This is a genomic window from Paenibacillus sp. J22R160, assembly GCF_059692135.1.
The window spans coordinates 115,343-173,013 of record NZ_JCAUAU010000011.1; the positions used below are offsets into that span (position 1 = coordinate 115,343).

The following is a 57,671-nucleotide window of genomic DNA, read 5'->3' on the forward strand; positions in this document are numbered from 1 at the left end:
CAATCAATCGCCTTTTGGATACCCATCCGCATCAACGGTTCATCATCTACGATCAATGCTGTCAACATGCTATTGTTCCCTCCTGCAATGGATATTTGTTTTCGGACGATCTCTTTGTTACCTATAGAATTCAACGAAACTGCCCCTTTCCCTCTTAATTTTTGTATAGTTTGACTGAACTCCCGAATCTGGAAAAGGCTGGGATCACCTTCTAGTTAGAAGGCTAACCGCTGCAAAATCCAGTTCACCGCTTTCCCTTGCCGCCATCTCATACAGCTGAAAAGCGTGCGAGGTGACAGGCATCGGTTGGCCTGAAGCTTCCTGAAGCGCGATATCGATGTCCTTTTTCATGAGATTAAGCTTAAAGCCCGGCTGGAAATGACGTCCTGCGATCGCCTGCCCTTTGTTCGTAAACATCCAGGAACCGCCAGAGCTGCTGCCAATCACTTTCTGCAAAGCATCCAAGTCCACGTCAAGCCTTTCCGCCAAGGCAATCGCCTCAGATGCAGCCAACATATGCACGGCGGCAAGCATCTGGTTAATTGCCTTAACCGCCTTGCCTGCGCCAATTGTACCGACCGGATGTACCGTTTGCGCCATCGCATCAAGGATTGGCTGAGCCAACTCCAACGCCTCCTCGCTGCCTCCAGCCATGACCGTTAGAGTCCCTTTCTCCGCACCGATCGTGCCACCACTAACTGGAGCGTCCAAAACCACTACGCCTTTGGCAGCAAAAGCCTCCGCAATCTCCTTCATTGCGCCTGGGGAACCCGACGTCATCTCCAACAGAAGTTGGCCTTCCCTCACCTCAGCCAGCACCTCGCTGCTAAGAAGCACCTCCCTCATTTGGCGGTCCTCCGGCAAAATACTAATGATTGCACCGCAAGCTGCAATCGCCCCTGCCGGTGAAACGTGCACTTCGGCCCCAAGCTTGCGAAGCTCATCAGCCGGCGCCGAGTTCCGGTGAACGGTTACGTGCAGCTGAAAGCCTGCCTTTGCCAAGTTTCTGGCCATTGGCAATCCCATCGCGCCTAGTCCAAGGAAGGCGATTTGACGCCTATCTACCCCATTCATCGTGATTTCCCCCTTTTGCGTAAATGAAATGATAGAATATGGAAAAACCCCGGCATGACCGGGATTTCCTTTCTTAGTAGCCTGCAACGGATGCATCGACGGATAGACCCATTTTATCGTAAAGCTTGCGGCGGCTTTTCTTATCTGCTTCCATTTCTTGAAGCGCATACTTCGCTACATCCCATGCTTTTTCAAGAGGTACAACTACGATGCCATCGCCATCTGCGACGATAATATCGTTCGGACGTACAAGTTGGCCGTTAATGTTAACAGGGACATCCTTGGCCTGGAATTCTACGCGTCCTTGTACCATCGTTTGCGACACGTAACGGGAGAAAATCGGCACTTGATTCAAGATTAGCTCATCTGTATCCCGCGCTCCTCCGTTCGTGATGATGCCACGGCATCCCTGGATTTTATATTCCAAACCGTTATTAGATCCGATGATACCCACGTTCGTGTCACTGGCATCAAGCACCAGCACATCGTCTTCGCCGATCTCTTTCCCCCAGTGATACGTCGCGATATTACCGTACCAATGATTGGAGAATTTCGTGTATGATTCCGGATCCATCGTAGGGATCGTGCGGTTCGTCGGTACGAATTGAACGGTTTTGGCAAAACCGCAGAAGCTAGTACGGAATAATGGCTTGATGGTGTCTGTATGTATGCTGCCCATGAAATGCATCATATTCCAGTCCATGCCGTCGCGCACATCAGCAACGCGCAGTTTGCGATAAACTTCCATTAGTTTTTGTTTTTCTTCTTTGGTCAATTCGATCATTTTCAGTCACCTCTTCATTGGATTTGGTTGATTCATTTGCTGGCTGTATACGAAGAGCGATTCGATTAAAGCTTTAAACCGCTCGATGCCACACTTTCAATCACATATCGTTGCAGGAGAAGGAATAAGATGACCATCGGAATGATGGTTAGTGTTGCAAGGGCAAGGCTGCTTCCAATGTACGTTCCATTCGGTCCCAGCGTGAAATTCGCTACGCCGATGGACACAGTGAACATGCTGCTCTTCGATAAGATGAGTAGCGGCCAAAGCAGCTCATTCCATTTATGCATCACAGTAATGATAGACAAAGTAGCAATAATTGGTGAAGTAAGCGGCAAATAAATTTTCATAAATATCGTAAAATGATGGGCTCCGTCCATTTTGGCCGCTTCCCCTAGCTCATTCGGCAGTGAATCCATGAACTGCTTCACCAGGAATACGCCGAAGGGATAGGCGAGTGTCGGTAGGATGACCCCAACAAATGAATTAATCAGGTTCAGTTGATTAAACACCAGAAAACGTGTAAACACGATAACTTGGTCGGGTACCATCATGGCGGTGAGAATGATGAGGAGCCAGATTTTTTTGCCTCTAAACTCCCCTTTGGAAAGGGCATATCCTGCCAAGGTGGCACCTACTATATGGCAAATCACGGAGCCTGCGACAATAATAATCGAATTTATATAGTACGTGCCTATCGGCAAAGACTTGAAAATTAAGGAAAAGTTTTTCCACCCGAACTCTTCAGGAACGATGCGTGGCGGAAAGCTGAGCCCGAAATTCGCATTAACGTCCAGAGAGATTCCAATCATAAGCACAAAGGGATAGAGAAAGACCACGGCCAGCGCCGACAGTATGAGCAACCTGATTATTTCCAGCGCTTGATTGCGTCTTGTCATTCGAACCTGCCTCCTTTCATCGTTCCGATCTTCGGGAAATCTTCAGATTTATGACGGTAATGATCAGAATCATCAGGAACAGCGCAATTGAAGCCGCTGAACCGTACCCGTATTGGGACTTCTCCATCGTTTCTTCATAGAAAAAGAGTACGATCGTTTGCAGTGAGCGGAGCGGACTTCCAGCGGCCCCGCCGAAGGTATACACATCATCGAATCGCTGGAAGGCGCCGATGACGCCTGTTATGATTAGGAACCACAGAATGGGTTTGATCCCCGGTATCGTGATATAACGCATTTCCTCCCAGCGCGATGCGCCGTCTACACGAGCTGCTTCGTAATAATCTTTGGAAATCGACTGCAGTCCTGCCATCCAGATGAGGATGTTAAAGCCGACTGATTGCCACAGTGCCAAAGCAATGACGACCCATTTGATCAGCGTCGGATCATTCATCCACGCCTTCGGCTCGATGCCGAACCAGGAAAGGACGTAATTGACCGATCCTGACTGGTCAGGGAAGAACAGGACCTTGAACACAAGCACGACTGCGACCGCCGACGTGACATTCGGCAGAAAGTAAATCACCTTGAGCAGTCCTTTTCCATACATAGCCCTATTAATCAGTGCAGCCAGCAGAAATGAGAGCGGGAGCCCTAGCAATAAGCCGAACAAACCAATGTACAAGGTGTTATAAATGGAGAGGAAGAAATTCGGATCTGTCAACAGGTGTCTATAGTTAAACCATCCTGCGAAATTCTCCAAACTGCCGTCACTCGATACGTAGAAGCTAAGTAGCAATGTTTTGACCATCGGGTAGTAGCTGATCAATGCTAGAACACCTACAGTCGGAAGCAGATATAGATACCAGGTGAACTCCTTGAGGAGTCTGCCCTTGACCGGAGAGTTCTGCTTCATAACCGGAAGAGCCTGCTTTGCATCTGTAACCGCACTCGCGTATGTCGTCGGTTTCATCATTGAACCCTCCTTTTGGGCGGCTATACGGTTTGTGTGCGAGTTACTTTTGGTCGGCAGCATTGTTCTTGGCGAACTCATCCAGTACCTCTTTTTGGGCGGTATCCAGTGCTTCTTTAGCGGGCGTATTTTTCAGCAGCACCTTTTCCATACCACGTGTTAAGGCAAATTTGGCTGTTGTGAACCAGATCGGAGACATATATTGTGCTTGGCTTACCATTTTGAACATCTTCTCGTCGTTGGCATCCGGCTTATAGTCCGGTCCAAGCGATTTTGTCGAAACCGGCATCGTGTTCTTCGTTTCCCAAAGGAATCGCTGTCCATTGCCGACAGACATCCACTTGACGATTTCCCAAGCAAGATCTTTGTCCTGGGTATTCTTGACCATTTGTACGCGAATGCCGCCTAAGAAGCCGCCGGTTCCTTGTGGACCTTTCGGAATCATTGCTACATCGTACCTGTCGAGCATTTTGAGTGATTTAAATTTTTGAAGCTGAATGGCCGGCAAATTAATGTACATCGCAATATTGTTTTTTGGCGTGGACCACTTCTCGGCCCCTTGCCCTTGAATCATACCCGCAGGTGTAAAAGGCATCAGTGATTTGTAATAATCTGCGGCCTTTACCATGCCCTCGCTGTTTAATGTTACCTGGTTTAAATATTCTTTGTAGCCCATTTTACCCATATCGGCGCCGAATGTATTAGCGATAAGGGAGACTGCGTAACCTGCTTGATCAGCAGGAATTCGCGTGTAGACTCCGTAGGTTTGCTCACCTGTTTTTGGATTTTTTCCGGTCAGTTTTTTCGCCTTATCGAGCACTTCATCCCAAGTTGGATTTTCAGATAGAGGCTGGACACCAAAATCAGTGAAGATCGTTTTGTCAAAATAAATACCCGAGCCGTCTACAGCAATCGGCAGCGCGTTATTAACCGTTTTCCCGTCTTTATCGACTTCCAATGGACCGGTCAGCAGTGTCGGAGATAAATACAAATCTTTGCTCCACTCTTTGTCTTTTTCGAGGAAAGGAGTTAGATCCTCGCTCAAGCCTTGATTCCACATAAATTTGCTGTCCGATTCGATCGATACATCGATTTGGCGCGATTCCACGAGCGCTTTCGCTTTTGCTTGATGATCCTTGTACGGATAGGTGACAACCTCGATATCAATATTCGGGTAATCCAACTTGAGACGCTTCTTCAGCTCATCAGCCCCGTAGACCATTTCTCCTGTAAGTGGGTCAGGCGCTGTTTGATCGTTTAAGCCAACATAACCAATGCGGATTTTCCCTTTCAGTTCAGGCTTTGCCTTAATCGGAGAAGTCGACTTCCCCGCTGCCTCTCCTGCAGTGCTTCCATCTTGCGCTGTATTCTTGCTTTCCCCGCTGCTGCAGCCTGCTGAAGTTGCTATAAGCACTGCTGCCATTGATAACGTTAGCCATTTGCGTTTCATGATTCGGCCTCCCTGGTTCTCTAGTGTCGGTACCGCTTACATCCTTATTGTAGCGGAGCCTGGACAACATTGTTAGGCGGCCTTGTTTGGATTATGTGGATTATATTTGGGAGCCTTCAATGATTGAAACATGATGGACAGCGGCTTCACTAAGCTGCAAGCCATATTTCAAGCCAATATCATCTAGCTCAGCAGCCACTTTAGGCGGAAGCTCAATACCCTCTTGCTTACGCGACTCCGTTTGTCTTCGTTCAATTTCCCCGGGTACCAAAATTTCCTTCACACCCGGCGCTTTAGGCTCATTTTTTATTTGGCGGATGTACTGATCGACCCTTTGTTTAAATAATTCCAGCGGAATAAATCGGTTAATATCTATCGCTATGAAAAAGTGTCCCACATTTTGCGGTTCATTCCAATTTTCATACATGTTATTTACATACTGACCATAACCCGCTCCGGTTAACACACCTGACAAAATGTCAATAAACATGGATATGGCATAGCCCTTTGGACCTCCGACCGGCAGAACAGAACCTTCGAGTGCAGCCTCAGCGTTGGTCGTAGGGTTCCCATCTTTATCAATCCCCCACCCCAGAGGAATCGCTTCCCCCTTCTGAGCAGCAACGATGATCTTGCCTCTTGCGACAACACTGGTTGCCATGTCTAAGATAAAAGGGCTTTCCTCACCTGCCGGAACCCCCACACATAGAGGATTGGTACCGATAAAAGGACGTACGCCTCCCGTCGGCGGCATGGTCTGGGATGCGTTCGACATGACAAGCAGAATCAAGTTCTGTTCAATCGCTCTCTGTGCATAGTAAGCTCCCGTGCCGAAATGATTGGAACCTTTTACCCCGACAACAGCCGCACCATATTGCTTAGCCCGTTCCATCGCCATATCCAGCGCATAGCTTCCTACCACAGCTCCAAAGTTATTGCTCCCATCGAGCAGCAGCGTGCTTCCATGCTCCGACACAATCACTGGTTCAGCTTGCGGGTCCATCATTCCTTTTTCAACGCGCTTCAAATAGATGCCTGTACGTACGACGCCATGAGATTCAACTCCGCGAAGATCGGCTTGAATCAACGACTCCGCTACGATGGATGCACGGTCCGCAGGTACGCCTGCACGAATAAATACTTCCCTGCAAAAGGATTGCAGTTTCTCCCATTGGTAAGTAACCGGCAAGCTCATACCCCTTCACAGCCCTTCTGTTTTAACGTTTGATCCACCCAATCGCGGTTCACCGTGCCATCCTCAATGGATTGTAAAATATTCAGCTCACGCACCTGTTGTTCGCGAATGAGCTTCAGCAAGCCTTCCGCCTCTCTCAGCGGCACGATGGCCAAGCCATCCTCGTCACCGACGATGATATCGCCAGGCTCGACAATCATCCCTCCTACTGAAACGGGAACGTTGATTTCTCCAGGTCCGTCCTTATAAGGTCCGCGATGTGTAATTCCTCTGGCATAAACCGGAAAGGTGTCATTCGCGAAAGCCACAGTATCACGGATCGCTCCGTCAATAATGAAACCGGCAATTTGCTTTTTCTGAGCCAACCGCAACATAATTTCGCCGACGATTGAATTGGTCGTATCTCCTCCGGCATCAACTACAATGATATCTCCAGGCTCTGCCAAGTCGATCGCTTTGTGTACCATCAGATTGTCCCCTGGTCTTGTCTTGACGGTTAAAGCCGCTCCTACTAGTTTGCTGCCTGCTTGGTGGTACGGACGCAGCCCTGAGCAAATCGCATGCATGCGATTTAAATTATCACTGATGTGCGGCGTAACCACATCCCGAAACTGATCGAGCAAAGTTAGGCTTGGGCGTTGTGACCGCTCAAGAATTCGAAAACCTAAATTAGGCATGTTGGCACACTCCTTAGAAAGTTTGGGTTAAGAATAAGTTCGGCTGGCTGATTATAAATTTGATTACTGTTCTTAGTCGGTTTATCGATTTAGGAAATCGATTTACAAGTAAAATTTAACATGTTTATTTCAATTCAGCAAGCGGTTTCAGTAAAAAAAATGTATTTTTCTTCGTGCAGCACCGGAGACGAGCCTGCTGCGTGTAATGATCAGCAACGCACAAAAAGACCTGACGGATGATAATCCGTCAGGTCTTTTCTAGTTCCCTGAAATGCGCCAGTCATCATGACTGCGCATCTGTATTATTGCCTGCTTCACCTTCACCGCTTGAGCTCCTGACGATCAAGTTCGGCTTCAAAACAACGTGTTTCGGTTTTCGGGCTGTCTTCGATCCAATTCGTTGGATCAAGTTTTTGGCGGCTATCCTGCCCATCTCATAAGCTGGCTGCTCGATCGTTGTTAATGGCGGATTGAGATGTTTGGCCCAAACCGTCTCATCGTACCCAATTAACGCAACTTGAGCCGGGACCTGGATACCAAGTTCCTTAAAGCCCTCAAGGATTTCCAGTGTCATCATATTGTTCGTGGAAAAAACAGCATCTGCATCAGGCTTTTGCCTAAAATAGTCAATAACGGCTGCCTTGGCCTTTCCGCTTGCATTTTGAACCTGGATGATTGAGTGATCCGTGACTTCAAGGCCGTTCTCCCTCATCGCCTCTTTGAAGCCAAGAATACGTTCTTGCCACGTGCTGATACCTTCAGGCTGATAGACGAAGCAAACCAACTTCTGTCTGCCCATCTGGATAAAATGCTCGACGGCCAACCGGGCACCTTGGATATTATCTACGACAACATCGTCTACGTCCAAATCTGAAATGCGGCGGTTAATGACGAGGAGAGGATACTTTTTCTGCACGATATCCGTATATAATTCTTTATTATTGACAGTTGGATTGACAATAATGCCATCCACCTGGCGCATTTGCAAACCGTCAATCAATCCTGCTTCACGTTCGGAATCTTCATTGGAGTTGCATACCATGAGACTATATCCTGACTGACGGCAAGTATCCTCAACACCTTCCAATACCCGGGACCAGAATGGATTGCTTAAATTGGAAAGAACAATACCGATAATGTTCGTCCTCATTTGCTTTAATCCTCGTGCCATAGGGTTCGGACGATAGTTCACATCGCGTATGATCTTTAAGACCTTATCTTTGGTTTCTTCTGTCGCTTGCGAATAATTCCCGTTGAGGATTCGTGAGACCGTTGTTTTGGATACACCAGCCATTTTAGCCACATCATCGATGGTTACTTTCAATGAAATTCCTCATTTCATACCGTGTATACGTTGCTCGTAACAACGTTTTCATCTAACAAATATACCAGATTGCGGAATACAATGAAAGACGGATATTTACATGCCCTTCGATCTAGGCAGGTAAATATCCGTTTGTGCAAATCTCCTGTTAACTCCGTTCTTCCCTATTAAACAACCGTTTGATCCAGGGCTCTGCCCATAGCTTCATAGATTCTTTTACGGCCGGCTTTATCGTTTTTCAGCTCCTGATGGGCATATTTAGCCACCTCATAGGCAAGCTTTCTAGGTACAACAATAACACCGTCTCCATCAGCTACAACAACGTCGCCCGTACGAACGACAACGCCCCCGATATTGACCGGCACGTCTAGAGCGTCGAAACGGATACGTCCTTGATCCATTTTTTGAGAGATGAATTTGGACCAAACCGGTACCTCCTGCAGAATGACCTCGTCCGTATCCCGAACACCGCCATTCGTTAAATACCCAACAATTCCGTCTTTGATACCGCCAAGAGTATTGTTTGAGCCCAAAATGCCCACGTCTACACCGCTTTGATCAATGACCATGAAGTCGCCTTTTGTAATGCTTTTGTGCCATGGATCGTAGCATACTTCCTTATAGTACCATTTGGCCCACTCCGTATATTCGTCAGGCGTCATGCTCGGCACGGCTTCTTCGTAGGGCACATATTTAGCAGTACGGGCAATACCAACCACCCGAGTTCTGAACAGCGGACGAATCTCATAATGCACTGAGCCGTAATGATGCATCATATTCCAATCCATACCATCGCGCACGTCTGCAACCCTTAAATCTTTATAAAGCTCCAAAATCTTCTCTCTATCGTCCATGTTCATTCATCCCTTCTATATTTGGTATTTGATTAAATAACGGTATGATCCAACTCACGATTCATTGCTTCATAAATCCTGCGTCTGCCTGCTTTATCTCCTTTTAATTCCTGATGTGCGTACTTCCCTACTTCTACAGCGATTTTTCTCGGGACAACAATGACACCGTCTCCATCAGCTACGATGACATCTCCTGAGTTCACAACGACGCCTCCGATATTGACCGGTACATCATTCGCATCAAATTGGATGCGCCCCTGATTCATCTTCTGCGAGATAAATTTGGACCATACCGGAACTTCTTGCATAATTAGCTCGTCTGTATCGCGCACACCGCCGTTCGTAATAAACCCAACAGCTCCCTGAGAGAAATATTGAAGCGAGTTGTTCGACCCAAGAATCCCTACATCGACACCGCTTTGATCAATTACGACGAAATCGCCTGGTTCGGATGCTTTCATCCCTTTGTTATTCGTGATATTAGCGTAATACCATTTGGCCCACTCCGTATATTCATCGGGAGTCATTTTGGGAATCTCCCCTTGATAAGGAATGTATCTGGAGGTTTGCGCTATGCCAACCGCTCTCGTACGGTAAAGTGGACGGATTTCGTGATGTACCGTACCATAATGATGCATCATGTTCCAATCCATGCCGTCCCGCACGTCGGCCACACGCAAATCTTTGTACAACGCCAACAATTCCTGTCTTTCCTCTTTGGACAATTTGTCCTTGCTCATTGCTCTCACTCTCCATTTGCCTAGATTTATATTTTCATCCCTAAAAATAGAAATGGCATCTTTAAGGAATAAATATCTGCCGTTATGCTTTTATAATCACAAGCTTCTAACCTTTTAATCCGCCTGTAGAAATACCTTCAATCAGATATCTCTGGAAAAAGATGAACATAGCAAATACGGGTACAAGGGACAGAATCGACATTGCAAACAGAGCACCCCAGGAGTTATCTCCCATAGAATCCGTAAACATGCGAAGCGCCAAAGCAATCGGAAATCTTTGAATATTGCTGATATAGAGCAGCTGACTGAAGAAATCGTTCCATGTCCAAATAAACGTAAAGATCGCGGTCGTCATAAGAGCAGGAACCGTGAGCGGGATCATGATATACCAGTACATTTTAATAGGGCCGCATCCGTCAATTTCAGCTGCTTGATCTAATTCACGCGGAAGTGAGCGGATGAACTGAACGATCAAAAAAATGAAGAAGGCTTCAACGCCTAGAAACTTCGGTAGAATTAACGGTAGATAGGTATTGATCCAGCCAAACTTATTAAACATGATATATTGCGGAATGATAGTCACGTGAAAAGGCAGCATTAACGTCATGAGCATAATGGCGAAAAATACTTTTTTAAGAAAAAAGTTCAGCCTTCCAAAGGCATATGCCGCCATCGAGCAGGAAATCAAATTCCCTATCATACACATAGCCACTAGAAAGAAAGTATTCAGAAAAAATTGGCCAAACGTTACACCAGATAAGCCGGTCCATCCTTGCTTATAATTATCAAATGTGATTTTACTCGGGATCAAAGAAGTATTCGTAAAAATCTCCGTATTCTCTTTGAACGAGCTCACAAACATCCACAACAACGGATAAATCATGATGAGACAACCAGCTATAATACATGTATGTAGAACATAACGGGATGCTCTGCTCATAACCAAAGGGATCACCCCTATTCTTGATAATAAACCCATTTTTTCGATGTAACGAAAAGCAGCGATGTAACAAGTGCAATCGTGATGAGTAACATCCACGCCATTGCTGCTGCATAGCCCATGTCGAACTGGGCAAAGCCCTTCTGATACAGATACAGGGTATAAAATAAGGTGGAATTCAGCGGACCGCCGGTCCCCCCGCTCACGATGAACGCAGGTGTGAAAGCCTGAAAGGCATGAATGATCTGCATAACAAGATTGAAAAACAGGATAGGAGTAAGCATGGGAAACGTAATACTCAGGAATTGCCTGAACGCGCCTGCCCCGTCGATTCTTGCTGATTCATATAAATCCACTGGTATTTGTTTCAAACCAGCCAGGAAAATCACCATCGCGGATCCGAATTGCCACGTTGATAAGACAATCAAAGTGTACAGTGCCGTGCTTGGTGTAGCGATCCAGTTTAAGCCTTCTACACCGAAAACCTGCAGGATCTTGTTAATCAATCCCTCACCGCCAAAAATTTGCCTCCATAACAACGCAATGGCTACACTGCCGCCAAATAAGGAAGGAACATAATAAATAGCCCGATATATGCGAATTCCTCTTATTCCTTTGTTGAGCAGAAGGGCGACTGCGAGAGCAAATGAAAGAGCTAACGGAACAGCCAACAACACGTAACCGGCCGTTACTTTAATACTTCCAATATATTTCGTGTCATGAAACATCTCTATAAAATTGCTGAAGCCTATCCACTCCGGCGGAGTGAACAAATCATACTTGGTAAATGCCAGGTAAAGAGAAAATCCCATAGGGAATGCGCTTAAACCAATTAATCCAATCAACCATGGCGTCAAAAATAAATAACCAGTCCAGTTGTTTTTCAAGAACGTCTTAATGGCAGTCATGCTTTCACTCCCAAAGTTGCAGCCGGATGTGCTTGTAAGTCATTAACAACCGGCCGCAAGAATGAATACGTTACCTTATTTGTTTAGCATGGTTGTAGCTTTATTGATAAAATCCTGGGCTCCTTGTTCAATCGTGCTCTTCCCAAAGGCTACGGATTGCGCAGTCTCCGTAAGCAGTGTACGAACTGCGCCCTGACCTGCCGGCGGAAGCGGAAGTTGACCGGCCGTCTTAAGGCTCGTCTGAATCGCTTCGGTTGTTCTTTGCTCAGCCGGGGAAAGCAGCGGTTTAATCGTTTCATTCCCCTTCGTCGAGCCGAGCGCACCCTGTTCCAGCTTGAAGACCTTCTCGGCTTCTTCATTGTTGACAAAGAAATTGATAAAGCTCGCCGCTTCTTGGGCTTGCTTGGAATTCGCAGAGACTGCTAAGTAAGCGCCTTCAACAAATTCCCCCTCTTTGCCCTTCGGATCCGTAGGCCTGCGCACTGCTCTGACTTCGCCATCTTTGATGTAATTTTGGTACAGGGGAATCTGATTGAACGGGAATACTGTCAGTGCTAGTTTTCCTTTGACAAACAAGCCCTGATCAAGGGAAACGGTTATGTATTGCTCAGTTGTAGCCGCATCCGGAATTGCCTTTATTTTGCGAAGCTTATCCCAAATGGAAAACCATTCCACCAAATCATCTTTGTTCACACCCAGTTTGCCCTCGGCTGTGAAAAGCTCCTTCCCTCTTTGGCGGGCAAATACTTGAAGTCCTGTGATATCGTTGCTGTTATCGCCGGAAGCCCAGACACCGGGTTCTTTAATCGCTTTCTGAAGCTCAGTCACTTTAGCGATAAAATCATCCCACGTCCAGTTGTAATCCGGATATTTGACACCCAATTTATCAAACATCGCGGTGTTATATTCCCAGCCGGTCATCGTTACGCCTTGTGCGACCATGAGGGTTTTACCGTTCACTTTGCCTGCTTCCTGAACCGCTTCGGGAAAATCCTTCAAGTTAATTGTGCCGTTTTGAACGAAAGCACCCAAATCGAGCAGCGTATTGCGGCGTGCATAGTCCGCAACATAAGTTGCATGCATGCCGACGACATCCGGCATATTCCCGCCTGCCGTTTGAGTCGCCATTTTATCCCAGTAATCATTAAACGCACCAAACTCTCTGACGATTTTGACATTAGGGTGCTGTTTCTCGTACATATCCGCGATGGCATTATATTTCTCATGCCGTTTCCCATCCCCCCACCACGCGAAACGAATGGATACCTTTTCTGCACTATTGGTCGTCGTTGCCGTTACTGCCGATGTGCTAGTCCCAGCAGGAGTGGAGCTACTGCTGCTGCTGCATGCTGCCAATCCGAAAGATGCGATCAGAGGAATAAATAAAAGCGCTTTCATTTTCTTCATTTAAAGCCCTCCTTTTTTGCTAACCATTTATCCACACTCTTTCATTAACCAATTCATTTCATGGTTCGTGAAGTAGCCTAGATCATTCATCATAGCTTGCTTTTATTTGTGTGGATTCTGCGGGTGGAGGATAATAACGGGTTTGTCACTGTTTCGATTCTGTGTTTTGTGGGAGGTATTTGTAGGTTAATCGATTTAGTAAATCGATTTCTTAACTTATTTTAAATCACACACAAAGGTATTGTCAACAGGAAATCGATACACTAAATCGATTTCCTAATTTTCAATCTTTGTGAATTGCGCTGCCAAGCGCACAAAAAGCCGGATAGGAAATTGCTTCCCCTACCCGGCTATCATCTTGTGCAACTACATGCTTCTCCGCTTTAGAGGTTGACGATTCCCCTTTCCCTTCTAGCTCATCACTTTAATGTTCGTCACTCTTATAGTCCGTAGGCGACATTCCAGTAAACTTCTTGAAGCATTGGCTAAAATATTGCGGGTTGCTGTATCCGACTTTCTCAGCTACTTCGTAGGACTTTAATCCGCTCATACGAAGCAATTCCATAGCTGATTTCATGCGGGTTTGCAGGAGAAAATCACTAAACGTAATCGATTTCTCTTTCTTGAAAAGAATGCTTAAGTAAGTCGGACTGATATGCACATAACGAGCAACCTCCTGAAGCGACAACCCCTCCGTTGCATAATGGCTCTCAATATACCCTATCGCCTTATGCACCATACTTTGGGTTTGAATCTCACGTTGTTGGTTCGCAATGTCTAGGAATCGCGCTGTTAGTTGGCGAATAGAAGTAAAGATATCTTGAATCGTTTGGAAACGTTCCAATTCATTATAGTACGTGTACACACTCTCTAGACTTGCCTTCATTTTTACATTGCGATTAGATATCTCTTCCAACTCTTTGAAGAGAAGCAAACTGATCTCAATACCGATTAAACGAACTTGCGTTAAAGAGACGAATTTAATTTCGAGCAGCCTTTGTTCAATATCATCTAGTATCGCATGTGCTTCTTTTTCCAGCCCTAGTTTTACCTTCATCACAAATTCGTTCTCTAATTCGTTTAAAATAATCTCCGTTGAGCTTGTAGGAGGAAGGCCTGTATCCCCAACAGTTAGCACCCTATTTGTTCCAATCATATGACGGAATTCAATAGCCGCTTTCGCGTCGCGATAGGATCTGGATACATCCCCCGGTTTATCATAAATAAAACCAATGCCAACGGTCACTGTCGTTTTCAAATATTTCTCTACGTTGACTCGAATCGTCTCCGCCATTTGCAATGTCATCTGCTCAATAAGATCCTGCTCGCCTTCCGCATTGTAAATAATCACAATCTCATCATTTTCCGATTCAAATACAATTCCTTCATAATCGTTTTGCATCGTTTCCTCAGCAACATTCAAGATACAGTATTTCAGCATCTCTTTACCGAACCGGTTCTGATAATCAGGATAGCTATAATCATCAGCGGTTAGTAAAATAACGACATATTTAGAGCTTGGCAGCTTAAAATTGAGAAACTCGCTATGGGAACGAATTTCGTCCTCAGATAAGTTTTCCTTTATCAATTTCCCCAAAAATCTCTGCCTCAACAACGGCATGCCTTCCAGAACTTTTCGCTTCATTTCATTTTCATATTCAAGCTCGACCATCGCCCTTTTCGCCGTTTCCAAAAGAGTCGGTGTATCGACTGGTTTCAATAAATAATCAAACACCTTTAATTTCAACGCTTTATGTGCAAGCTCAAACTCGTCAAAGCTGGTCAGCATAATAATTTTCATGTCCGGGTACTTCTCTTTAACCGCTTCCGTCAATTGGAAACCATCCATAAAAGGCATGCGAATATCCGTTAACAGAAGATCAGGTCTCACATCAGCAATCATGCTTAGTGCCTCTTCACCATCTCTAGCTGAACCGGCAAGTGTAAATCCATTCTGCTCCCAAGGAATAGTACGCGATAATCCTTTACGAATAATACTATCATCATCAACGATTACAACTTTCATCTACTAAGCCCCCCCACGTACATTCATTCATAAAATGGGATTCTTATTAATACGATCACGCCGCCTCCAGGCTTATTCTCATACAAAAGTCCGAAGGACGGCCCATAATTAAGTTGCAGCCGCTTATGTACATTCCCAATACCGAAGCCCAGAATGCTCCCGCTATCTATTTCTTCTCTAAGGCTTTGATTAATAGCTTGAATATTTTCAACGGACATCCCATTGCCATTATCGTCTACATATAGCCGTACCTCGTGATTGGCTATTTCCCCCCAAATGCGAATTAACCCTTGTCCACGTTTTTGCTTCATTCCATGATAGATCGCGTTTTCTACTAGAGGCTGTAGTGTAAGCTTTACAATATGACAACTCAAAATGTCCGGTTCAATGTCGATTTCATAAATAAAATCTTCACCATACCGCATCTGCTGTATGTACAAGTAATTGCGAATGTGCTCGATTTCTTGGGCAATTGGGATCATTTCATTCCCTTTATTAATGCTGATTCGATAAAAGTTTGATAATGCCGTAACCATTTCGGCGGCATCCTTATTTTCTTCCATTTCACATAGCTGTTTAATCGAAAAAAGCGTGTTATACAGAAAATGCGGTTTAATCTGTGACTGCAGTACAGCTAGCTCTGCTGACCTCTTTTTCTCTTGTTCCTCTTTTACTTCCGTCAACAAATTTTTGATACGAAGCATCATATCCTGAATGCCTCTGCTCAGGACGCCAATTTCATTGGAAGAGATCGTACTGTATCCTATTTCCAGTTTCCCGTCTTCAATCCGATTCACGATATGCGTCAATTTAATGAGCGGCTTTGTAAGGATATGAGCGATGATATTGGAGAGGACTACAGCAGATACGATAGCCAACAGCATCACCGTAATGATGACCAGCCCGATAGAATTTATTTTGTTAAAAAGCTCGCGTTCCGGCACAATGGCGGCGACCTTCCATTTATTGAGGCTCAATGTATCGTACACAATAAGCATCTTTTCGCCATGTTTATTCGTAATATTGATTTGACCGGACGGTTCAACCGCTTTCATTAAATCATGCTGCAGGCCCGCCTCATCAATTTGATATCGCTCTTCTACCTGCTTAAAGCTCATAACCGCGTCATCGCTTACGATACACAAGTAACCATTTTTACTAATCTTCGCATTGTTCAATAAATCGCTGAAAAAGCGGCTCTTCAAGTTCATCATGAAAATTCCCTTGGTACGCGATTTATCCTTACCGAACATGCGATATACACTGATTACTTGCGGAGCAGCTAAGTTATTCTCATCATGAATATTGAGCCATTTAATGACGGAGAGACGATCGCTTTCTAATTTATTGCTGTAGTTCTCCAAAGAAATATTCACAGTTGAAATTAATGAATTGTTCTGTTTGTATTGAGATACTCGCCCTTCATTGTAGTAAAACAAAACGGAATCCAGCATCGTGTACCGTTCAAAGTAGGAGTCCAATGCTTTATTCATAAATATGTAATCTTCAGGTTCCAATGGCACGCCTGGATCATCCGTCTTATTCATGATGTTAATCCATTCGGATTTATTTTCTAAACCAATTAGTTCCGCAATAAATGCGGTTAATTTCTCGTTTAATAAGCTTTTCGTTTGAGCAATCGTATCGTTCAAGTTCGTGAATGCATTTTCTTTTAATTGTTGCGAAGCGAGGAGGAATGAAACCGATCCTGTGACCAGTACAAACACAATGGTAATTGGAATGAATAACCAAATGATCGTTGATTTTAATGAACGAAAGACCGGCACAGAAATCCCCCTTTAACGAACAATATTTAGGGGAGCGAATAATCGCCCTCCCTAAATAGCTACTTGCATTTCTCTGTTTATTTTTTCATAGCGGCATCGTAATCCGCTTTCGCTTTCTCCATCGAAGTCGCCCAACCATTAACGAAGTCGGCTACGGTCATTTTTCCAGTCAGTACTCTTTGGAAATCTGGCTCTAGCTGCTGTGTCGTTATCTTCGTGTAATCCGGCAAATGGGTTGGCAGCTTTAAGGCGATGGTTTCTTTATCCGCGAGCACTTCTGCACCTTGTTGAATATGCTGCGTATTTTTCACATAATCGCTTTTCAATGAGTCGGTATTGGTCGGCATTTGGCCAATGTTTTGATTCCAGTACGTTTGACTATCCGCATTCATTAAGAAGCTTAGAAACTTCCAAGCCTCCTGAGGATGCTTAGAGTTTTTAAACAACACCAAGCCGTTGGCTACCGGAACAACAACTCTTTTCCCATTTGCCGCTTTCGGTGGAATGACACCCGCGAATTTGTCGTTACCTAAATTCGTTACATGGTCATTGTAAGAACCAAAGTTGTGTTGAATCATGGCAGAAGTTCCTGTATCGAACGTTGCGTTCATTTCTTTATTGCTGTTCGTGATATCACTGACAGGGGTATTCTTTTTATATAAAGCTACATACTTGTTTAAAAATTCCGTGATTTTGGGATCTCTAACGGTCGCTTTACCATCTGGTGTAAAGTATTCCGAAATGCCGGAGTACGCATAGATCATAGATGTAAGCTGATTAATGCTGCCGGAGCCGCCACGAATGCTGAAGCCGTAACGATTATTTTTGATATCGGTCAGCTTATCGACATTGGTGAAAAAGTCATCCCAAGTTGAAGGCGCTTTCAACCCAGCGTCCTTCACCCAGTCCGTTCGATACCAGAGGATATCTAAGAACATTGTGTGTGGAAGATAATACAGCTTCTTGTCAGCGGATAACCCGCGATCGAAGTCAACGATGTTCGCAGCAATTTTATCTTTATCGCTCCAATCCTTAAAGTACGGATCAAGCTCCTGCACAGCCCCCTTTGCCACGAAATCTGACAACCACACCATATTAATCCCTGCGATGTCGGGGGTATCATTGGCCGCGATGGAGACATCGTATTTCTGTTTGGCTCCACTTGCCGGAATGCCCACATATTCGACTTGAATGTTCGGGTTGTTTGCTTGAAAACGCTTAATTAACTCTTCATAAAAAGGAGTCCGGTTCGGTCCTGGATTCTCATCCCAAAACGTGATCTTTACTTTCTCAGCCGGATTGGAAGCCTGGTTTGAAGGTGCTGTTGTTGGTGCTGCTGTCGTCTCCGTGGTTGTTGAATTTCCCCCGCTGCTGCATCCAGACAGGGTCAATGATAAAGCCGATCCAACCACCAATAACATTTTAAGCCCCTTTGTGTACATGTTAACATCTCCTTTTATCTTATCATAAATATATCCTAAATCTCTTTTCGATCATAGATTCGAAGAGTGAATTAGTTCGAATGAATCAACCTTTTACAGCCCCTGCACTTATCCCTTGTACTAAAAACTTCTGAACATAAGCGAACAAGATTGCCGCTGGCAGCAATGCAATAACGCTTCCTGCAGCTAATGCGCCATATTGAATGTCGTATTCCCCCTGCATGTAACGAAGTCCCACTGGCAATGTGAATAGCGCCTTCTTGCTAATCAACATAAGTGCGAATAAGAATTCATTCCACGAGCCGATAAACGTGTACACCATGGTCGCGACAATTCCAGGCACGAGGATTGGAAAAATAACTAGGAAAACAGATTTCAATCGACTGCAACCATCAACCATTGCCGCTTCCTCAAGCTGCTCAGGAATGTTGCTGATAAAACCGCTCATCAAAATCGCATTAAAGGGAAGCTGGAAGGTGCTGTTAATAATAACCAATGCCATTAAATTGCTAGTGAGATGCAGGGTTCGGAAAATCTCAAACATCGGAATGAGCAGCATTGCCCCCGGAATAAACTGCGTACATAACAGAAGCAGCATGAATAACTTCTTGCCTTTAAATTTAAATCGGCTAATCGCATAACCAACAAGGATGGAGCAGACTAGTACGATGAGGACGGTCAATAGCGCCACAATTAAACTGTTGAAGAAATACTTTGAGAAACCAACATTATTCCATGCAATCAGAAAGTTCTTAAACGTTGCCGGCATTGGCATGTACTTAATCGGAAGCTTTGTAATGTCGCTTTCTCTTTTGAATGCGGTAACCAGCGCCCAGAATAACGGGAATAATGTGAATACCATCGCCAACATCATAGGGATGTACAACATAAATGTTTTTTCCACGATCCTAGGAAGAATGGGCTTATGTTTCATCGTTTGTGTGTTTATCATGCTTAGTCTTCCTTTCCATATCCGCTTAATTTCAAGTAGAACACCGCAAACAGCAGCAGGATGATAAAGCCAATGACGGTGAGTGCCGAGCCGTAGCCAAAGTCTTGAGCCACAATTGCTTGTTTAACGATGTACATCGGAAGTGTTGTCGTTAAATCAATTGGTCCTCCTGTTCCATTGGTCATAACAAAGATTAAATCGACATTATTGAATTCCCAGACAGCTCGCAGCAGAGTCGTTAAGATAATCGTTGTTTTTAAAAATGGCAGTGTAATATGGATAAATGATTTCCATCTACCCGCACCGTCTACTACGGCTGATTCATATAAATCACCAGGTATTGTTTGCAAACCGGCAAGCAGCGCAATGGTGAAGAACGGTATTCCTCTCCACAATTCAGCGGTTACCACGGCAGGAAAGGCGGTCGATATTTCCGAAAGCCAGGCAATTTTATGATCGATAATGCCTAGTTTTAAAAAAATATCGTTGAGGGGCCCTATTTGTTCATTAAACAAAATTTGCCACAAAGTGGAGGTAACGACCCCTGAAATAGCCCAAGGCAAAATGGCTGCTGATCGGAATAAGCCCCGAAATTTAAAAGCTTGATTCAGCATAAGAGCGATTCCTAAGCCGCATATGAGCTGGAGAACAACTTCGACGAACACCCATTTTGCTGAGACCCATAAAGTTGAAACAAATAATTTGTCAGTGGTGAAAATTGCTTTGAAATTATCGAGCCCCACAAATCCATTTTCGTATGCTTTGGTTGGATTAAACTTCTGTAAGCTGAAGTAAAATACGTTCCCTACAGGGTAGAACAGAAAGACAATAATCAGGACAATCGCGGGGGCAATCAAGAGGTAGGGCAACCACTGAATGCGCTTCTTCTGTTTATTGACAATCGCCCGGTTTACAATGGTGAACTGCTTTGTACTCACTGGGTTTCCTCCACTTCAATTTGTCGAATTCATATGAATCTCTTTCTTATAATTCAATTGTAGGGCAGATCCACCATGTGGAGAATCAAATATCATTATCAGAATGTTCAAGATCATTAACAGAAAAAGCACAAAAACACCACCCGATTTCTATCCTCGAGTGGTGTTTTTGTTGCTGCTTATATTACTCTACAAATCTTAACTGTACGGATTCTAACACCAATTGATGATTGCTTCCATTTGGTAAAATCGTAAAAATAAACTTGTTTTCACCTTGCGGTAAATTCCTTGTAGCAACAGATTTCACACTAAACTTTTGCCCCGTAACTACGTTACCTGCAGGATCGAGGAAATCAGCTAAGTAGAGCGGATTGCTCGCTGTGGCTGTCGACAATCTTTCCCCAAGCTTGTTCTCTGGTGAAATATCGCCTACATACAGCTCTGTTTCGCCTCTGTTGGCACCATGTTTGTAGACAAGATTAATTGCATATTTACCAGCTGCAGCAACATTGCTATTCAAAGCTACCCATCCATTCAAAGCAGACGCATTGTTCGTTGTTTGAAGATACGGATATTGAGCTCCACCCGTGTAAGCGATATCGCTAGAGCTGCTTGCGCCTGAATTAGCTGAGAATGATACGTTTCCGTTAATCCCTGCTGTTTTTTGATAGGCAAACTTGAAATCAGCATACACAGATGCTGTCATTTCTATTATATTACTCACATTATTGGGGTCATAAAATACAATCCTGCTGCCATCATAGATGAATTCATTGCTGCTCGCCAAGGTTAGACCATCTGAATGATACACGTTGTAAGTCACTGAAATCAAATTTGCGCTAACAATCTCACTTTGTAAATCCGTTACCTTGATGCCGGGGTTTAATACGACGAATGTCTGATCAACGCCACCAACCCGATATTTCTCCATACCTCTAACCAATGTGCTGCCTGGTTTCATGATAAGGTTAAACGAAGCGACTCCAGATGCATTAATCGCATACTTTTTCTTTGTCAAACCATCTGCAGCGGTAACAACCAACAAGTCCCCAGTCACGAGCAGACCGCTAGCTTTCTGGTTGTAAACTGCATCCGTAACGCTATAGGATTGTGAAGTGCCGTCTGCAGCCACAATCGTTTCCAACAAGTTAGCTACGGTTGAACCATTGTATACCTCAACTTGCGAACTCCCAGAATCAATGTTGAAAACATATTGCCCCGATTTCTGAATGATATTTGTATTGTTACTAGCCGCAGCTATTCCCGTAAAGGTATAAGTGGCATTATATTTGCCATCTGCTGACGTAATAACCAATATATCGGTATTAACGACAGGACCGCTTTCCTTGCTAACATCATCCACTGATTTCACGTTATATGACTGGGATGAGCCGTCTGTTGAGGTTAGTTGAGCCAAGAGATCTTCTACTGTGGCAAACCCCTGTACCGTAATCACTTTGCTGTCATTATCTACAGCGTACATAGTTGAATGTGATTTAAGATTGGTATTCCCGCTTGCATTCCCCACAAGCTCAATACTATCTACAATAATCGTATAATTTGCGCTCGCTGATTGTTTACCGATAATGTTAGAACGAATAGCAACATCTCCTGATGTACGGATATCCACATCGTTAATATCAACCGTATGATAGCCTGAAGGGCCGTACTCATCTATAGGCTCACCTACATTGCTTCCGTTAATGGATACTTGAACCGTACCTCTTCCGGTATTGCTCTTATAGGTGTATTTCAATGTGTACTTTCCTGCAGGAACATTAGGGAACATATAATCAACATAATCCCCAACTGCACCTCCGTTAAACTCACGGTTTACCCCGCCGCTTGCCATAGCATCATTATTTGTTTTTGTCGTTAGTGCGGCTCCACCAAGCGTATAAGCAGCTGTTTCTCCCTCGATTTTTTTAGAGGAAGCACCTGCACTTGTCGTCATAATGAGATAGGATAGACTTGTTCCACCTGACGAAACTATGAACTGATCCCCATCCACTAACTCACCTGCTGACTTTGGAGCATTGATGCTATCCGTCACCGTATATTGAAGCGTATTGCCAATAACAAGTGGCTGAATTTGTGCGAGTAATTGAGCTACCGTCGTCCCTCTCAGTACTCTCACCGCATCATTGGTAATACTAGAGATATGAGGGTGATCTGCCTTCACGTTAATTCGAATATCATCCCCCACATTTATTGTAAAATCTGCTGCGTTGGTACCGTCTTCCGCTGTTACTTTGAGCATATCCCCGTTCGTTATAGAAGCACCCTCAGTAATGGGCACAGCGCCATGAAGGACTTGATAGTTCTGCTGTGAGCCATCCTTCGGTTCGATCTGTGCTATCATTTCATTTACTGTAATACCTGTAAGCACATTAATTGTACGTGACGCATTGTTTAAACTTAATACCTTGCTATTTTGTGATTTTTGAGCAATATCTACATTTGAGCTTTTCGCTACTGCGACTGTATACACTTTATTAGCAGCTTGACTTTCTGATGAAACAATTAGTTTATCTCCGCTTACAAGAAGTCCCGTCAATTTTACAACGTCTTGTGCACTTACTACGTTATATCTTTGTCTAGAACCATCGTCTGAAGTCACTTCATCTTTGATTTGTTCTACGGTTGTACTAAATGCAACATCGATTGTCGTTAGAACGCTATTTACAGCAATAACCCGAGTACTCCCCGGCGCTTTCACAATTGTAGCAGAGTCGCTCATCGCAAACGGATACGTTTGATGACCGGCTACGGATACGTTTCTCAATTCGGGAAGAGAGGTAAGCTCATTGCCCCATGTAGTTTTATAGAAAGAAGAATTGGTAACCGTTACATTGCTTGCATTTTTGAGCTGAAGGACATTGGGATTTCCCGTGCCCTTGATCATTTTCAATTGATCAATCGTAGCATCACTAACATCATCCAATACGATGGCATAGCGGTCATCATTAGCTTCAAATTTTGTCGTGACATTTTTAAATGTCAGACCCTTCACATGTCTAGCCCAGAAGCCATAGGATGGCTGTTCCCCGATATCCGAAACGTTATATTTGCCAACGCCTAACTCTGGAGGGCTAATTTCTGAATCAGCGAAGCTGTTCCCACCCTTGACTAACACATCGACATTTTCAAAATTCAGGTTCTCGATATACCCAATGTTTCGCCCATCCGGTAAAGCTGGTCCACCGTCACCAACCTTATACCCTGCAATAATAGGTGTTGCTTTTGTCGTTGGTTTGCCGTTATAGGGTTCCCATCTCTTGGAAGGATCGCCGTATTCGCTTCCTTGATACACCTCTTCTATATTGACATCCTTAATATAAATATTTTTGACAACTCCAATATTGACGTTCGTGCTTAACAATTCATCTCTTTGGATACCATTCTCCATCCAAGTCATTCTGACAGCATCCCCGCCGATCACACGACCGCGATTAGAGATTGAAATAAAGAATGGAGCCCGCGTACGCCGCATTTCAGCTTTGTGATGGACTGGACCCGTTTGCCCGTAATTCAAATAAATATTTTCGACATGGGCACCGTCATTCGTGGAAATGGAGAAGCCTGCTTTATTTCCTGCCAGCACATAAATATTATCAACATAGGCATTCTTAATATCGTCAACGGTTTCACTGCCGATTTGGAATAGATTACAGTTGGTATCCCCAATAATATTACGAACATAATACGTGGTTGCAGGTCTTGTGAAACCTAAGGAAGAATCACTGCCCGGTTTCACGATATCATCGGAAGTCCCTTTGGCATAAATATTTCTAGCTGTTACATAGCTGCTTTGCATATAGTCAAACACATCTCGCGCACCGCCGCCGCTGCCCTTATCGTAATAAAAGTCATGGGTATTGACATAATCGGTACCGGTTGAAAGCATTGCAAAGTGACCTGCTCGATCCACTCTAAGCATATTGCTAATGTCCGTTTGCTTCACTTCATTGCTGCCATCCGGATTCATACTTTTAATATAATAAGGCTCATCCGTGGTCGGCGAATTCGTTTCTTCGTACCAGAGGTCAAGGCCGTTATCCAGTCCGCCAAACTCAAAGTTCGTGCACAGCTTCACGGTGACCATCTTGTCTGTACGACTGTCAGGCTCATTATTCATAACCCCGTCACCGGTCTGCAAATTACCATTCCCAGTAATTTTGCCATTACCAATAATTTTGATATTGTCTAACCGTTCACCGAAAAACATGCTGTTTCTAAAATAATGATGACCTACGTCTTGTTTGGTTAAATAGTTCTCTGGGTCTTTATAAGGTCCCGTTGCCGTAGCCGAAGTACCGGAGCGATATCCTTTATCTGAGAAATAAGTAGTCTCAGGCGCATCTCCACCCTTTAAGGCCGCGATTGTTGCATTTTTATTAATATACAAGTATACATTGCTCTGGAGATGAACCGTTCTTACATTAAACGTACCGTTATCGAATAGCAGTGTACCGCCACCTAATGTATTTAAATATAGAATGGCATCGTTAATGGCCTGTGTATCATCAACAGTACCATTCCCCACTGCGCCCATCAGCTTAGCATCCAATTTCCCTGTATAGAATTTGGAAATATTAGAGTCCCCTTCATTATCGCCACCGCTAACGACAAGTTTAAAGAAGTACTCGGTATTCGGAGTAAGGTTGGAAACCTCCACTTCATTCCCTTGCGCACTAATTGCAGCCTGGCTTTCACTCCATGTGACACCCTTATTCGTAGATTGCATGAGCTTAATCGAAGCGGCACTTTTAGCAGCGGTCCAAGAAAAGCTAGCTTTCGTATAGGTATCAGCAGTTTCCTTATAAGTAAGACTTTTATCCAGTACACGATTAAAACTGCTAATTGTATTTACTGCTTGTAGATGAACCGCCCCCCATGGGCTAGTTAATACTTCTGGTTCGGAAGTTGTGTAGGACGCTTCAAAGGAATAGCTGCCTGCACCAACGTTCACACCTTCAAAAGTAATCTGAAGATCTGCACCATTCGCCGGTCTCAGATCAAGTCCCTTGAAGGTGATAAACTGGCTGCCATCTACATTATCAGTAATTGCAACCGTACCAACCTTCTGGAAGCGGTATCCTGCGCCTACTCGGCCAATGGATTGCGTTTCGAGTCCGGAAAGCTTCACTTTGCCTCTGCCAATGACATTGACCGATGTGTTATCTAACGTTGCGCCGATGCCTTTTGGAACTTTCAACACGACCTCCGTTGCGGGGCTTCTCATGCCTGCGAAAAAGTTCAGCACAACGTCAGATTGCGTGTTTGCCGTTATCACACTATTTTCTAGATGCATCTCGCCTCTTAATGCACCTTGTATGACTTTAACCGCATAATCTTGAGATTCTTGTCCTGCATGCACCGTTAAAATATCGCCATCCACAACAGGGTCAGACAATTGCTTTGCTCCGCTTGTGCCTTTGACTTCATAGGTTTGTGGCGCAGAAGTTTTTGAAGTAATGGATGACAGCAACTCCTCCACTGATTTGATTTCCAGTGTGGTAAGACCTGCACCTTCTGCAGTATCAACCGTGTACACATAGGTATTTCCTGATGTAACACGAATCACGTCTCCTGAAATATCACTTACATAGTTATATCCAAAATTTTTGATTTGGATGTCCGTTGCAGCTGCGGTTATATGGCTTTTAGCTGGAACTATTACGGCTATGCTTACGGTGCTAGCTTTGGATTGATCCGATGTTCTCGTTACTTCCAGCACGAGGTTCACAATTGTTTCCGCTGCTGGCGGCACAATAGTTCCGCTAAGTGCGATAACTCCTGTGTCACTTGAAGTTTGGATGGCAATTGTAAACCCTAATGGTACCGTTGGCAGTGCTAGTACCGTGCTGTCCTTCGCTGGTGCTGTAATCGTTGTAAGTGTTGCAGCAACTTGAGCAGCTGTTGTACCTGGTTGTTCGCTGCCACTGCCATCACTCCCATCGCCACCACCAGATGAACTGCCTCCAAATGTCCCTCCTCCTGAGGACGGCGACGCCGTTATATCCGACTTCACGCCATCGGCTACAGTGACATTTACCGGTTTGGGTTCCATCTTCACACCATCAGCGTTAATGATCGCGTTTTCAATACGGCCCTTGCCTTTTACATCCACTTGCGCATCCGCTTTGAAGTTCGTTACTTCAGCCTTCTCATCCATTTGTACGGTCGTACCTGCCGCTGATTTTTGAACATCGACATTTTTTACAGTGCCTCCTGTAAGAAGAAGTGCCGCCTTTTCTTTCACAAGTATCTCATCGAGCACACCGCCCAGCACTTGCACAGTAACACCGGGAACCTCAAGCGAAATACTAGTAAAGTTACCGTCTAAAATAATGTCTTGATCCCCCGGTATGGAACCCATAACTTGGACGTTCCCGAAGCCTTTTCCAGCATCCTTGCCTGTTTCCAACTTGGCTCCGGAATTTAGCAGCACGTGAGGGACATCGCTTTCGTCTTGCAAAACAATACGTACCTTGCCATCCTGCTTAAGAACAATCAACTGCCCTACGAGCGTTGTTTTACTAAGGAGAATGCTGTGCTCGCCACCTCCGCGTACGATGGTTCGACCCTTGACGGTTACATTTTCCATGTACACGTTCCCATCACCAACACCTGGTGTAATGTATAAATCGCCTTCAATTACCATATCCTGCAGTTTTACATCACTCGTGTTAACTACCAAATTTGACGAAATATTCCCTGAATACGTTTTCGCTTCATTTTTCAAATCTCCAACAACGGCGTCGATCATTTTGACGAACTCTGCTCTTGTGATGTTGGCTTGCGGGTCAAAGGCGCCATTATCGCGCCCAGACACGAACCCACCCTCAACAAGCGCATTCACAGCATCCTTGCTCCAGCTTGCAATATGACTTGCATCCGTGAATCGATCGGATGGTTGACTGTTTTTCGATTTCAAATCGAAGGCTCTCGCAAGAATGACTGCCGCTTCCTGTCGGCTAATTGGCGCCTCCGGCCTGAATTGACCTGTTTCATCACCGGCAACGATGCCTGCCGCCACGGCCTTGGAAACATCATCCGCATACCAAGCGTTTATCGGTATATCGGGAAAAGATTGGCTCGCTTTAACTGTATACCCAAATACGCGGTTTACCAAGGAAACAAATTCTGATCGGGTAATAGAGGCATTCGGTTTAAAGGTGGCGTCTTCATACCCTTGAATAATCCCTTTCTGAGACCAACGAATGATCTCCTTTGACGCCCAGTGATTGGCGACGTCTAAGAACGTTGGAGAAACTGAAGAAGTATTTGTCGTACTGTTAACTGCTGAAGGTGTATCTGCAGCAGCTACTCCAACCCCCAATGATGCTGTTGAAACTAGCATCGACAGGATCTGAATGCATGATAGCGCTTTCTTCATACCGTGAAGCATATGATTTCCCCCTTTACAATGAATATCTCTATTATAAAAGATATACCTATTCTAATAGAGTTTAAAATTTTTATAGGATTGTTCAAAATCTTTTCAATCCATCAGGCGCCTGATTATTTGACATCCCACAAATTAAGATGATTTCGCAAGTTATTAAAACTTTATACGATTCAATAACTTTGCTGCTTCTGCACGTGTCGCGCTAGCTTTTGGTGCAAATGTCCCCTCTTCGCGGCCGTTAATAAACCCAAGCGCAGCGGCGGCTTTAACAGAAGAGCTAGCCCAGTCCGCGATTTCTAATTCATCGAGAAATGTGACAGCAGCCGAGTCCACCGCTTGATTTCCCTTTTTAGAAGAATACGCACGCATGATCATAGTAACCATTTCTTCTCGCGTAATTTGCGCATTCGGGTCAAAGGTTTTTTCATTTATACCCGAGGCTACGCCGGCTTTTACGGCAGCAGAAATCGCATCCGCATACCAGGCATTAGCTGCTACATCTGTAAATGTCAGCTCTCCTCGCGTTGTATAATGGAAATTCCTCACAAGAAGAGCTGTGAATTCCGCGCGACTAATCGATCGATCCGGTTCAAAGCTTGAAGACGAGCCATCGATAATGTGCTTGGAGGTCAGCTCTTGAATATCACTCCATGCCCAGTGTGTGTCGGGCACATCGGTAAATATTTTTTGATATTCAAATACCGCATATTTACTTAAATGATCAACATTTGCTTCAAAGTTCCCATAGACATAATCTCCACCAATATATACGGCATCTCCGTCATCAGACAGCTCATAGATGCCCGACAATATGGGGTGGAGCGAAGGATCCATCTTTATGCGAATTGTAATGGGATGATCAAATGGCTCGATTTTCATTTCTTGTCCGTCTTTAGTCACTATAGATAAGCCTAAATCGTAAACGTAATTGGAAAGCTTCCACTCACCGACACGATACTCGTTCCATTTGCTCAATAATTCCTCCGCGCCGGAAGCTGGCACTGAATTTACTTTCAGGGAAATGGTTGCATCCTTAAGATCGTCTTTCGGCGTTCGGTTCAACTGCTTTTGAATCCATCCAGCAGGTATTTCTATCGAAATAGTACCCACCTGAATATCCAATGCGCGTTCATCGAGCATCTCAATTGCGTCCATCGGCAGAACAATTTGTTTGGCTGTTGATGGAACATGGATGGTCATTTTGCCTTGTTCTGCTCCTTCACTGAGTTCCTCGAGCCGAATTGTATGGAGATCACTTGATTGACTGCCCGTCTGAGCCGAGCTAGTATCTGGAGCCGGATTTGAATTGCCAGTTCCAGTGCCAGTTCCAGTTCCAGTACCGGAACCTGAATCCGGATCGGAATCGGAATCTGAGTCACTTCCTAATGACTTCGCGGGTACAACAACCTGAATAATGTCCGTTGATGCCGACACACCATCGGAAATTCTGGTCACTTCCAGCACAATGGAAACGGATTTATCCGTCGCAGGTGGGAAGATGACACCATTAGTATTGATGATGGAGGGATCATACGTTTGTTGAATCGAAATCGCAAACCCCTCAGGCACCTCAGGCAATGTTAGATTTGTAGCATCTTTAGCAGGTGCCGGTATGGATGTAATTCCACTCGCTATGATCTCTGGATCAACTTCCTGTACATGAACATTAGCTATTGCATGAAGGGTAGTACCATAAACAGCTCCCTGCACAGTAAAATGCCCTGCTGTCTCATATTGGGTCGAACGGATAGTCTCCCATGTTACAGGCACAATTTTGCTTGTTTGATCGGTGTAAACTGCCGTAACAACCGTTGGCAATTGGGGAGGTACTTTCGGCAACGTCTTTACATCCACCGCTTGTAACGCGGATATTGTAGGTTCCGCAGGAACAGGAATCAGCTTTATGTAATCAATCACGAAGTCGAGGGCTTTCGTCATGGCTGGATTCTTTCCTGCGATTTCAAATTTGAAGGAATGATTGCCCTCCGTAAGCTGGTAATGTCCAAGACTTGTTGATGCATATCCGGCCGCAGCTGAAAATTGATCAACAGCGTCTCCAAGCCTCGTTCCGTCGATCGAAAGCTGGAATATTCCCCGTGCATTATTTTTCTTATAGCCAAATACCACTTCGTATTCGCCTGCTTGAGGCACGCTCGTTGTAAAATCTACAGATTGATCCGATAATGCAGTAAACGTAATCTGAAAATTTTTACCGCCACTTGCAGCTGTTTCACTATTGAGCTTCGTCGCCAAACTACTGGGACCCAAGATATACGGAAGCGATTCTCCTTCAAAAATGATGCTCGAGTCTGTTCCACTTCCCGCACCTGGTACTAACACGGCGATAGGTACAGTATTCTCCGTCATGCCATCTGACGTTCTGCTTACTTCAAGCACCAGATTAACTATAGTATCTATAGGCATAGCAGTTATTTCACCGTTTAAAGCAATCACGTTTGGTTGGTCCGAACTTTTGATTTTCAATGTGTATCCTGCAGGCACACTTGGCAAACTGATCGTTGTCGCGCCTTTCAATGGTGCTGGTATGCTCGTAATCTGGCCAGCGACATCCCTTATAACATCGGTTGGAGATGCAATAAACATGGCTTGTGCTTCATAACCAGCATCGCTTCCGCCTACAATTTTGGCGCGCAGATTCATCGATTGATGAATTGTAATGGGGCCTTGATATAAAGGAGAGCTCGCAGTCGGCACACTTCCATCCGTTGTGTAATGGACTTCCGCTTGTGGAGAACTCGTAGTTAAGGTTACTTGCTGCGACCCGTGGAAAACAGCGCCGTATGGTTCCATTGTTAACTTTGATATCTTAAGAAGTCTCACACCATGCGGCTCGATATTCTCACTGTAGGAAGATTTAGCGCCAAGCGAGGAATGCGCCCACATATCACTGACCAGATAATCGCCATTCAGCCCCAAATCGTTGGCAAAGTCTATTGATCTAGCCTGCGGCGTGTCCTCTCTGTTGAATAATGCAACCACGCTGCTGCCATCAGGCAATGAGCCTTTCCATATTTGGCTTAACGGATTCGTCACGTCCCTCACGAGCGGTTTACCGACAAAGCCCTGTTTATTCAAATCAAGTATTTCCCAGTTTTTATAGTAACTATCGTTCGTACCGATATTCGAATATCGATCTCCAATATTGATGCTGCTTCCCGCCATGGCTAACAAACTTATTCTGCTTTTCTTTTCCGCATCTGTGCCCCCAGAGCTCAGTACACTGAAATCCCCGTCAATCACAACTTTCCCTGGACCGGACAAATTCGAGAACCATACAAAACCATCGAAAATGTTATAGGCAGGCGGCCATGTATTCTCTTTAATGGTGCCCCGATTACGCAGACTGGTATGATACCAGACGCCTGGCTGCGCCGTGTCCGTTCTCCAATCTTCGCTAGCTCTAAGAATGTCTGCCGTTGCTGCTTCATCCTGAGCATAGTTGACGTTATTGGTATTGGCATAATACAAAATTAATTCATTGCCCGCTGCCTCTCGCATCCAGTCATACAATTGCTTAACTGCCGCATGTCCATAAGCATTTTCGTAATATCTCAAGAAGTCGATTTTAAGTAAATCTACCCCAACGCTGATATAATATTTAATCATGCCTTGGACGTACTCTTTAGATCCTTCGGCGTTAGGATTGACCATATACCGGGTCTGATGCATGTACTTATTGCTTGGATCTTCTAGGACAATGCTCTTCAGCGGAATATTAGTGCCAGCGACTTTCAAATTAGGATCATTAGCGATCTCTTGGTGCAACCACGAGGGGTTATAATAGATACCGAGCTTCAAACCCTTAGAATGAACATAATCTGCCCACCATTTCCAATCATGCTGCCAATCATTTTTATAGTTTGTGATGTACCCGTCTGCGTTGTGCTTCGTAGTATCTCCCACCCAACCATCCACACAGATAAACTCATAGCCAAATTCCTTGTAACTGTTTGCAATCCAATCCGTATTCGCTTGTAAATTTGCCTCTGTTAAACTACCACCATAAGGTGTTGCATGCCATCCAAGAATACCGGAACCCTTTTGTGTAAATTCCGTATTGGTTGCATGGACTTCAGCAGGGACCATCAAGTTGCTCATAATCAACACCGATGTGACAACGGATATGCCCGTTTTTAAAACCAACTTAAATGCTTTGCTTTTCATGCACTCGCTCCTTTTCTGTATTTCATTCACCTCATTTTCGTAAGCCTTTTCATTATAAAGAGACGCCCGATAATACGGAGTTTAAAATCTTTATGACATTGTTAAAAATCATTATGTAAAGATCGCAAAAGCAAGCTTAATTAAAAAAATAGCAAAAAAACCTTAGCCCCCACCAGGAGAGGACTAAGGTTTTTTAAATTAACAGTTCAAAATGGCAGGCGTACACGCCACTATACTTCGTATGTTTTCCTGATACGTGCAGCAATCCAGTGGTTCACCTGAAACAGATCCGCAACAGGCTGACGTGTAAAAGGTAACGTCGGCATATAGCCTGGCGGGCCAAATTCAGGGGTGAACGTTGCAAATGGCTGCGCGGGAATGATCGCATTGTGGAGCATCTCATCCCACCACGTCTCAAATTGCTGCAAATAATTGGCATATTCAGGAGCAGCCGGATGTGGCACTTGCGGACCTTCTTCAAAGCCAACTCTTCCGTGAACATGCAGAGCCCTGCTCTTAATCAGATCAAGATCCTCTTGTTGATCAGACAGCATCGATTCGCATACACACGTAAAGTGGCTGAAATCCGCAGTAATTTTCAAGTCAGGAAACAATTTCAGTACTCTGGCAGTCGCTTTCGGAGTGAACATAATACGTCCTCTATGTGTTTCGTGCGCAACTTGAATGCTAGCTGCTTTTTCTACACGTAACGCATGTTCAAAAAAACGATTCTGCTCATCTTCAGACATATAATCTTTTCCGCTGTGTGAGTTAATTAAGACAGGTGAGAATAGCTTCGCGCGCTCAACTTGCTCTTGAAAAGACTCTTCATGATGATTGGATGTGAATATCTGAGGGATATAAGCCAGTTGCAGCTCGCCCAACAACTCAATAAATTCATTTTGCTGCTCTTGGCTTGGCATAGGTGCTTCAATTCCCTCGTAACCATGCTGCTTGGCGCGGTTCAACTGCTCACTAAGTGAACCTTGCATACCCCATAGTGCGTGAAAAAGATGTAATTTCAACGTATTCCCTCCAAAATAAGATTGGCTAATCATCGACTAGTTCGCCTCTCACCTGCCAAAAACCTCTAAAGGTGAAAAAATTGGAGGAGTCGGAGTAGAATAAAATGCCCGGTTCAACAATGAAGTTGAACCGGACACATAGTACTTTACGCTTTTAATTTATTTGCCCGCTTAAGGTAATGACTTTCTCACCGCGGACAGCCGAACCATCTATGGCTAACGCCACGACTTTCACTTTCCCATTTTTCACAGCCTTCAACAATCCTTTTTGATCAATTGTCGCTTTATCTGTGATCGTTACGCCATCTTCTTCAAAGACAGCCCAGGTTACCGCCTTGTTCGCAGCATTGGTTGGAAGCACCACGGCTTGCAACTGAAGCTTTCCGCCTTTCGCTGTAATTGTCGACGCATTGCCCGTGCTTGTCAGGGAAATGGATGATGTACTAACAACTTGTCCGCTTAACGTAATTACCGTTTCGCCTTGGACAGCAGAACCGTCTTTGGCTGTTGCTAGCACCTTCACGACGCCATTTTTCTTAGCTGTCAACAAACCATTAAGATCGATTGTCGCCTTATCCGTGATCGTTAAGCCATCAGATTCAAAGACAGCCCATTTCACAGCTTTATTTGTAGCACTCACTGGGAGCACCGCAGCTTGCAGCTGCAGCTTTCCACTTTTCTCGGTAATCGTGGTGGCATTGCCTGGGCCTGTGATCGTGATAGACGCAGCACTTACCGGTTGTCCGCTAATCGTAATTACCTTTTCACTTCGGACGCCAGAACCATCCTTAGCCGTTGCAACAACTTTCACTTTGCCATCTTTCACAGCTCTCAGCAAGCCGCCTTGATCGATTGTTGCTCTATCCGTATTAGTTAAGCCGTCTTCTTCAAATACTGCCCACGTCACTGCTTTATTTGAAGCATTGGCTGGGAGTACCGCGGCTTGCAGCTGCAGCTTCCCGCCTTTCAAGGTGATCGTCGACGCATTATTAGGGCTTGTGATGTTGATCGTTGCAACACTTTCAGGTTGTCCGCTTAACGTAAGTGCTTTCTCAGCACGAACACCGGAACCATCCGTTGCTGTTGCAACGGCCTTTATTTTTCCATTCCTAACAGCTGTCACTAAACCGTTTTGGTCGATTGTCGCTTTATTCGTGATAGTTGTCCCATCTGCTTCAAATACAGCCCACGTCACAGCCTTGATCGAAGCGTTGGCAGGGAGCACCGCAGCCTGCAATTGAAGCTTTCCACCTTTTGCAGATATCGTTGATGCATTGCCAGTGCTAGTAACTTTGATAGAGGAAACCTTAATAATAGGTCCACCTTCATTGACAACAACAGCTTGTGCTTCACCAACACGAACGACTTGAATGTCACTATTAACCTCAGCGATGAACACACGTTCACCATTGTCAGCCGTAATCATTCCGTCACTCGGGAAGGTATCCCAGCCCGTTAAGGCAGAAGCGCCAACACTAATGCCAGCGATATCTTCGCTCACGCTTACCTTTTTGTACCGATAGCTGTTTGCAGCATCAGAAAGTGTTGGTAGTGTGGCTTTCGTTTTGCCATTATTGATTAAACCTGCCGCATCCATAAAGGTTACAGGTTGCAGTAATGGAGGAGCTGGCTGTACGGGTGCTGCCGACGTGATATTGAACTCCATTTCTGCCATGTTAGCATTCGTACCGTCGCCAGATACATAACGAACATATCGGTATGCTTTTGGCGATTTCACATAGATATCTTCCCAAAGTCCTGTCGGAATCGATTCGATTTGAGCAATATCTTCGTAACCGCTGTCTTGTCCCGTGTTCGAGCCTTGAATCTTAACTCCGTAAGCTCGATCTGCAAAGCCGGCTCTAGGTAAGAAACTGATTTTGGCTATCGCTTTTTCGTTACCCGCTCCAAAGTCCATACCGGCATAACCGTTCACACCATACGTGTAATCAAAGTACGTTCCTGCATTTCCGTCGAAAACTTTGTCGTAGGTGTTAGAAGAATTCCCCCACGCAGGACCTGAACCGAATACGGTGCCAGTCACTCTGGTGTATGTTTCCTGCGGCGTTCTCCATTTCCCGTTCGCAAGATCCATTTCCCAGCGACTGTTCCAGTCCAAGGTAAAGTTTAAATCTGATACCGTAAATGGCAGCCATACATACGTGGACCGATCCAATGTATTGCCATTCCAGCGGTCGCCCATATACATGTAGAACGTATTGCTGCCCGAGGTAACTGGCAAAACATAGGTCGTTTGCGTATTGTACGTATTCCAGCTTCCGAAATTCGCCCAACCTGTCCCGTTGTTTGTACATGGGCCAGCCATGGTATCGCAAACGATATATTTGTTTTGGTTCGTTGCCCAACCGGATAATCCGGATGAGAAGAAAACATATTTGCCATCTTTCTTAATGACCGCTGGTGATTCCCGATACTGATTTGTAAACTGATTTACCTGAGCCTCAACGGTCAAATAGTCGTCGGACAAGCGATACACATACAATGTTGCATTATTGCTTCCACTTGAAATCAGATAAGCTTTACCATCCGTATCTTTAAATACAGTTGAATCGCGGCTCATATTATTATTAGGAGAATAGCTGTTAACATACGTGTAATCTCCATCAACTGTATCACTCGTCGCTACTCCGATACGTGAATAGGAATAGAACGGGTTCTCGATATGGCTGTACATCACATATTTGTGCGTTGTATCGTTATAAATAATTTTCGGACGCTCAATCACTTTATTCGGTCCGAAGTCTTGATTGCCAGTCAAGGAAGCAGGAAGTGTTTCATTACGAAGCTGCCAATTCACCAAATCTTTGGAAGCGTAGATATTGATGCTTCTATGAATGCCAGTTCCGCCATCCTTATTTTCCCCAACCCAGTAGTAGGTATCCCCTACTTGAATCATACCTCCGCCATGCGCTTCAATGACGCGCCCAGCCGTATCGTACCAGATCTTACCGGAGTCAATCGGCAAGTAGCCTGAGGTTGCAGGTAACGCCGGCTCTGCCTTTGTTACTGCTTGCAGCACCTTAAAGTCAACAACTTTATTCGCCGTATCCACTTCTGCTACGCCCACTTTCGTTCCGTTAGAGAGCGTCAGCCTAGTCCCATCCGCAATCGATTTCCATCCGCCAGATGTTACGGCACTCACAGATGGTGCTGCCGTCGCATCTGCTTTGTACACATAGCGATTATCGCTTTGCTTCATTCCGCCAAGACGAATTTGTGTTATGCCGTCTTGAACTGCTCCAGGAACATCCACGAACAATGCTTCACTCAAGCCTTTGAAAGTTGCTGTTTCGCCAACCTCAGCATGACCAACACTATATTTTAAAATCCTGTCATCATAGTCAACCATAGCAACAGCAATGGATTGACCATTAATTGCTTGTATCATGTCGCCTGATTGAAGCTCCTTCCAACCAAGCGTGCTGTCACCAATGTTTGCAGACGGCAGCAAATTTGAGTTCGGCGCTGCCAGATATTTAAACCGCGCGGCATGCGTCGGGTCTGTCGGCTGTGCAATAGCTGCCATGCCGCTATCTGACGGAGTATCGTAAGTTACTTTCGTTTTCCCCTCGCCAGCTGCCGCAAATTTCAGAGCTCCTTCAAGTACTGGCGCAACTTCCGATGCTACTTCAACTCTGTCAATAGCAACAGCTGTACCGCTTGAACTTGCATTTTTCTGCCCGGTTACACGCACTTTCATGATATGCGGTCCAGCTGCCAAAGCGCCGCTATCAAACATCAACATGTTGTCAGACCGGGTGCTCGCATAGTAATCAACGAGAGACTCTGCACCATTATCAACGGTAATACCTGCTTTACCGTGATTCTTTGCTTTCGCTCCGTACAGTTTCAACCTTGTACCATTAAATCGAATCAGTGCATACTCTTCAGTAGTCGAAGAATAATGGTTGTCCTGATAATGAACATCCGATTCGTTCGCAAACGACCAGTTGGTGCCCATGTACTGGATTTCATTGTTGCTAGAGCCTTGGGTGTTATCGTTGATGATTGTTGTCATCCCAGTTGACTGCGGCTTAATAATATCAACTTCATCAGCTACAAAGTATGAGTCCGATGAGGCACCGTATTTGGTACCGGTTACTCTCATTTTGACCGTGTGAGACCCGTTTGTAAGTTGAGGGCTCTCATAAATTAATTGATGATCCTGCCTGTACCAAGAAAACGTGTCGACCATCGTTTCAGCTCCGCCGTCGATGGATATAGCAACAATCCCTTGATTATTATGCTTCGGACCGCGTATTTGAACTTGCGTACCTGTGAATTGTACATTCACAGAAGCATTCGTCGTGTTGGAATAGTGGTTGTCACCGCAAAATGCTGTGGATTCGTTACTATATCCCCAATCTGCGCTGTACTCAAATTGAGCATCGCCTGTGCCCTTCGTGTTGTCATTTACTTTTGTAACGGAGGTTACCGCTTGCTTTTCAGGAGATACCTTGACACCGCTTACAACATAAGTAGTAATCGAGTTGCGTTTAGCCGGCGTAATCAGAGAGTTCCCTTGCAGCAGCGCTTCATCCATCTCAGCCAAATTCTCAGAGATCGATGTCCGGTACGCTTTCACATTTCCTGTGACAGATTGGAAACCGCTTAGATCAAATTTGTAACCTTCGCCGTCATAGTCAAGTTGATTCTGTTGAACGATAACCAGCTTCTCGCTAGCCGCATCGTAAGCAACAAGTGTATTCGAGTCACTGCTTGCCAGCAACTGATAGCCTGGGCGAATAAACTTGGAGAATTGCGCCATCGCATAGTATTGCTTAGTCAACCAATACTGCTGCTTCTCATAGTCCGCGTGGATTAATCCCCAGCTGTTATTCTCTTTGTTGTCTTGCGTCTCATCTTCCACGGCATCCCATGCAACCCAAGCGGTTGGCTGCATCAGGTTCATATCTTGAATAATCTTCGTAGACAATTCAAATGCAGGCGCCATGCTCTCGTGGGAATGCGCGGTACTTCCTGTCCCGAACTCTGACATCCAGAGCGGTTTGTTTTCAGAATCCGCCAATCCCTTCAGAGCTGTTCGTTTATCCCCGTTGTAGCTATGCGCATTGATTTTGGCAAGCTGCGCTTTCACTTCGGGGGACAAGCTGGTGTATGAGGTTATCGCATCGTCGATAGAATTCTCATCTGAACCCGTTAGCTTTGTCCCACCAAGTCCTTTTGCAGCGAGTGACTGCGCAGTCAAGCCCAAGATTTGATTTTGTTTCGCAAGATCAAAATGAGCCCCCTGCTGCAAGCCTCCTGCTTTCCACCAATTCGAAATCGGTTCATTAAGCGGGCTCAGGTAATCGAAAGTGATACCCCAGTCATCACGGAATTTCTTGACAACCGTCGTCATATGATCTGCGAAGTCATCGTACATGTCTTCCTTCAAGTTATTACCGCCATCAACGGCACCGGAAGAATCACCGCTAATCGTCATCCACCATGGAGGCGAATTGGAAAATGCCTCAAATTTGTTAGCGCCTCTAGCCTTGGCCGCTTGCAGCATCCATCTTTGATTAGCGTCTGCCGTCCAATCCCACACCCCAGGCGACGGTTCGAACGTAGCGATATTGCCGCCAAGTCGCATATGATTATGCGCGGGGTCATCACCAGCACCAATATTATACCGGGCAATGTTTAGGCCCAGCCCCTTATCGGGATCAAATACCAAATCCGCTATCGCATTGCGTTTCTCATCCGGCCAACCTCCAGTTTGATCGGCCCACCAAATAAGGGAAGTACCCCAACCTTCGATCTGTTGGTAGGGCTGCTGCGGATCAATCTGAATGACCGTTTCTGCGCCTGCCTCTGCACCCTGTGAGAACGACAAAGATGCTGCTGTTGAAACAACCATCGTTGTAATTAAGGTTTTGGATATCGTTTTGCTCCAAAAATTCCGTTTCATGTGGATAATCTCCCCCTAAGTTGTGTAATCATGTATGATAACTCTCGCATGGGAAGCTTTTCTCCTACCAGATCTTGTATGCGTTTTCAAAATCTTTAGAAGCTCAGCCTCCTAGATTTGTTAACGCTCTCTGTTTAGTATTTCTGGTTGTTTCTGGTTATTTCACACTACTTTACTTCAAGTTGTTTCACGTTATTTCTCATTTATTCTCGTTATCTTCCATAAATTAGCTCCCCTTTCAAGTTTACATAATTTGTTGCACTTTTATCCTACTATGATTTAGAATGCGCTTTCATTGATAAATTTAGTCATTAATTTGATATATTTTGGGGTTCATTCGATTACATTTACGAACTGAGGAGTAGCATTGACGTTCTCTTTGGCATGAATAATAGGATGAATAGAAAGTGGAATGGATGGAGAATAATAGCTACGACATTGCTTGCAGCGAGTGCGAGGTGAGGTTAAACAAGATCTATGAACCTTGCCAATTCTTTTTACAAATACCATCTTGCGCCCCCTTTTTAACTACAATTTCGCATGGAGTTGACTTATCCTCTTCTCTTGCGGGATAACAGAGACACCTGTCATGTATTCAAAGTAGTTGCGCATTCGTTAAAAGCTGATCCGCTTTGGCTGGATTCGACTTTAACTAACGCAAGTTTATGATGAATCATCTGTCTTCGTCAACTCCACAGATAATGACAATTGTGCTTTCTCACATATGATTACGATAAGACAATGCTTCTTCTGTGATTCTCTTGATATCAACCGATGAAGTAATTTCGTCGTTCACCATATCCGGCAGGATATTATTCAAAAAATAATCAACGCAGTGTAAAGGAATTGTATTCATTTTTATTAAGGCCTCACGGTACATTTTAATAAATTCTTTCTCCGTGTTCCCTCTTTGAAGTTCAGCAAATGCTTCATACACTTGATCCATTTTATCTGCAACTTCCAAGATTAGCCCTTCGATCGAATGATCCTTGCCCTCGCGAAGCTGATTATGGAAAATTTCTTTAAATTCCTCAGGAATCTGCTCTTCAATAAAGTTATATACCATGCCTTCTTCAACCTTTTGAATCAGTAAACGAAGTTCAGGGGATGCATGCTTGACAGGCGTTTTGATATCCCCAATGAATATTTCACCATAATCATGGCTGCTTGTGATTTCATAAAGCTTTTTCCAGTCAATGCTAGCGCCGTTTTTCTCCTCAATATCGGCAAGAGTTTTGGCGTATTGTACGACTTTCCATGAATGAGCTGCGACACTGTGTTCCTCAAATTTGAACTTCCCTGGACAGCGGATAATTCGTTCTAAATCATTTAAAGACCTAAAATAGGCATGGATTCCCATACGTTCAGCCCCCCATTATGTTAGAATAGCTCGTCCATCTCACTCTTGGTCTTCACAATAATTAGTTTACAATCCGCCTGTAAAATCTAGATTAACTGTAATGCTTCATAAAGTTAAATGTCTGAAAAAGTATAAACACTAAAAAGCCTGATTGCTCAGGCTTACATTTCGTGATTCGATCACACATGAGGGAGTTCTTGGTTTACATGATATTTCTGAGCCAAGTCGTTCCAACTGGACTCGTATTGTTCTCTAATTTCGTGAATCAAATAACCGTTGAAAGGCATAGATTCTAGCAATCCAACGATTTGGTCCATCGGAACATGACCTTTGCCAATTGGCATATGCATATCTCCACGCCCAAGAGGCAGCAATTCGAATTGATTTTTTTCAGTGGAGAAGCACGGCTTTCCGAAATTGTCATGGACGTGCAAATGATTAATATACGGGAGCATGGCCTTCATCTGTTCAAGCAGATTCAGCCCGAACATTTGCGTAGAAAGATATAAATGCCCAACATCTAGCGCAATGCCTACATGAGAATGATGTATGGCGGCAACCTGACGGGCTAGCTTTTCCGGAATAACCGAGTAGCAGTAGTCCGGACAGTCCAAATAAGGTCGGACATTCTCCATGCCAATTTTAACATTCAGTACCTTGGCTCTTTCGCCCGCGACACGCATAAACGCTACTTCCTGCTGCATCAACTGCTGCACATCTTCATCATTGTACTTCTGCCATGTATGGGGATATTGGAATTGTTCTTCTCCGACGAATCGACCTACGTGAATAACCATCATTTCCGCTCCAACAGCGCCAACCACGTCAAGACAAGTCATAAACAAATTTGTCTCAAAATCAAAGTTATGCGGACGAAATAGATTTAAATCGAAAGGCGCATGCATCGTATAGGTAAGAGGATAACGGCTAAGTAACCTCTTATAAGCCTCCAGCCTCACCAAATCCAACTCGCCATTAACAATTACGTTCATCCCTTGGATTGGAATTTCAACAGCTTTAAAACCAGCTTTCTGAACAGCGAGAAGTTTTTCTTCCAGCTTTTCCAATTGGCTAACTACCGCATATGACATTAAGCTAACGCCAACACCTTTAAGCTTCAATACGTTCTACCCCTTTCGTAGACGCATCTGTCATTGCGGATAAATAGTCCATTTGGCAAACTAGATGACCACGAACGAGCACCTTTTCAATCACAGGCGATTGCTCACGATTCTCCCTGACGATTAACAAATCTGCCTCTTTGCCCACTTCAATAGACCCTGTACGATCGTCGATATGCAACGCTTTTGCCGGATTTAACGAAACCATATTCACGGCGTCAACGAGTTCTATTCCTTGTTTATGTAGAAAGAAAACCGCTCGCAGCATAGCAGGAGGATAATAATCGGAACAAAGGATATCCACCACGCCGGCTTTAACCGCATCCTGCGCCGAAAGATTGCCGCTATGCGAACGTCCTAACATAATGTTCGGAGCTCCCATGACCACATACAGGCCACGCTGTTTTGCTTCTACAGCTACTTCCATATCAACTGGAAATTCACTGATCGTTCCTTTCCATTTTTCAACCATATCCAGCTTTGCAATTGTATCGTCATCATGGGAGGCTAACGGAATTCCGTTAAAATAGGCAAGATCCGCGAGGCTTTGTAGCTGATCGCGATGAATCTTTGCTCTTTTTTTACGCTCCTCCAGCATCGCCGTTACTTCTTCTTCCGTTTTCTTTTGGCGTTCCATGATGAATTTCTTTTGCACATCCGTATTGCGGTATTGCCCTTGGCCTGGGGTATGATCCATAAAGGAAATTAAATCAATGATGCCATCTTCAATAAATTGTTCAATAAAAGGAACGACACTTTCATTCGTCATCTCGACACGGACGTGAATGCGGTGATGAATAAGGTGATCTTGTTTGCGGAGATTCCAAATGCGGCCCACAATGTCTTGCACACTTTGATTCTTACGGAAATCATTCGTTGAATTCTCTCCCCACATGCTCAGAGAGTGATAGATCGTTGTGATGCCTTGACTAACCAGCTTGCGTTCCAACTCATGGTACGAAAATTCCAATTCAAATCGGCTCGTTGGCCTCGGCTGCATCTCATGTTCAATCGCATCACTATGCATGTCAATCATGCCTGGCAGCACATAACATCCGTCCGCGTTTAAGTCGTTTGAACCAATCCCGGATATAGACGTAGGACGAATATCTACAATAAGACCCTCTTCAATGACTATCGTTCCATTCTCAATAATGCCCGTTGGCGTTACAATGTTACCGCCGTGTATCGTCAGGTTTCGCTTCATTTGGGTCTCCTTTACGGCTGAATTTTGGCCTCCTGAAATTCACGCAAATCCAGAATGTGATCAGCTACCTTGCCCATCACATCCCAGTCATGAAAGACGCCGATCATTGTCGTACCGTCCTGCTTCATTTCTTTGAGAATTTCTAGCACATTTTGTTTCGTTTCATGATCCAACGAGGCTGTCGGTTCATCCAGAATTAATAGTCGTGGACGCACAATAAACGCTCTTGCCAGATTCACCCTTTGCTGCTCACCGCCACTAAATGTAGCCGGAAAAGCATTCCACAGCTGTTCGGGTATATTCAATCTTTCTAATAAACGAGCGGCTAGAACCCTAGCTTTCTTGATGTCATAACCAAGCGGGCGCAGTCTTTCCGCAACGATATCTACAGCAGAAATACGCGGAATGACTTTCAGAAACTGTGAAACATAGCTGATTTCGTGGATGCGCAAATGGGTAATTTGACGCTCAGTCGCCTGGGCCAAATCGATCATTCCATAGAGAGACGATTGATACCACACCTCACCTGAGGTGGGTAAATAGGTGCGGTATACGCATTTTAAAATAGAAGATTTACCGATTCCGCTTGGACCTGCAATACCTAGAAAATTCCCTTCTTCAACCTCAAACGATAGGTTATCAAAAGGATTCACTTTCATTTCATCGGAGAGGGACAATTCAAACATTTTGCTGAGACCGATTACTTTTAAAATGGGAATCACCACCTTCTATTTGCTCAAATCTAAGCTATAGCAACGAATGAACTAACAGCTGTGTGTAGGGATGCTGAGGATCTTCCAAGATCTGATCCGTCAAACCTTGCTCGACAATAAGCCCTTGACGCAGGACCATCGTCCGATTCGCCAGCATGCGAATAACGCCTAAATCATGAGAAACGACAATCATAGCCACTTGCAGTTCGCGCTGAATACTGCGTATTAAATCAAGCACTTTTGCTTGAACCGACAGATCGAGCCCAGTGGTTACCTCGTCAAGCAGCAGCAGTGGAGGATTATTGGCCAATGCTTTGGAGATTTGCACCCTTTGCTGCATACCACCGCTGAAATTTTTCGGCGGCTCATCCATGCGCGAAAGTGGAATTTCTACTTGATCAAGTAATTCAGCTGCACGTTCACGAATGCGGCCGACATGAAAATGATCGGCGGCAAACAGCTTTTCAGCGATATTACCGCTGCTGGAGAATGACATCCTCAGTCCCAGAAAGGGATTCTGGTACACCATCCCCATTTCATGATTGCGAATATACCGTTTTTGCTGTGCAGAGAGACCAAATAAATTGGTTCTGCCCTCATCAAAGCTTGACATTGTCATGGAACCCGACGTCACTTCTTCATCGAAATATAAGCATTTCACCAATGTGCTCTTGCCTGAACCACTTTCGCCAACCACACCAAGAATTTCACCGGGGTACAGGTCGAAGCTTAAGTCTCTGCAAGCCCATATGCTGCCGCAATAGGTACAACGGCTCCCTTGTTGCTCATTGGCAGAAGGTTTGCGGCAATGTACGCACCCGCTGCCGAATTGTTTATGCAGTCCTTGAACGCTAAGCAAAGGCGTTTCGATGGACGGTATAGGATCGAGGGAGTAATCAATCATGTTCAAACCGTGTGCTGGCATCGTCTACATTCCCCTTTCCTGTTGCTGTCTGCAGTAGGCGGTATCCGAGCATTGATAGAGCGTCGTGCCAGTCGCTTCGTCTGTCACTTCATCGAGGAATGTATGCGTACTCGCACAGTGTCTGCAAGATACATTCGCAAATGTCTCTACCTCGAAAGGGTAATCCTCAAATTGTAACGGCCGCACATTGGTATACGGTGGAACCGCATAAATTTTCTTCTCCCGACCGGCTCCGAATAACGTGAGATGCTCACTTTGATGCAGCTTCTCTGTATCAAAGCGTGGGATCGGACTAGGAGCCATCATGTAACGGTCATGAACCAAAACCGGATAATCCGCTCCAAGCGTAATGCTGCCCCATTTCACGATGCTTTCATACAGGGTTAACCACATCGCGCTGTAATCCATCTCAGCATGCCGAATTCTTGTCATCTCCTCCCGGCGTTCCACTTTACGCAAAGGCTCAGGCTGCGGGACTTGCAGGACGAGAATCTGCGACTGATTCAGCTTTTCCTCGGGTATACGGTGCCTTGATTGAATAATGGTTGCTGCGGAGGTTTGTTCCGTTGTCGCAATGCCACTCGTGTCTTGGACAAGTCTGCGAATGCTAACCGCATTTACGCTGTCGTCATTCCCTTGGTCAATAACTTTCAGAACATCCTGACGTCCTAACAGCGATAAGGTTAGCTGCAACCCGCCAGTTCCCCAGCCTCTCCCAATCGGCATTTCCCTTGAAGCAAATGCGACTTGATACCCGGGTATAGCGACAGCTTTTAACGACTTCCGGCGAATTTCCCGCTTGGATCCTTCGTCCAGAAAAGCAAAGTTATACGCCACTGTGTTGAAGGTTGTTCGATTTTGCTTCTCTTCGGTCGTGTGCATCCTGATCTTCCTCCTTTTTCTTCGCTTTTTCCTGGTGTTGAACCTGAACTCTTCTTATTTGATCAAGCGATGATTGGAACGTGATATAATGCGGCAGTTTTAAATGGGAGACGAATCCGCTGGATTCCACAGAATCAATATGTGTCAAAACGAATTCTTCATCCTGCGCAGGCGCCGTTCCTGTTGTCTCCAAGCTTCGTTCGAGAATTGCCATCGATATGCCTTTGATCTCATTTTGACCAAAACACAGGCCGTACCCTAATACAAACTGCACATTCCCCGAATCCGCGTCCTGCTTAAACGAATTGATCGTCTCCACTTCCGTTAGCAGCATTTCGCCAATATAAACCGACTCCTCCTCATCGTCACTGTAAGGATAAGGAATATGTACAGCTGAATAACCAACGCGAAGCTCACCAATCGTTGGATGTACGATGCCATATCCACGCATGCTGCTGTAAGCGAGAGCCGTCATCGCACCGGTTTCACCACGCGCCAGCGTTTGCAAACGAGCCGCACGAGTAGAGGGCACCGTCATTTTTTCCCTCGTAATATCAAATGGCTCTACATCTTGCAGACCGGCAGCTGCCTCTTCCCGTTTCATCATGAGTCCTTGTTCTCGCAGGATGTCAGCTACCTTTTTCAAGGTGAAATCGCCCTCTGCCATGTCAACCTCTGCCATATATTCCTGCGCAAAAGCAGCAATCGCTTCGCCATCTTCCTCACGAAGAGAAAAGTTCAACATCCGATGGGTATAATCATAAGTTGGACCTAGAATCTGTCCGCCGGGAACGTCTCGGAACGAGGAAGAAATGCGACGGATGACCCGCATATCTGCAGTCTCCACCGTATGCGAATAGTGATTTCTAGGTAGTGTTGAACGATACGCCCTAAGCAGAAAGGCGGCTTCTGCCGGATCTCCTTCGGCCTGCTTCAGCGCTATGGCTGCATACTCCGGGGAGTATAGCCCGCCTTCGCCCATAATGCGATCGATCAACAGCCGCAATTGCTTTTCGATGAGCTCAATATCTATGCTTTGCTTGGAATCCTTGACGCGATAAAATTGAACGAGGCGATTCGCCTCTCCAATAGCTTCCTGACCTCCGGTAATTGCCACATATGCCATCCTATATGTCATCCTCTCTAACGATTGTTGTTCTTGGCAAAGCCGTCATCTTGCCGCTTTCTGTAAACAACACCATATCGATGCCTAGTGGATATTCGACATTTAGCTTGGCGCGCTCTTCAAACCATGCTTTTGGCAGCCCCGGAATATATAACTGGTGGGCATGTTGAATCCCCGGCCCCGTCAGCGTCCATCCCTGATTGTCTCCCCTCGTTTCCGTCTCCAAATCAAGGACATGAATGAACAACGTAGCCCCGTCTTCAGGCCGGATCAAGGTTCCTTTACGCAGCTTCGATAACAAAAGTTGGATCTGCCCAGCGTCCATGCTGGCTTGCGTGATAATATGATCGGCTTCGGAAGCCGGCACGTTTCGGCTAAAAGTTTGGCGGCGCAAATAGGTATCTAGCCCCTCCTGCCCTTCCATTTCCAAACAGAAACTGACTTCACCGTCGAAAAGTGTCATCGCCAAACAGGTGATCATTGCTTGCAGAGGCGATAAGGTTGTCAGCTTTGCCGCAGCGGGTTCAATACTGTAGATTTGACCTGGTTTAGCGAAAGCATCCAGCAGCTGACGATAGATGAATTGCGTGTCATGAACTTGCTCGAAAGTCGCTTCATTAACGTTTGGCATTGTACTCCTCCATCGTGTCGAAATTCACCTTCGTCTTCATAGCTTGCGAATAGACGAGTCTATGTTTGATTGCGATTTGCTGTTCTTCTTCCAGCAATCGCTCGCTCCACGCCTTTGTTTCAGGCAGATCCGCCTGAAAAGCCGCATCGACAACGGCAAGCTGATACGATTTCTGCGCATCTTCTCCCATCAGAACGCCAAAACCATAAACATCATGGATAGAAACTGTGCATTCCGTTACCAGGACTTCTCCAATATAAAAAGGCTGCTGTGAGACGGAATCTCTTGCTTTGGTCATAACTAAGCTCTTCTCCGGCGGTTTAATCATCGTGATGGGATAGTTTTGTTCAATTTCTTGACTGAACGACGCCACTAACTGCGGATTACCATCGATGAGAATACGGGAAATTTGCGACTTTTTCATGAAATCTACCCCCTCCTGCGGATTTTCAGCTTCATCCGGTTGCTTCCTAATTCCACGATGAACACCATAATAAAAATAATAAGAGCGACGAAACCAACCGTATCAAATTCGTAAGCACGCATCGCATTGGAAATTTCCCAACCGATTCCGCCCGCGCCTACTGCACCTAAGATGACCGATTCCCCGATATCGATTTCCAATCGAAACACGCTCCACGCCAAGAACGAAGTAAATACATTAGGGATCACGGCCTGCGCCATGATTTGCAACCATCCAGCACCCGTGGCCCGGATCGCTTCCAATGCGCCTTCATCGACCTCTTCAATCGACTGTGAGAACACTTTGATCAACATCCCGACAGCGTGAACGCCAATCGCCAAGATCCCTGGGAAAGGTCCCAAACCAACCGCAACGATGAAAATCAAAGCCCATACGAGCGTTGGCACCGCACGAAGAAATGATCCTAAGCCTTTCACGAACCATGCCGTCCGTGGAGATACATTTTCAGCAGCCAGAAAAGATAAGAAGAAGGCGGCAATAACGGCGAGCACGGTTCCTACAATCGCAACCTGCAAGGTAAGAAGGCCGGCGAGCAAGATTTCTTTCCAATCTGAAACATTAGGCGGCAGCATTTGGGCAAAGGAAATGATAAATTTCCATGTACCCTGCATGATTTTGTAGAAATCAAAATGTAACTGCACAAAGCAGAAGACGAAGAATACCGCACCAAAAATGGCTGCTCCAACCAAAATAGGATCCTTTTTCGGTTTTTGCGGATAGGCTCCATAGCCAGGTCGTGATCGCTCAGCCATCTTACCGGCCGATTGCGTCCATTCTGTACTCATAGGATACGCTCCCTTATTTTACTAGTGGTCCATTCCGTCATAACCACGATGACAATGACCAGAAGAATCGCCAAGCTAACTTCTTGGTACTGGAACAGCTTAATGCCTTTCTGAATGGCAAAACCCAACCCGCCTCCGCCGACCATCCCAATAATCGTGGAAGCTCTAATATTCAGCTCTAATTTATAAAGCGACCAGCCAATAAACCCTGGCATGAACTGCGGCATCACCGCTTGACCGAGCACTTGAAAGTACGTTGCACCTGTGGCCTTGAGCGCTTCCACTTGACCCATATCGATCTCTTCCAGCATTTCCGCGTAGGCTCTGGTTAACGTTCCAATCGAAGTGATAATGAGTGCCAAGCAACCAACCGTTGTTCCTAGTCCATAAGCGAATACCAATAAAATCGCCCAAATCAAAGTAGGAATATTGCGCATGACGGAAGAGAAAGCTCTTACGATGATCTGAATGACTTTATTTGGCGCAGTTGTAGCTGCAGCAAAGAATGCCAAAACCATGGATAAACAAGCGCCGATAACCATCGATACAAAGCTGATATAAATAGTATCCAGTGCTGGGCCGATTAATTTACTAATTGTCGTGAAATCTGGAGGGAGAAAGTCAAACAATACGAAGCGAAATATTTCGCTCCCGCCGGAAAACAGTTCTGCCACTGAAAAATTAGTTTGTATGGCAGACCAAATCGTAATCGCCATAATAACAACGGCAATCATCATGGACTGTAGCTTCTTTTGCCGCTGCAAATCCTTTAAACGATCCTCCATCTCCTAAAGTCCCCTTCCCGTTACTTCTGGTAAATATGAGAGATTTCATTGTCCGATAATTGATTCGGTTTCCCATCGAAGGCAACAGTCCCCTTATGGATACCGATAATCCGAGAGGCATATTTCTTGGCGACCTCCACCTGATGTAGATTAACGACACAAGTAATGCCATCCTCCTGGCAAATCGTATGCAGGTGACTCATGATCGTTTCCGAAGTCACGGGATCAAGGCTCGCGATGGGTTCGTCGGCAAGAATTAATTTGGGCCGCTGAGACAACGCTCTAGCAATCCCAACCCGCTGCTGCTGCCCTCCGCTTAATTCATCCGCTCTCTTATACATTTGTTCATGCAGCCCGAGACGGAATAAAATCTTCTTCGCTTCTTCAACATCCGATTTCGAGAACATCCCGAGCATCCCCGTCAATGGATTCATGTAACCCAGACGCCCGTTTAGCACATTTCGTAACACGGATACACGCTGAATCAGGTTGAAGCTTTGGAAAACCATCCCTACCTCACGGCGCAGCTTTCTAACTTGCGTTTGATTGGCTTTGGTTGTATCCATTGCATTAAACATGACGGAACCTTCCGATGGCTGAACTAATCGGTTAATGCAGCGCAGCAGCGTACTCTTACCTGCCCCGCTTGATCCAATCACGACGACAAATTCGCCCTCGTTTACCTTAAAATCCACCCCTTGAAGAGCGGTTGTTCCATCGCTATACACTTTTTTTAAATTCTGAATCTCCAAAAGAGCAGCCATTTCTCCGTCACCGCGCCTTTCTACTATTTCAATAATTGTTCCGGACTCATATTAAGGGCTTTGGCTGTATCTTTGACGACTTGAAAATCTTTATCTGAAACAGGGAAAAACTTCTGCGTCCCATTTGCAAAAAACGGCGGGTTATTGTTGTTCTTATCGTAACTAAACACAAAGTCTTTAATTTTTTGGACAAGCTCCTCAGGTAGATCTTTCCGGTAGGTATATGGACTTGTTGGAATCGGATCGGATTTAGCTAAGACACGGAAGTCTGTTGCTTTGATCAGCCCGGCGTCAATGACTTTTTGAATACAGGTATCACAGACCCCGGCGCCATCTGCGTTTCCTTTTGCGATAGCCAGAATCGATTTGTCATGACCGCCTGAGAAAGAAACGTTCGAGAAGAACTTCTCAACATCTTCATTTTTGATACCTAATTGGTGAATGAAAATATTGCGTGGGAAGAGATGTCCAGATGTGGAAGCCGGGTCGGCAAACAAGAACGTTTTACCTTTCAAATCAGCAATGCTTTGGGCAGGTGAATTCGCAGGAACGACAATTTCGCTGTAATAAAAAGCTGCGTCCGCACTTGTCGCTTTGACGGCAAAAGGGATAGCTCCACTGCGTTCAGCAGCAATGACATAAGCAAATGGACCAAAGGAGGCGATATCGATTTTCTTCGTACGCATAGCTTCAATAACGGCCGTATAGTCATCTCCTACAAACAACTCCGTTTTCATGCCTAGGGCTGTTCCCAAATCTTCTACAAACTTCTTGTTACCACGCGACAGCTTGCCTTCTTCTTCGCCAGGGAGAACGCCAACACGAAGGACATCCGGCATCTTTGCTGCTTCAGCTGTTTGTACAGCTGCTGCCTGGGCATTCGTTTTACTTGAATCGCCCATTTTTTGGCCGCATCCAGAGGCAAGCACTGTCAACACCGATATTGTTGCTAAAATTGTAGTGGTCTTCCATACCTTTGAATGGAATAATGATCTCATCATCTTATGATTCCTCCATCAATTTTGAATTTCATCTCATTTTTGTTCCAATTCAATCGATACTCGGCATAGGTCACCGCGATATTTCGCTGAAGTGAACTCTACTAACCGCATCTCACTATCTCTCATCACACTTTCGATATGCAGTAAATTCGCATTCGGAGGAATTCTCAAATAGCTTGCCTCTAATGCTGTAGGATAAGCTGCCTGAAAGGTAGACAATATGCGGTGAAGCTGCATACCATACACATTTTCCAGCATTGCGTATAAGGAACCTAGACAGCGCGTGTGTTCCAAAAGATCAGGAAAAAATTTATCTGGAAGCCAAGTTACATTCCAAGCAAGTGGAATACTGTCTGCATAGCGTAATATTTCTAACCGATAGACCTCTTCTTGGGGTTCTAGCTTTAAGGCAGCTGCAATTTCCTCTGGCGGAATTAACTTTTCCTGCTTAAGCAGCTTCGCTTTCGGCGTGCAGCCCATTAAAGTAATTTCATTCGAAAATCTCGTATTCGGCGTAATGGTATATTGAAGATTTAGGGGCTTTTCACACACATAATGCCCTTTCCCCTGATGCGAACGAATAACTCCCTTATGCAGGAGTACATCCAACGCTTGCCTAATCGTATAACGGTTCTCACGAAACCGACTGCACAATTGGGCTTCTGAGGGTAGACGCTCATGTAAGCTGTAACTCCCATTCACAATCTCTTGATGAAGGATATCTGCAATTTCAAGATAACGGGCTGGCATATCCCGAAGATCAGATTTCTGCCTCATTGTTTCACCTCCACTCCCTTCATAACTTACGACTAAAACTTAACTTGTCGACATCAGGTCAGTGTTAACAACAAATAAAGATACTGTTAAGAAAATTCTGAAAATATAGACTTTAGGACTACTCTCCACTTCGTGCTATGCCAAAAAGCCCTCCTCCAAGTTGGGAAGAGAGCTTATTTATTCTACAAAACCAAGTAAAATCAAGCGAAAATCAACTAAAAATCAGGAAATCAATATTCCGCCAATGGCTCCAGCGATTACGACAACCCAAGGCGGCAGCTTCCAAAATACAAGCATCAAAAACAGAATCGCTGCCAAGGCAAAATCGACAGGAGCCAATATGGCCGTGATCCAAAGCGGGTTATATAACGCTGCAAGCAAAATACCAACGACAGCTGCATTAATGCCGATTAATGCTCCTTGGACTTTAGCGCTTGTTCGCAAAGTATGCCAGAAGGGCAGCGCTCCAACGACTAAAAGATACGCTGGAAGAAAAATAGCTGTCGTAGCGACAATGGCACCTTTCACTCCGCCAATCATCACCCCCAAATACGCTGCGAAGGTAAACAACGGTCCAGGCACAGCTTGCGCGGCACCATATCCCGCTAGAAAGTCCGACTTGCTGACCCACCCTGTCGGGACGACTTCCCGTTCAAGCATGGGGAGAACAACATGTCCCCCGCCAAAAACTAGCGACCCTGAGCGATAAAAACTATCAAATATGGACAGCCACTCTGCATGAACGATTTGTCGAAGCGAGGGAAGCAGGATCAGAAGTCCGAAGAAGGCGGCCAAACTGAGAATAGCAACGCTTCGCCTGATGGGAACGTGGAGATTCGTTGTATTCGAAATCGACGTATTTTTATACATTAACATCCCTACAATTCCCGCAATACCTATAAGCAAAACTTGGCTTATAGCAGTCTGCCATAGGAGGGTAACGGCTGCTACAACAACTGCAATTGTTGCTCTATTGCGGTCAGGAGCAAGCTTCTGACCCATGCCCAGTATCGCTTGAACGACGATAGCTACTGCGACGATCTTGAGGCCGTGAATCCAACCTGCGCTGCCAATATCAAATCCCTTCAGTAAGAAGGCAAACAGCACCAACGCAATGACTGATGGCAGTGTAAAACCCAACCAAGCTGTCAGTCCGCCGAGCAATCCAGCGCGAATGACCCCCACCGCTATGCCGACCTGACTGCTGGCAGGACCGGGCAAGAACTGACATAGGGCAACTATATCCGCATAGTTCTGCTCATCCATCCATTTGCGGCGACGTATGTATTCATTATGAAAGTAACCGAGATGCGCGATCGGCCCTCCAAATGAAGTTACCCCTAGTTTCGCAGACACAGCCAATATTTCTAGTAAAGCCCGTGCTTTGCTAATGGGCATCTGTTGGACTGCGACATTATCCTCTTCCACGAATCATGATTCCTCCTATACAAACTTTATAGATGATAGCTAACCTTAACAGCTTATAAATCAATTTTTCTTGATTAATCGATAGTTTTAAGTTACCACCAATTTCCTTGATGGTCAATTGCTAAATCAAAATGAATGGATGAAGAAAAGAAAAACAAGCCGATTCCATGAGCTCTCACACTCACAGAATCAGCTTGCTTCCACATCTTATTGTGCAAATTCAAGGCGTAACCGTTCTTCAAAATATTCATCCATGTAGGATTTGATAAACTGATTGCGCACTTCAATATTTTCTTCTTTCTTGAACAAGCCCATCTTTCGAACCCGTTCATGTTCCGGCTTTCGACTCCACTGCTCGTAGGCTTCCTTCTCGAGTGCCAAGTTAATTCTGCGAATTGTGAGATACTCATTGGTTCTTTCGCTGCGCTCTTTCTCGAGATCTGGCGCAGGAGGAATGAGTTTTTGAATCTCCTCGTTCTGACGCTTAAGTTCCTCATAATGCTGCTGCTCGAGCTTCTTCTGTTTTTCATGAAGCACCTTCACTTCATCGACAATCTCTCGCTGCTGGCGCTTCTCTTCCTCGATGTTCCGTGGAGCTGGAAGCATGGTTCTTAGCTCTTGATTTTGGCTTAGCAGCTGTTTATTTTGACTTGTCAGATCCGCTACAAGACCGTTTAGTTGAGAAACACCTTCGATGAGCGGTTTAATCGCGGTATTGATACGTTCTTCCAGCAGTACCGCAAAACCCTCCTCAAACTTCTGCTTGAAAACATCGGAAGAACGCTCGGTTAACGCTGGTGGACCTGCTAGAGGAGCCGCTGGCGCCGCAGGAACGGGTAGCGTTCTTGGGACGTTCTTGCGAACATGGTTCATCGTTGAGCTTGCCGCAGTCTTCATACTTTGACCAGCATCTAGTCGTTGTTTCAAGATTTCAAAGATATCGATGTCATGCTGCGTGAAAATCCGATTGCCATTATCTTCTTTACGAAATTTGTACCCTCTCGCTTCAAGCGCCATTGCATACTTGCGTAAGCTTGAATCACTGACCCGGAGATGCTCATGCACCTGTTTTGGACTATATACCAGCTCTAAATCTAAATTTGCCATATCGTCATCTCCTCACTATTACTAAGGGAATAAAAGGCTAATACTAGTATTCTAGATTCATATAATTGCATTTACAGTCGAAATAGGAGTGTCGAAATGTGTTTACCATCGCATGATCTAATTTATGAATTATTTCCCAAGAAATAGTTTCGTTGGGTGGCCGTTTTTGGAGGAGGGAACGCCAATTGCGCTCGGGATTGGGTGGTGGCTCAGGTCATGACTATGGCAAAAGGCAAGGCCAAAAGCAAGGCCAAAGACACTGCCAAAGGCACGGCCACAGGCACTGCCAAAGGCACGGCCACAGGCACGGCCACAGGCACGGCCACAGGCACTGCCAAAGGCACTGCCAAAGGCAAGGCCAAAAGCACGGCCACAGGCACTGCCAAAGGCAAGGCCACAGGCACGGCCACAGGCACTGCCAAAGGCAAGGCCACGGTGGCCACGACCACACCTAATTTGGCATCTGCTGAAATAGCTGGAAAAACTGCCGTTATTCTGCACTGTTCAGTCGCAGGAAATGAAATAGCGGTAGAAACTCCAACTATATCGTTGATAGCTGGACGAAATCTGCTAAATTTAATCAAATTAGCGCCAGAAATTCCTGTTAAATAGGAAAAATCAGGTAAATCACTAAGAATAGCTGGAGGAATCGGCGTTAATTGCAAGTATTCCATCTACTCTGTTAGGATCCATTAAGGCCCTAATACAAACAAGCAGATGCCTCGTTGGCATCCGCTTGTTTGTTTACCTGCATGCTTCCTTGTCTATTAATCAAAAGCTATTAAATTCCCGCACTTATCTCTCGAGGCTGACGGCGCTTCATATTGGCGATCATGACACCAGCCAGGATCAGAATTCCCCCGCCTATTTGAGCGGCTCGAATCGGATCGCCCAGCAGGAAGAAACTTACGATGATCGCGATAAATGGCGGGATATTCATAAACATCGCGCTAGTGGACGGCCCAACGACAGCGATGCCTTGGTTCCACCAAAAGCCAGCCAAGCCTTGGCCAATGACGGCTACGCTGATCAGCAATAGCCAGGTCAACATGTGATGGCTCGCATGAAGATGACCTTGAAGCGCTTCAACCGCAACGGCAGGTGACATTAGAATAGTCCCAATAACCGTTGAATATATCGTCACCTCATAGGAGGTCATACCGTTCGTTAGTTTGCGAATGAACAATAGGCTGATCGACATGCCCAGCATGGCCAGCAGCAAGTACACATCGCCTTTAGAAATTCCAAGTGTCTTCCCTCCGTACAGAACAATACACACAACGCCAACTAGAGCGACGACAGATCCAGTAAGCTTAAGCAACGTGACTTCTTCTTTCAGAAACAAGCGCGATAACAGCAGCGTAGCAATGGGTGAAAGCGCAATAATGAGCGCGGCGTTACCCGCTGTTGAATGCTGCAGTCCAGTAAAATAAAACAACTGGTTGAATAAAGTCCCAAAAATCCCGGCAAACAGGAGAAGTCCCCACTCTCGCGAGGTTGGACGTCTGATCGATTTGTTAATGACCGCTACAGAAATTAAGAACAGTGACATAACAACGAGTCGTGCGAATGATAAAAAAATGGGTGAAAAGTCTCGCAGCAAATAGGCGCTTGCAACATAATTAAAGCCCCATAGCAACGACACTCCCCAAAGCTTCCATAAAACATTACGTTCTGGCATCTCTCTTGAATCTCCTTAAACTCTAAATCATATTTGATTATTGCGTATAGCAAACAGATCATTAAAAAGATATTCGCTTGGATTTCTGCAATTCCTCCTCAAAACATAAAAGCCGGACATGGAAAATCCCATGCCCGTTTCATCACTTCACAATGCCTAATACAAAACCATCGTATCCTTTACTGCCGACCGTCTGAATGGCCGTTGCCGAGATCTTGGGTTCATCTGCCAACAGATCATAAAACTGCCTCACTCCCTGAACACGGGGATCTTCGCTGACCTCATTAATGACCTCGCCGTCACGGATCACATTATCTCCAATAATGACAGTCCCAGGATGCGAAAAATGCAGCGCCCATTTTAAATAATTAGGATTATTGGGTTTGTCGGCATCAATGAATATGAGATCAAAAGGTTCAACGCCCTCATTGTCCAATTGAGCTAATTGTTCTAAAGCATCTCCTACGCGAAGCTCGACAAGTTCACTCAACTGAGCATGGGATATGTTCGCCTCCGCCACTTGGGCATGAACCGGATCTAGTTCCAATGTAACTAGTTTCCCTTCTGAAGGCAGTGCCCTCGCCAACCAAATGGTACTGTAGCCGCCTAAAGTACCGATCTCCAAGATCCGTTTGGCACCTTTCATTTGAGCTAACAAGTTCAAAAGCTTTCCTTGAGTAGGTGAAACATCATATGCGGGCAGCCCGGCATGTTGGTTCGCCGCCAAGGCTTTTTCCAAAACAGAGTCATGTGGAATCAGGCGTTCTGTAATATACTGATCTACTTTCTCCCATGTGTTTATTGCATGCATAGGTATCACTCCTCTTTGTTTCTACCTTCTGACTTCATTATAAACCGATTCTAATTATATAAATAATATATCTTTATGTTAGAATCATAATTACAATATATGAATTAAAAGCAAAGGGAGCCTTACAAATGAATCTACATGCATTACGCTTATTTCATACTGTCGCAACAACCGGAAGTGTGACACGCGCTTCCGAATTATTAAATATAAGTCAACCTGCCATTACCGCTCAGATAAAAAAATTCGAAAAGGAATTGGAGCTTCCCCTGCTGAAACCTCTGGGAAGAGGAATTGCCCTAACGGATGCCGGCGAAGAACTTGCTCTACTTGCAAAAAGACTTTTCGCGGTTGAACAGCAAATCGAACAATTCGCTCACAATTACCGCAGCGGCACGAACGGAAGTATTCGGTTAGCCGCGACCTATTTACCCGCTCACTTCCTCATACCCACTTGGATAGCAAAGTTTAAGCAGCAATATGAACAAGTGGAAATGATCATTAACACGACCAATTCCAACGGTGCCTTGCAACAGCTTTTAAATGTGGAGGTTGATATCGCGATTTATGGGGGAATAGCCGAGTCATATCCGGACACCATTCTGACAGAAGAATTGTTTCAGGACGAGTTATGGTTTGTAGTCGCCCCTAATCACAAATATGCCAATCAGCAGGTTTCTCTGTCCGAAATGATGAAAGAACCTTTTGTCATGCGTGAAGAAGGCAGTTCAACTCGCGAGCGATTGCTGTCATTGTGCCGCACCTATCACTCTGCCGTTCCCGCCATTTCTTTGCAATTTAATGGACTGCATGAGGCTATTACTGCCGTTATTGCCGGATATGGCGCAAACTTCGTGTCTTCTCTCGTTGTACGCGAATATGTAAATCGTGGAGAGCTGTCCAGAGTTTATGTGGAAGGGATCCATCTCAAGAATACAATCGCTATTTGTACACGCAAAAATGAATCCTTATCTGCTTCCACAAACAATCTCATCCAGATGATCCGTCAAAACCCTTATAACAAATCGTTCTTGTAATCAGCTAGGGATAAGTCCTCCTAGACTATAATCATGACACCATTCGTTAACTTTAGTGTACCAATGATTCCCCAATTGCAGCCCGATAAATAATATTTATAACTGAATAATCCGGCTATTCGC

The 57,671-nt window shown here is 45.1% G+C and carries 43 protein-coding genes (1 of these 43 cut by a window edge); 2 read left to right on the forward strand and 41 right to left on the reverse strand.

What is annotated here, in order from left to right:
- The 39 genes from AC58UW_RS21110 to AC58UW_RS21300 all read right to left on the reverse strand — a co-directional run.
- Positions 1–68: the 5' end (the start) of a response regulator gene (locus AC58UW_RS21110; protein WP_497422576.1), read on the reverse strand. Its footprint begins 1,519 nt before the window's first position; 68 of the gene's 1,587 nt are visible here — the first part of the coding sequence; the start codon lies at positions 66–68; its stop codon lies beyond the left edge, outside the window.
- 136 nt (positions 69–204) lie between these two features.
- Positions 205–1,074, reverse strand: coding sequence for an NAD(P)-dependent oxidoreductase (locus AC58UW_RS21115; protein WP_497422577.1), 870 nt, complete (start codon positions 1,072–1,074; stop codon positions 205–207).
- A gap of 73 nt (positions 1,075–1,147) precedes the next feature.
- Positions 1,148–1,858 (reverse strand): RraA family protein, encoded by a 711-nt coding sequence (locus AC58UW_RS21120; RefSeq protein WP_497422578.1) that lies wholly within the window; start codon positions 1,856–1,858, stop codon positions 1,148–1,150.
- A 65-nt stretch (positions 1,859–1,923) separates the two neighbouring features.
- A complete protein-coding gene (locus AC58UW_RS21125; protein ID WP_497422579.1) occupies positions 1,924–2,757 on the reverse strand; it encodes a carbohydrate ABC transporter permease in 834 nt (277 codons plus the stop codon).
- Between the two features lie 16 nt (positions 2,758–2,773).
- Entirely contained in the window at positions 2,774–3,727 is a 954-nt protein-coding gene (locus AC58UW_RS21130; protein ID WP_497422580.1) for a carbohydrate ABC transporter permease, read from the reverse strand.
- A gap of 43 nt (positions 3,728–3,770) precedes the next feature.
- On the reverse strand, positions 3,771–5,177 hold the full coding sequence (locus AC58UW_RS21135) for an extracellular solute-binding protein (RefSeq protein WP_497422581.1): 1,407 nt from the start codon (positions 5,175–5,177) through the stop codon (positions 3,771–3,773).
- A gap of 100 nt (positions 5,178–5,277) precedes the next feature.
- Entirely contained in the window at positions 5,278–6,372 is a 1,095-nt protein-coding gene (locus AC58UW_RS21140) for an Ldh family oxidoreductase (protein ID WP_497422582.1), read from the reverse strand.
- On the reverse strand, positions 6,369–7,049 hold the full coding sequence (locus AC58UW_RS21145) for an RraA family protein (protein WP_497422583.1): 681 nt from the start codon (positions 7,047–7,049) through the stop codon (positions 6,369–6,371). The genes AC58UW_RS21140 and AC58UW_RS21145 overlap by 4 nt, the downstream gene beginning before the upstream one ends.
- A gap of 283 nt (positions 7,050–7,332) precedes the next feature.
- Complete coding sequence (locus AC58UW_RS21150; RefSeq protein WP_497422584.1) at positions 7,333–8,373, reverse strand: LacI family DNA-binding transcriptional regulator; 1,041 nt, start codon at positions 8,371–8,373, stop codon at positions 7,333–7,335.
- A 167-nt stretch (positions 8,374–8,540) separates the two neighbouring features.
- Complete coding sequence (locus AC58UW_RS21155; protein WP_497422585.1) at positions 8,541–9,227, reverse strand: RraA family protein; 687 nt, start codon at positions 9,225–9,227, stop codon at positions 8,541–8,543.
- 32 nt (positions 9,228–9,259) lie between these two features.
- A complete protein-coding gene (locus AC58UW_RS21160) occupies positions 9,260–9,967 on the reverse strand; it encodes an RraA family protein (RefSeq protein ID WP_497422586.1) in 708 nt (235 codons plus the stop codon).
- 106 nt (positions 9,968–10,073) lie between these two features.
- Positions 10,074–10,850 carry a carbohydrate ABC transporter permease gene (locus tag AC58UW_RS21165; protein WP_497422587.1) on the reverse strand — a complete coding sequence of 259 codons (777 nt, stop codon included), beginning with the start codon at positions 10,848–10,850 and terminating at the stop codon, positions 10,074–10,076.
- Positions 10,851–10,924: 74 nt separating this feature from the next.
- Positions 10,925–11,815, reverse strand: coding sequence for a carbohydrate ABC transporter permease (locus tag AC58UW_RS21170; RefSeq protein WP_497422588.1), 891 nt, complete (start codon positions 11,813–11,815; stop codon positions 10,925–10,927).
- 75 nt (positions 11,816–11,890) lie between these two features.
- Entirely contained in the window at positions 11,891–13,222 is a 1,332-nt protein-coding gene (locus AC58UW_RS21175; RefSeq protein ID WP_497422589.1) for an ABC transporter substrate-binding protein, read from the reverse strand.
- Between the two features lie 424 nt (positions 13,223–13,646).
- Entirely contained in the window at positions 13,647–15,248 is a 1,602-nt protein-coding gene (locus AC58UW_RS21180; RefSeq protein ID WP_497422590.1) for a response regulator, read from the reverse strand.
- A 23-nt stretch (positions 15,249–15,271) separates the two neighbouring features.
- Positions 15,272–17,035, reverse strand: a complete 1,764-nt coding sequence (locus tag AC58UW_RS21185; protein ID WP_497422591.1) for a sensor histidine kinase — start codon at positions 17,033–17,035, stop codon at positions 15,272–15,274.
- 77 nt (positions 17,036–17,112) lie between these two features.
- Entirely contained in the window at positions 17,113–18,477 is a 1,365-nt protein-coding gene (locus AC58UW_RS21190; RefSeq protein ID WP_497422592.1) for an ABC transporter substrate-binding protein, read from the reverse strand.
- Positions 18,478–18,562: 85 nt separating this feature from the next.
- The gene (locus tag AC58UW_RS21195; protein ID WP_497422593.1) at positions 18,563–19,429 is read right to left on the reverse strand and encodes a carbohydrate ABC transporter permease; all 867 of its coding nucleotides are present in this window, start codon (positions 19,427–19,429) and stop codon (positions 18,563–18,565) included.
- Between the two features lie 2 nt (positions 19,430–19,431).
- A complete protein-coding gene (locus AC58UW_RS21200) occupies positions 19,432–20,367 on the reverse strand; it encodes a carbohydrate ABC transporter permease (protein ID WP_497422594.1) in 936 nt (311 codons plus the stop codon).
- 184 nt (positions 20,368–20,551) lie between these two features.
- On the reverse strand, positions 20,552–27,781 hold the full coding sequence (locus tag AC58UW_RS21205) for an S-layer homology domain-containing protein (RefSeq protein WP_497422595.1): 7,230 nt from the start codon (positions 27,779–27,781) through the stop codon (positions 20,552–20,554).
- Between the two features lie 153 nt (positions 27,782–27,934).
- Positions 27,935–31,966, reverse strand: coding sequence for an S-layer homology domain-containing protein (locus AC58UW_RS21210; RefSeq protein WP_497422596.1), 4,032 nt, complete (start codon positions 31,964–31,966; stop codon positions 27,935–27,937).
- 230 nt (positions 31,967–32,196) lie between these two features.
- Positions 32,197–32,991 carry a sugar phosphate isomerase/epimerase family protein gene (locus AC58UW_RS21215; RefSeq protein ID WP_497422597.1) on the reverse strand — a complete coding sequence of 265 codons (795 nt, stop codon included), beginning with the start codon at positions 32,989–32,991 and terminating at the stop codon, positions 32,197–32,199.
- A gap of 154 nt (positions 32,992–33,145) precedes the next feature.
- The gene (locus AC58UW_RS21220; protein ID WP_497422598.1) at positions 33,146–38,926 is read right to left on the reverse strand and encodes a glycoside hydrolase; all 5,781 of its coding nucleotides are present in this window, start codon (positions 38,924–38,926) and stop codon (positions 33,146–33,148) included.
- Between the two features lie 718 nt (positions 38,927–39,644).
- Positions 39,645–40,286, reverse strand: coding sequence for a YfbR-like 5'-deoxynucleotidase (locus tag AC58UW_RS21225; protein ID WP_497422599.1), 642 nt, complete (start codon positions 40,284–40,286; stop codon positions 39,645–39,647).
- 179 nt (positions 40,287–40,465) lie between these two features.
- A complete protein-coding gene (locus tag AC58UW_RS21230; protein ID WP_497422600.1) occupies positions 40,466–41,407 on the reverse strand; it encodes a sugar phosphate isomerase/epimerase family protein in 942 nt (313 codons plus the stop codon).
- Entirely contained in the window at positions 41,397–42,614 is a 1,218-nt protein-coding gene (gene phnM / locus AC58UW_RS21235) for a phosphonate metabolism protein PhnM (RefSeq protein ID WP_497422601.1), read from the reverse strand. The genes AC58UW_RS21230 and phnM overlap by 11 nt, the downstream gene beginning before the upstream one ends.
- Before the next feature lie 11 nt (positions 42,615–42,625).
- A complete protein-coding gene (gene phnL, locus AC58UW_RS21240) occupies positions 42,626–43,339 on the reverse strand; it encodes a phosphonate C-P lyase system protein PhnL (protein ID WP_497422602.1) in 714 nt (237 codons plus the stop codon).
- A 22-nt stretch (positions 43,340–43,361) separates the two neighbouring features.
- Positions 43,362–44,207 carry an ATP-binding cassette domain-containing protein gene (locus AC58UW_RS21245; RefSeq protein WP_497422637.1) on the reverse strand — a complete coding sequence of 282 codons (846 nt, stop codon included), beginning with the start codon at positions 44,205–44,207 and terminating at the stop codon, positions 43,362–43,364.
- A 48-nt stretch (positions 44,208–44,255) separates the two neighbouring features.
- Positions 44,256–45,134 (reverse strand): alpha-D-ribose 1-methylphosphonate 5-phosphate C-P-lyase PhnJ, encoded by an 879-nt coding sequence (locus AC58UW_RS21250; RefSeq protein WP_497422603.1) that lies wholly within the window; start codon positions 45,132–45,134, stop codon positions 44,256–44,258.
- Complete coding sequence (locus AC58UW_RS21255; protein WP_497422604.1) at positions 45,079–46,260, reverse strand: carbon-phosphorus lyase complex subunit PhnI; 1,182 nt, start codon at positions 46,258–46,260, stop codon at positions 45,079–45,081. The genes AC58UW_RS21250 and AC58UW_RS21255 overlap by 56 nt, the downstream gene beginning before the upstream one ends.
- A gap of 1 nt (position 46,261) precedes the next feature.
- A complete protein-coding gene (gene phnH, locus AC58UW_RS21260; RefSeq protein WP_497422605.1) occupies positions 46,262–46,891 on the reverse strand; it encodes a phosphonate C-P lyase system protein PhnH in 630 nt (209 codons plus the stop codon).
- Entirely contained in the window at positions 46,878–47,315 is a 438-nt protein-coding gene (gene phnG / locus AC58UW_RS21265; RefSeq protein WP_497422606.1) for a phosphonate C-P lyase system protein PhnG, read from the reverse strand. The genes phnH and phnG overlap by 14 nt, the downstream gene beginning before the upstream one ends.
- 5 nt (positions 47,316–47,320) lie before the next feature.
- Positions 47,321–48,160, reverse strand: coding sequence for a phosphonate ABC transporter, permease protein PhnE (gene phnE, locus AC58UW_RS21270; RefSeq protein WP_497422607.1), 840 nt, complete (start codon positions 48,158–48,160; stop codon positions 47,321–47,323).
- Positions 48,157–48,945, reverse strand: a complete 789-nt coding sequence (gene phnE, locus AC58UW_RS21275) for a phosphonate ABC transporter, permease protein PhnE (protein ID WP_497422608.1) — start codon at positions 48,943–48,945, stop codon at positions 48,157–48,159. Before phnE (AC58UW_RS21275) ends, phnE (AC58UW_RS21270) begins: the two co-directional genes overlap by 4 nt.
- Before the next feature lie 20 nt (positions 48,946–48,965).
- A complete protein-coding gene (phnC, locus tag AC58UW_RS21280; RefSeq protein ID WP_497422609.1) occupies positions 48,966–49,709 on the reverse strand; it encodes a phosphonate ABC transporter ATP-binding protein in 744 nt (247 codons plus the stop codon).
- A 23-nt stretch (positions 49,710–49,732) separates the two neighbouring features.
- A complete protein-coding gene (locus AC58UW_RS21285; RefSeq protein ID WP_497422610.1) occupies positions 49,733–50,710 on the reverse strand; it encodes a phosphate/phosphite/phosphonate ABC transporter substrate-binding protein in 978 nt (325 codons plus the stop codon).
- Positions 50,711–50,743: 33 nt separating this feature from the next.
- Positions 50,744–51,487, reverse strand: coding sequence for a phosphonate metabolism transcriptional regulator PhnF (gene phnF, locus AC58UW_RS21290; RefSeq protein ID WP_497422611.1), 744 nt, complete (start codon positions 51,485–51,487; stop codon positions 50,744–50,746).
- Between the two features lie 222 nt (positions 51,488–51,709).
- Entirely contained in the window at positions 51,710–52,885 is a 1,176-nt protein-coding gene (locus tag AC58UW_RS21295; protein ID WP_497422638.1) for a chromate transporter, read from the reverse strand.
- A gap of 237 nt (positions 52,886–53,122) precedes the next feature.
- Positions 53,123–54,022 (reverse strand): hypothetical protein, encoded by a 900-nt coding sequence (locus AC58UW_RS21300; protein ID WP_497422612.1) that lies wholly within the window; start codon positions 54,020–54,022, stop codon positions 53,123–53,125.
- A gap of 216 nt (positions 54,023–54,238) precedes the next feature.
- On the opposite strand from AC58UW_RS21300, the gene AC58UW_RS21305 reads away from it, so the two are divergent.
- The gene (locus AC58UW_RS21305; RefSeq protein ID WP_497422613.1) at positions 54,239–54,634 is read left to right on the forward strand and encodes a hypothetical protein; all 396 of its coding nucleotides are present in this window, start codon (positions 54,239–54,241) and stop codon (positions 54,632–54,634) included.
- 169 nt (positions 54,635–54,803) lie between these two features.
- Here the strand turns inward: AC58UW_RS21305 and AC58UW_RS21310 are convergent, their stop codons facing one another.
- Both AC58UW_RS21310 and AC58UW_RS21315 read right to left on the reverse strand, forming a co-directional pair.
- On the reverse strand, positions 54,804–55,703 hold the full coding sequence (locus AC58UW_RS21310) for a DMT family transporter (protein WP_497422614.1): 900 nt from the start codon (positions 55,701–55,703) through the stop codon (positions 54,804–54,806).
- A 142-nt stretch (positions 55,704–55,845) separates the two neighbouring features.
- The gene (locus AC58UW_RS21315) at positions 55,846–56,514 is read right to left on the reverse strand and encodes an O-methyltransferase (RefSeq protein WP_497422615.1); all 669 of its coding nucleotides are present in this window, start codon (positions 56,512–56,514) and stop codon (positions 55,846–55,848) included.
- Between the two features lie 128 nt (positions 56,515–56,642).
- On the opposite strand from AC58UW_RS21315, the gene AC58UW_RS21320 reads away from it, so the two are divergent.
- Positions 56,643–57,548 carry a LysR substrate-binding domain-containing protein gene (locus AC58UW_RS21320; RefSeq protein WP_497422616.1) on the forward strand — a complete coding sequence of 302 codons (906 nt, stop codon included), beginning with the start codon at positions 56,643–56,645 and terminating at the stop codon, positions 57,546–57,548.
- Positions 57,549–57,671 lie beyond the last annotated feature (123 nt).

Bases quoted from the DNA above. Each gene is read 5' to 3' on its own strand.
- AC58UW_RS21115 (WP_497422577.1), bottom strand. From the start codon at position 1,074: ATGAATGGGGTAGATAGGCGTCAAATCGCCTTCCTTGGACTAGGCGCG.
- AC58UW_RS21120 (WP_497422578.1), bottom strand. From the start codon at position 1,858: ATGATCGAATTGACCAAAGAAGAAAAACAAAAACTAATGGAAGTTTAT.
- AC58UW_RS21125 (WP_497422579.1), bottom strand. From the start codon at position 2,757: ATGACAAGACGCAATCAAGCGCTGGAAATAATCAGGTTGCTCATACTG.
- AC58UW_RS21130 (WP_497422580.1), bottom strand. From the start codon at position 3,727: ATGAAACCGACGACATACGCGAGTGCGGTTACAGATGCAAAGCAGGCT.
- AC58UW_RS21135 (WP_497422581.1), bottom strand. From the start codon at position 5,177: ATGAAACGCAAATGGCTAACGTTATCAATGGCAGCAGTGCTTATAGCA.
- AC58UW_RS21140 (WP_497422582.1), bottom strand. From the start codon at position 6,372: ATGAGCTTGCCGGTTACTTACCAATGGGAGAAACTGCAATCCTTTTGC.
- AC58UW_RS21145 (WP_497422583.1), bottom strand. From the start codon at position 7,049: ATGCCTAATTTAGGTTTTCGAATTCTTGAGCGGTCACAACGCCCAAGC.
- AC58UW_RS21155 (WP_497422585.1), bottom strand. From the start codon at position 9,227: ATGGACGATAGAGAGAAGATTTTGGAGCTTTATAAAGATTTAAGGGTT.
- AC58UW_RS21160 (WP_497422586.1), bottom strand. From the start codon at position 9,967: ATGAGCAAGGACAAATTGTCCAAAGAGGAAAGACAGGAATTGTTGGCG.
- AC58UW_RS21165 (WP_497422587.1), bottom strand. From the start codon at position 10,850: ATGATTTATCCGTTGTTGTGGATGTTTGTGAGCTCGTTCAAAGAGAAT.
- AC58UW_RS21170 (WP_497422588.1), bottom strand. From the start codon at position 11,815: ATGACTGCCATTAAGACGTTCTTGAAAAACAACTGGACTGGTTATTTA.
- AC58UW_RS21175 (WP_497422589.1), bottom strand. From the start codon at position 13,222: ATGAAGAAAATGAAAGCGCTTTTATTTATTCCTCTGATCGCATCTTTC.
- AC58UW_RS21180 (WP_497422590.1), bottom strand. From the start codon at position 15,248: ATGAAAGTTGTAATCGTTGATGATGATAGTATTATTCGTAAAGGATTA.
- AC58UW_RS21190 (WP_497422592.1), bottom strand. From the start codon at position 18,477: ATGTACACAAAGGGGCTTAAAATGTTATTGGTGGTTGGATCGGCTTTA.
- AC58UW_RS21195 (WP_497422593.1), bottom strand. From the start codon at position 19,429: ATGATAAACACACAAACGATGAAACATAAGCCCATTCTTCCTAGGATC.
- AC58UW_RS21205 (WP_497422595.1), bottom strand. From the start codon at position 27,781: ATGCTTCACGGTATGAAGAAAGCGCTATCATGCATTCAGATCCTGTCG.
- AC58UW_RS21210 (WP_497422596.1), bottom strand. From the start codon at position 31,966: ATGAAAAGCAAAGCATTTAAGTTGGTTTTAAAAACGGGCATATCCGTT.
- AC58UW_RS21220 (WP_497422598.1), bottom strand. From the start codon at position 38,926: ATGAAACGGAATTTTTGGAGCAAAACGATATCCAAAACCTTAATTACA.
- AC58UW_RS21225 (WP_497422599.1), bottom strand. From the start codon at position 40,286: ATGGGAATCCATGCCTATTTTAGGTCTTTAAATGATTTAGAACGAATT.
- phnM (WP_497422601.1), bottom strand. From the start codon at position 42,614: ATGAAGCGAAACCTGACGATACACGGCGGTAACATTGTAACGCCAACG.
- AC58UW_RS21250 (WP_497422603.1), bottom strand. From the start codon at position 45,134: ATGCACACGACCGAAGAGAAGCAAAATCGAACAACCTTCAACACAGTG.
- AC58UW_RS21255 (WP_497422604.1), bottom strand. From the start codon at position 46,260: ATGGCATATGTGGCAATTACCGGAGGTCAGGAAGCTATTGGAGAGGCG.
- phnH (WP_497422605.1), bottom strand. From the start codon at position 46,891: ATGCCAAACGTTAATGAAGCGACTTTCGAGCAAGTTCATGACACGCAA.
- phnG (WP_497422606.1), bottom strand. From the start codon at position 47,315: ATGAAAAAGTCGCAAATTTCCCGTATTCTCATCGATGGTAATCCGCAG.
- phnE (WP_497422607.1), bottom strand. From the start codon at position 48,160: ATGAGTACAGAATGGACGCAATCGGCCGGTAAGATGGCTGAGCGATCA.
- phnE (WP_497422608.1), bottom strand. From the start codon at position 48,945: ATGGAGGATCGTTTAAAGGATTTGCAGCGGCAAAAGAAGCTACAGTCC.
- phnC (WP_497422609.1), bottom strand. From the start codon at position 49,709: ATGGCTGCTCTTTTGGAGATTCAGAATTTAAAAAAAGTGTATAGCGAT.
- AC58UW_RS21285 (WP_497422610.1), bottom strand. From the start codon at position 50,710: ATGATGAGATCATTATTCCATTCAAAGGTATGGAAGACCACTACAATT.
- phnF (WP_497422611.1), bottom strand. From the start codon at position 51,487: ATGAGGCAGAAATCTGATCTTCGGGATATGCCAGCCCGTTATCTTGAA.
- AC58UW_RS21295 (WP_497422638.1), bottom strand. From the start codon at position 52,885: ATGCCCATTAGCAAAGCACGGGCTTTACTAGAAATATTGGCTGTGTCT.
- AC58UW_RS21300 (WP_497422612.1), bottom strand. From the start codon at position 54,022: ATGGCAAATTTAGATTTAGAGCTGGTATATAGTCCAAAACAGGTGCAT.
- AC58UW_RS21305 (WP_497422613.1), top strand. From the start codon at position 54,239: ATGACTATGGCAAAAGGCAAGGCCAAAAGCAAGGCCAAAGACACTGCC.
- AC58UW_RS21310 (WP_497422614.1), bottom strand. From the start codon at position 55,703: ATGCCAGAACGTAATGTTTTATGGAAGCTTTGGGGAGTGTCGTTGCTA.
- AC58UW_RS21315 (WP_497422615.1), bottom strand. From the start codon at position 56,514: ATGCATGCAATAAACACATGGGAGAAAGTAGATCAGTATATTACAGAA.
- AC58UW_RS21320 (WP_497422616.1), top strand. From the start codon at position 56,643: ATGAATCTACATGCATTACGCTTATTTCATACTGTCGCAACAACCGGA.